Genomic DNA, 42181 nt, shown 5'->3' on the forward strand with positions numbered 1-42181 from the left:
CTGCAGACACGCGTGAGGATTACCGGTAACACCCATGGAAACCAGTGAGATCAGGCGGCGGTTCCTGCAGTACTTCGAGGACCGGGGCCACACCGTGGTGCCGAGCGCACCGCTGCCGTCGCCGGACCCGAACCTGCTGTTCAACGTGGCCGGCATGGCCCAGTTCGTGCCCTACTTCGTCGGCCAGCAGACGCCGCCGTACGCGCGGGCCACGAGCGTGCAGAAGTGCGTCCGGACACTCGACATCGACGAGGTCGGCAAGACCACCCGGCACGGCACGTTCTTCCAGATGAACGGCAACTTCTCCTTCGGCGACTACTTCAAGGAGAAGGCGATCGAGTACGCCTGGGATCTGGTCACCCGGTCCCAGAACGACGGCGGCTACGGCTTCGACGAGTCCGTGCTGTACGCGTCGGTGTACTACGAGGACGACGAGGCGATCGACCTGTGGAAGCGGGTCGCCGGCCTGCCGGACGATCGGATCGTCCGGCTCGGGATGAGGGACAACTTCTGGTCGATGGGCATCCCCGGCCCGTGCGGCCCGTGCTCGGAGATCCTGATCGACCGCGGCCCGGAGTTCGGCGCCGACCGGGACTGGGAGGCGGGCGACCGCTACCTCGAGTTCTGGAACCTGGTCTTCATGCAGAACATCCGCGGCGAGGGTGGCGGCAAGGAGGGCTACCCGATCCTCGGCGAGCTGCCGAAGAAGAACATCGACACCGGTCTCGGCCTGGAGCGGGTGGCCTACCTGCTGCAGGGCGTCGACAACATGTACGAGATCGACGAGATCTATCCGGTGATCGAGAAGGCGTCCGAGCTCAGCGGCCGCAAGTACGGCGTCGAGCACGTCGACGACGTCCGCTTCCGGGTGATCGCGGACCACGTCCGCAGCGCGCTGATGCTGATCGGCGACGGCGTGAACCCGGGCAACGAGCAGGGCGGCTACGTCCTGCGCCGGCTGCTCCGCCGGGCGATCCGCTCGATGCGCCTGCTCGGCTACGAGGACCCGAGCCTGGTCGAGCTGCTCCCGGTCAGCCTGGAGCAGATGAAGAAGTCGTACCCGGAGCTGGCCGCCGACTTCGGCCGGATCAGCCAGGTCGCGTACGCCGAGGAGGAGGCCTTCCGCCGGACCCTCACCGCCGGGACGAGCATCTTCGACATCGCCGTCCGCGAGACGAAGGCCGGCGGCGCGCACCAGTTGGAGGGTGCGAAGGCGTTCCAGCTGCACGACACCTACGGCTTCCCGATCGACCTCACCGTCGAGATGGCCGCCGAGCAGGGCCTGAACGTCGACACCGAGGGCTTCCAGGCGCTGATGAAGGAACAGCGCGAACGGGCCAAGGCGGACGCGCGGGCGAAGAAGGCCGGTCACGCGGACACCTCGGGGTACCGGGAGCTGCGGGAGAAGGGAGTCACCGAGTTCACCGGCTACCAGGAGCTCGCCACCGACTCACAGGTCCGCGGTCTGTTGCGCGAAGGCGTGGCCGCGTCGTCCGCCGAGCAGGGCGAGACCGTCGAGGTCGTGCCGCCTGGTCGTCGGCGCTGGACCAGGCGACCCGGTCCGAGATCGAAGAGGTGGCGAACCTCGCCGTCCGCCAGGACCTGCCGGTCTCGGCGCAGTACATGACGCTGCCGGAGGCCCGGGAGTGGGGCGCGCTGGCGCTGTTCGGCGAGACCTACGACGAGCAGGTGCGGGTGGTGGAGATCGGCGGCCCCTGGTCGCGTGAGCTCTGTGGCGGCACGCACGTGAAGCATTCGTCCCAGGTCGGCGCGCTGACCGTGACCGGCGAGTCGTCGGTCGGTGCCGGGGTCCGCCGGCTCGAGGCGTTCGTCGGCATGGAGGCGCTGCGCTACCTCGGCAGGGAGCGTGCGCTGGTCCGCCTGCTGAGCGAGAACCTGAAGGCACGGCCGGAGGAGCTGCCCGCGAAGGTCGCCGACCTCGCCGAGCGGCTGCGGGCCGCGGAGAAGGAGCTCGAGCGGATGCGGGCCGGCCAGGTGCTGGCCGCTGCCGCCGAGCTGGCCGCGAACCCGAAGGACGTCTTCGGCGTCCAGTACGTCGGCCATCGCGCACCCGACGGCGTGAACGGCGGGGATTTGCGCAAGCTGGCTCTCGACGTGCGCGGCCGGATGTCCGCCGACAAGCCGGCCGTGGTCGCCGTACTGAGTGTGAACGACGGCAAGCCCGGTGTGGTGATCGCGCTGAACGACACTGCGCGCGAGTGGCGGCTGAAGGCCGGTGACCTGGTCCGGGTCGCGGCCGAGAAGCTGGGCGGGCGCGGCGGCGGCAAGGACGACGTCGCACAGGGTGGCGGCACCGAGCCGGCGGGCGCGGACGACGCGCTGGCCGCGGTCGAGCACACCATCGGCCAGCTCGTCACGGGCTGAGTCTTGGACCGACCCTGATGAGACGTGGCGTGCGGCTCGCACTGGACATCGGCGACGTCCGGATCGGCGTTGCCAGCAGCGACCCGCACGGAATCCTGGCCACGCCGGTGACTACCATCCGGCGTGGACCCGGAGATCTGGAGAGGATCGCCGCACTCGCCGCCGAACTGGAGGCGGTCGAGATCGTGGTCGGTCTGCCGCGCTCGCTGTCCGGGCGTGAGGGGCCGGCCGCGCTGAAGATCCGGGAAACCGCGGAGCTGGTGCGGGCTAAAGTGCAGGAGGGCAACTCGGGGACGGCGGTGCGGCTGGTGGACGAGCGGTTCACCACGGTGACCGCCGAGCGCATGCTGCGGGAACGTGGAAAGAAGGGCTCCAAGCGGCGGGCCGTGGTCGACCAGGCCGCGGCGGTCGTGATTCTGCAACACGCGCTCGATGTCGAGCGCGAGACTGGGAACCCACCCGGGAGGCCCCTGTGAACAGAACATCGGTGGACGACGACGTGACCGACGGCGATGATCTCCCTACCGGCCTCGGGCTGCGGCCGGAGAGCCGGGTCGACCGCAGGGCCAACCGCCGCAAGGCCCGCGCCCGGCGCGGCTTCGGCTGCTTCGCAGGCCTGATCTCGCTGCTCGTCGTCGGTGCGCTGGTGGCCGGGGCGGTGATCGGCTTCGGCAAGGGCAAGGACGCGATCGAGCAGATGTTCGCCGCACCCGACTTCGAGGGCAGCGGCACCGGCACGGTGGTCGTGGAGATCACCCAGGGCCAGAGTGCGCAGGCGATCGCGGACACGCTGGAGAAGAAGGGCGTCGTCAAGAGCGCCCGGGCGTTCGAGCGGGTGGCCCGCGACGACCCGCGGTCCCGGCAGTTGCAGGCCGGCACGTACACGCTGCACAAGGAGATGTCGGCCGCGGCCGCGCTCGAGCTGATGCTGGACACCGGCAAGTCGATCCTGGTCACCCGGATCGGGTTCCGGGCCGGCCTGACCAAGGCCGAGGTCAGCGAGACGCTGCAGAAGTCGCCGAAGCTCAAACTCCCGGCCGGCGCCGCCGCGACCGCGCTGGCCAAGCCGGCCGCCCTGGGCCTGCCGCCGTATGCGAACAACAACGCCGAGGGCTTCCTCTACCCGGGCACGTACGACGTGCCGAAGGGCGCGACGGCGTACACCATCCTCAAGCTGATGACGGCGCAGTACGCGAAGCAGGCGGCCGCACTCGACCTGGTGAAGACCGCGCAGCGCAAGAAACTGGACCCGTACCAGGCGGTGATCGTGGCCAGCATCATCGGCGCGGAGACGAACCGCCCGCAGGACTACGCCAAGGTCTCGCGGGTGATCTACAACCGGCTGCGGATCGGGATGCGGCTGCAGATGGACTCGACGATCCACTACGTGGCCGGCAAGGACGGCGGGGTGTTCACCACGCAGGAGCAGCGGGACATGGACTCGCCGTACAACACGTACAAGAACAGGGGCCTGCCGCCGACGCCGATCAACTCGCCGACCAAGGACACGCTGCGGGCTGCGCTGAACCCGGCGCAGGGCAACTGGCTGTACTTCACCCTGGTCAACCTCGACACCGGCGAGACCGCGTTCGCGAGCACGTCGGACGAGCACCTGAACAACGTGAAGAAGCTCCAGGCCTGGTGCCAGGCCCACAAGGGCCGGTGCTGAATGAGGTGTGCGGTCCTCGGTAGCCCGATCGCGCACTCGCTGTCGCCCGCGATGCACCGGGCGGCGTACGCCGCACTCGGCCTGGACTGGCGGTACGACGCGTTCGAGGTCGGCGAGGACGAGTTGCGCGGGTTCGTCGCGTCGCTCGGTGACGACGTCCGCGGGCTGTCGCTGACAATGCCGCTGAAGCGGGTCGCGCTCGACCTGGTGGACACCGTCGACCCGGTCGCCGAGCTGATCGGGGCGGCGAACACGATGCTGTTCGAGCCGGACGGATCGCGCTCGGCCCACAACACCGACGTCCCCGGGCTGGTGAACGCGTTCGCCGAGCGCGGCATCACGGCCGCCGACAGTGCCGTGATCCTGGGCGGTGGAGCGACCGCCGCGTCGACGCTGGCGGCGTTGCGCGGGCTGAAGGTCAGCGAGGTGACCGTCGTAGTCCGGGACGTCTCCCGGGCCGAGCGGCTGCTCGACCTGGCGGCCGAGCTGGGGCTGAAGACCTCGGTCGCCGACTTCTCGCAGGTCGAGCAGATCGGCGGGTTCGACCTGTGCGTCTCGACGCTGCCCGGCGGTGCCGCCGACCCGTGGGCCGAGCATTTCGCGGCGGTCGCGCCGGTGATGTTCGACGTGGCGTACCACCCGTGGCCGACCGGGCTGGCGATCGCCGCGCACCGGGTCGGTACAGAGCTGTTGAACGGTCTCGACCTGCTCGTGCATCAGGCGACTCTCCAGGTGGAGATGATGACGGGCAGGTCGCCGGCCCCGCTGGCGGCCATGAGGTCCGCCGCGCGGGAGGAGCTCGACGATCGTGGGCCGGTCTGACCGCCCTACGCTGCTGAAGGCCGGCCAGTGTCTCCTGCTGATCGGCGCCGGTGCGGCGGTGGTCGCGCGGATCCTGGTCCGCCGGTCGTCCACAGGCCACGCGTGAACCTGCCCGGGATCGTCTAGGCTCCTGGATCGTGCCGGCTGACAATGCGTTGCTCGCCGCGGCGGCCGGGGTGGTCTGCTGCGGTCCGGCGGCGTACCTGCTGGGGTCGTGGCTGATGCGGCGCATCCCGGAGCCGTCGCTCGAGGAAGGCGAGACCAAGGTTCCGTACGCCGACCTCGCGGGGCCGCGGGCGGCTGCCTGGTGTGGATTGCTCGCGGCGGTCTCCGGCGGGCTGCTCGGATGGGTGCTCGGGACCGATCCGGTGCTGGTGGCCTGGCTGCTGCTGGCCGTCATCGGCGCGATCCTCGGGTACATCGACGCCCGGACGCGGTACCTTCCCTCGGCGATCATCTGGCCGTCGTACCTGGTGATCGGTCTCGCGCTGCTGGGCGCCGCCGTGGTGTCGGGGGAGTGGGGATCGTTGCGGCGCGCGGTGCTTGCGGGGGCGATCGGGTTCGTCGTGTTCTACGTGCTGTGGTTCGTGTTTCCACGGGGTGTCGGGTTCGGCGACGTGCGGTTGTCGGGGCTGCTCGGGCTGCCGCTCGGCTGGCTCGGCTGGGGTGAGTTCGTCACCGGCCTGTACGGCGGCTTCTTCCTCGGCGCGATCGTCGGCATCGCCCTGATCGCCGCCCGGCTGATGACCCGAAAGCAGATGGTCCCGTTCGGCCCGTACATGCTGATCGGCGCCCTGACCGGCGTCCTGCTGGGCGGGCCGCTCGCCCGGCTGTACGCCGGATAGCTGACACCGCCGGTCCGGCACAAGCTGTCGATCGAAGGTCAGGCGCCGGGATAGCGCGCCAGGCCCCACGCCGTGTGTGGACCGTAGTCGCCGTGGAGACGGTCGGCTCTGGTGAAACCCGAGCCTGCGGTCGGTCCGGACCCCGGCCCGGATCAGCCCCTCGACCGTGAACAACGTCATCTGGGTGTCGTCGGTGATCGTCTCGGGCGGCCAGCCGGAGACGAACGTCCGCAACCCGTCCGGGTGCGCGGCGACGATCGACCAGCCGCTCTCGAACTCGACCGGTGCTCCCAGTGCGTCGCCGATCGCCCCACCGAGCAGGCACCCGCGAACCCGCGAGCGCCACGTCTCCTCCGCACCCCGATCCATGCTCTGAACCCTATCCACGGGCGCATGCCCGACCGGGCACGCGGTGAGACCGGCGTCGGGGCGGTGGGGGGCGCGTGGAAGAATCGGGGCATGCTGCGCTGGCTCACCGCCGGCGAGTCGCACGGACAAGCGCTCGTCGCCGTACTCGAAGGTCTTCCCGCAGGCGTCCAGGTCACCACGGATGACGTGGCCGACGCCCTCGCCCGTCGTCGGCTCGGCTACGGCCGCGGCGCCCGGATGAAGTTCGAGCGGGACGAGGTCACATTCGTCGGCGGGTTCCGGCACGGGCTGTCACTCGGCAGCCCGGTCGCCATCCAGGTCGGCAACACCGAGTGGCCGAAGTGGGAGCAGGTGATGGCACCGGACCCGGTCGACCCGGAGACGCTGGCCGACCTGGCCCGGAACGCCCCGCTGACCCGTCCGCGCCCCGGCCACGCGGATCTGGCCGGCATGCAGAAGTACGGCTTCGACGAGGCCCGCCCGGTGCTCGAGCGGGCGAGCGCCCGGGAGACCGCGGCCCGGGTCGCCCTGGGCGAGGTCGCGGCCCGGTTCCTGAAGCAGGCCCTCGGCGTGACGATCGTCAGCCACGTCGTCGAGCTCGGCACGGTCAAGGCGCCGTACGGCGTGATCCCGTCGTACGACGACGTCGCGAAGCTGGACGCGGACCCGGTGCGCTGCCTGGACGCGGACGCGAGCAAGGCGATGGTGGCCGAGATCGACACCGCGCAGAAGGCCGGCGACACCCTCGGCGGCGTGGTCGAGGTGGTCGTGGACGGTCTGCCGCCGGGGCTCGGCAGCTACGTGCACTGGGACCGGCGGCTCGACTCGAAGCTGGCCGGCGCGCTGATGGGCATCCAGGCGATCAAGGGCGTCGAGCTCGGCGACGGGTTCGAGCTGGCCCGGACCCCGGGCTCGAAGGCGCACGACGAGATCGTCGCCCAGGACGGCGTCATCCGGCGGACCGGCGGCCGTTCCGGCGGCACCGAGGGCGGGATGAGCACCGGCGAGACGCTGCGGGTACGGGCCGCGATGAAGCCGATCGCGACCGTGCCGCGGGCGCTGCGGACGATCGACACCACCACCGGCGAGACCGCGTCCGCGCACCACCAGCGGTCCGACGTCTGCGCCGTACCGGCCGCGGGCATCGTCGCCGAGGCGATGGTGGCGCTGGTGCTGGCCGAGGTCGCCCTGGAGAAGTTCGGCGGCGACTCGGTCGCGGAGACCGCGCGCAACCACCAGGCCTACCTGGCGAACCTGCCGTCCACCATCACGCCGCGGGAGTGGGCAGAGCTGTGAGCCCGGTCGTTGTGCTCGTCGCTCCGCCCGGATCGGGGAAGTCGACCATCGCGGCGCTGCTCGCCGAGCGGCTCGGCGTGCCGCACCGTGACACCGACACCGATATCGAGGCAGGCGCCGGCAAGCCGATCTCGGACATCTTCGTCGACGATGGCGAGCCGCACTTCCGCGCACTGGAGCGGGCCGCGATCGTGGCAGCGCTCGAAGGCTCCGAGGTGCTGTCGCTCGGCGGCGGCGCGATCCTCGACCCGGACACCCGGGCGGACCTGGCCGGCCACAACGTGGTCTTCCTGGACGTGTCTCTCGGTGAGGCGGCCAAGCGGGTCGGCCTCGGCGTCGCCCGCCCACTGCTGCTCGGCAACGTCCGCACCCAATTGCGCAACCTGATGGAAGCCCGCCGCCCGCTGTACGCCGAGGTGGCGAAGCTGACCGTGCAGACCGACGAACGCACCCCGGACGAGATCGCCGCCGAGATCGTGGAGCACCTGGGATGACCCTGACGGATGCCGCGCTGCCGCGCGGCGGGACATGGGGCTGGAACTCCCGGCCTTCCCTCGTCACTCCGGTCGCTTCGCTCCCTCCGCTCCTCAGTCCAGGCCGGGAGGCCCCATGACCAGGATCAGAGTCGAGGCGGCGGCTCCGTACGACGTTGTCATCGGCAACAATCTGCTGGACGAGCTGCCCGGGCTGCTGGGGGACGGGGTGCAGCGGGTGGCCGTGATCCACCCGCGGGCGCTGCGCACCAGCGGGGACGCGATCCGCGACGACCTCACCGCGAGCGGCTACACCGCGCACGCGATCGAGATCCCGGATGCCGAGGACGCCAAGACCGCCGAGGTGCTGGCGTACTGCTGGTCGGTGCTCGGGCAGGCCGGGTTCACCCGCTCGGACGCGATCGTCGGCGTCGGCGGCGGGACGACGACCGACCTGGCCGGTTTCGTCGCCGCCACCTGGCTGCGGGGCGTCAAGGTCGTGCACATCCCGACGACGCTGCTCGGCATGGTCGACGCGGCCGTCGGCGGGAAGACCGGGATCAACACCGCCGAGGGAAAGAACCTGGTCGGCGCGTTCTGGGAGCCGGCCGGGGTGCTGTGCGACCTGGCCGCGCTGGAGACGCTGCCGCGCAACGACTACGTCAGCGGTCTCGCCGAGGTGGTGAAGTGCGGCTTCATCGCGGACCCGGTGATCCTCGACCTGGTCGAGAAGGATCCGGCCGGCGCGTCCAGCCCGGCGTACGACGCCACCGAGGAACTCATCGCCCGCGCGATCCAGGTGAAGGCCGACACGGTCGGCGCGGACCTGCGCGAGCGGACCACCGCGATCGGCGGGAAGATCGGCCGCGAGGCGCTGAACTACGGCCACACGCTGGGCCACGCGATCGAGCGGGTCGAGCGGTACAAGTGGCGGCACGGCGCCGCGATCAGCATCGGCATGGTGTTCGTCGCCGAGCTCGCCCGCGCGGCCGGCCGGCTCGACGACGCGACCGCCGACCGGCATCGCGCCGTACTGGAGTCCCTCGGGCTGCCGGTGACCTACCGGGCCGACGCCTGGCCGCACCTGCAGGACGCGATGAAGCTCGACAAGAAGACCCGGGCGGACCGGCTCCGGTTCGTCGTCCTCGACGGCCTTGCCAGGCCGGCCGTCTTCGAGGCGCCGGACCCGGGCCTGCTGATCGCCGCGTACGCCGAGATCAGCTGACCGGATCCGGTCATGGACCGGACGCGCCCTTGTGCATCGACGGCGACCTCGACGATGCTGGCTGGGAAAGGGCTTTCCAGCGAAAGGGCCTCATGTCTGACAGCAAGCACCGGATCGCCATCGTCGGAACCGGCGGTATCGCCAACGCCCATGCCGGGGCGGTGCGGGCGTGCGCGGACCGCGCCGACCTCGTCGCCGCGGTGGACGTCGACGTCGACCGCGCGAACGCGTTCGCGACCAAGTGGGACATCCCCGCCGTGTACCCGGGCCTGTCCGACCTGCTCGCGGCCGGCCAGGTCGACCTGGTCCACCTGTGCACGCCGCCGAGCTCGCACGTGCCGCTGGCCGCCGAGTGCCTGGCCGCGAACGTCGACGTGCTGACGGAGAAGCCGCCGACGTTGTCGCTGGACGAGCTCGACGCGCTGCTCGACGCGGAGCGGGCATCGTCCGCGCAGGTCGTGTGCGTGTTCCAGCACCGCTTCGGCTCGGGCGCCGTACGGCTGCGTGAGCTGGCCGCGAACGGCGTGCTCGGCCGGCCGTTGGTTGCCCTGTGCAACACCGTCTGGTACCGCGACGACGAGTACTTCGCGATGCCGTGGCGCGGGACCTTCGAGGTCGAGGGCGGCGGTCCGACGATGGGGCACGGGATCCACCAGTTCGACCTGCTGCTGTCGGTGCTGGGGCCGTGGGAGAAGGTGACCGCGATCGCGGCCCGGCAAGCCCGCCCGACCAAGACCGAGGACGTCTCGATGGCGCTGGTGACCTTCGAGAACGGCGCGGTGGCGTCGGTCGTCAACTCGCTGGTCTCGCCGCGGCAGACCTCGCAGCTGCGGTTCGACTACGAGAACGCGACGATCGAGCTGGAACACCTCTACGGCTACAAGAACGAGAACTGGACGGTCACCCCCGGCCCTTCGCAGGAAGCCGTGGCCTCGGCGTGGGCAGACGGTCTTCCCGAGGTCGCGAGCGGGCATTCCGCCCAGCTCTCCGCCGTACTGGACGCCCTCGCGGCGGGCGAACCCGCACCGGTCCCACTTGCCGAAGCCCGCAACACCCTCGAGCTCGCAGCCGCCATCTACGCCTCGGCTTTCACCGACGAACCGGTCCGCCGCGGCGACCTCACCCGAGGCTCCGACTACGCCCAGCGCATGGGCGGCCCCGGAGCTCCCTGGAGCTGAGGCTCTAGGGTTGGGGTGTGACTGACGTGAGTGGGCGGCGGGTGCTGGTGCTGAACGGGCCGAATTTCGGTCGTCTGGGGTCCCGGGAGCCGGAGAAGTACGGGACGACGACGTTCGCGGATCTGGTCGCGGAGTGCGAGAAGGCCGGAGCCGAGCTCGGGCTGGACGTCGAGGTGCGGCAGACCGACGACGAGGCCGAGTTGGTCGGCTGGCTGCACGAGGCGGCCGACGGCAGGCTCCCAGTGGTCCTGAACCCGGCTGCCTTCACCCACTACTCGTACTCGCTACGGGACGCCTGCGCCCAGCGGACCGCGCCGCTGATCGAGATCCACCTGACCAACCCCGCCACCCGCGAGGAGTTCCGGCACACCAGCGTGGTGGCCGGCGTGGCCACCGGCACGATCGCCGGCTTCGGCGTCGACTCCTACCGGCTGGCGCTGCGCGCGCTCACCACCCTCCCGGACTGAGTTGCCGAACTGAGACCTCCCCCGAACGCAACCAACCTGCCCTTTCGGGCATCTAGCCAGTGAGTGCAGGTTCGCGCCGGACCGTCTGGCGCCGATGCCCTGGGGGAGTGGCACGGATGACGACGCAGCAACGTGTTCCGGTCTGGATGAAAGCCCTCGACCCGCTGTCGCAGTTCGGGTTGGTGCACGCCCTCCGGCCGCGGCCGGAGATCGGCCTGCTGACCGACGCCGACCTGGCGGTCATCCAGGCGCGGATGCTCGAGCAGCGGACCGCGTCGCCGGTGGTCGCGCTGATCGCCGTCGACTCGCTGGACCGGGCGGCGGTTGAGGTACTCCGCTCGGCGAAAGAGCGGGGGTGCGGCCGGGCCGTGCTGATCACCGGCATGATCGACGACGACGCGCTGATGACCGCGGTGGAGCTCGGGGTGTCCGGCGTGCTCCGGCGGACCGAGGCGACCGCCGACCGGATCGTGCACCTCGTGCAGACCGCCGCCGCGGGTCACGGCAGCCTGCCGCCCGAGCTCATGGGTCGCCTGCTCGGCCGTGTCCCGCGCATGCAGGTGCTGACGCCACGGAGGCCGTCCCAGACCGGTCTGTCCGACCGCGAGACTCAGGTCTTGCGGCTCGTCGCCGACGGCAAGGACACCCAGGAGATCGCGCGGGAGCTGTCGTACTCCGAGCGGACGGTCAAGAACGTCCTGCACGACGTAACCAGCCGCCTGCAGCTCAGGAACCGCTCACACGCCGTCGCCTACGCCTTGCGTGAGGGCCTGATCTAGGCCGGCCCGGTGGGAGCACTCAGCGCTGAGCAATCCACGATCCCTCACCGCTAAGCAAGCTGGACTACGCTGGCCGTATGGTTGATCACCTCGACCTGGTGCTCGAGCAATGGGCGGAGCAGCGGCCGGACCTGGACGCGTCGCCGATGGGCGTGGTCGGGCGGGTGAGCCGGCTGAACCAGTTGTTCGGTGCCCAGCTGGCGCGCAACTTCGCCCGGTTCGACGTCGACCGCGCCTCGTTCGACGTACTCGCGACGCTGCGGCGCAGCAACGCCGAGCACAGCCTGACCCCGGCCGGACTGATGCGGTCGTCGATGGTGACCTCGGGCGCGATCAGTCAGCGGCTGGACCGGCTCGAGGCGCGCGGACTCGTCACCCGGGCGCCCAGCGAGACGGACGGGCGCGGCGTTCGGGTGACGCTGACCGACGAGGGGCTGCGGCTGATCGACTCGGTGCTCCCGGCCCACATCGAGACGGAGCAGCAGATGCTCGCCGGACTGTCGACGGTCGAGCGCGAGCAGTTCGCCGAGCTGTTGCGGACGTTGCTCGAATCCCTCGGGGACACGAGGGACTGAGACCATGACCGCCGACGACTCGCGCCGGGCCGAGTCGTTGCGTGCGGCCCTGACCCGCCACCTGGTCGCCGAGGGCTCCATCCGGGACCAGCGGGTGGCCGCCGCGTTCGAGACCGTGCCCCGGCACCTGTTCGTCCCGCAGGCACCCCTCGACCGGGCGTACGCCGACGACGTCGTCCTGATGAAACGGAACGACGCCGGGATCGCGGTCAGCTCGGTGTCCCAGCCGAGCATCGTCGCGCTCATGCTCGGCCAGGCCGGGATCCAGCCCGGCGACCGCGTTCTCGAGATCGGCTCCGGTGGCTACAACGCGGCCCTGATGCGCGAGCTTACCGGTCCGGCAGGTGCCGTGACCACGGTCGACATCGATCCCGAGGTCGCCGACCGGGCCCGGGAGGTGCTGGCGTCGGCCGGGTATGACGACGTCCGGGTGGTCCGGGCGGACGGGGAGTTCGGCGACCCGGAGGACGCGCCGTTCGACCGGATCGTGGTCACCGTGACGGCGTGGGACGTGCCGCCGGCCTGGATCGGCCAGCTCCGGCCCGGCGGGCGGATCGTCGTACCGCTGCGGCTGCGAGGCCAGACCCGGTCGATCGGGTTCGACCGGGTCGGCGACCACCTGGAGAGCCGGTCCGCGACGATGTGTGGCTTCGTCTGCATGCAGGGCGCCGGCGCGAACTACGAGCGGCTGGTGCCGATCGCGGGTGACCAGGTGTTCGTCAGCTTCGACGAGGACCAGGAGATCGAGGCTCATCCGTACGACGGCGTCCTCGGGCAACCGCACGTGCAGGCCTGGTCAGGGGTGGTGATGAACCGGCAGGAGCCGCTGGCCGAGCTCAACCTGTGGCTCGCGTCGGCCCTGCCCGGATTCTGCATCCTCGGCGCGGACCGATCCGTGAAGACGGTCGCACCGACACCGCGGTGGGGTGCCGCGGCGGTGGTGACGCGCGACAGTGTGGCCTACCTGACGTCCTGCCCGGCCCGGCGACGACCGGCGTCGTTCGTCGAGCTGGGCGTCAACGGTCACGGGCCGGAGGCGTCCCGGCTGATGGACAGGCTGATCGACCAGCTGCGGCTGTGGGACGCGCATCACCGGCACGGGCCGGGGCCGTCGTTCCAGGTGTGGCCGGCGGGTGGCGACGTACCGGCCGGGTTCAGGATCACGCGGCGGCACGCTTGCCTGGTGGTCAGCTGGGCGGAGTAGTCCCGGGACGCGGCGGGTTCCGGACCGTCTGCCAGAGCTCGTCGATGTCCGAGCGGTCGTCGGGCTCCGGGGTGTCCACCCAGCCGCTGGCCCAGGTGTCCTCATCGCGGTCGAGGTCGAAGATCGACTCCGCGAACGCGGCCGAACCGACGTACCGGGTCTCCGGCTCGTCCTGCCCCTGCTCGTCCTGCCCCTGCTCGTCCTGCTCCGGTGCGGCCGGCCCGGCCTGTGCGGACTGGGCCGGACGGGCCGGGGTGGGCGACGTCCCGGGAGGTCCGACCAGGGCCCGCGCATGCTCCTGCGCCTCGAGGATGCCCATGTCCTGCTCGTCGCACAGCAGCCGGATCGCCGCCACCTCGCTGCCGGCCTCCATCAACTCCCGGACCCGGGCGTCAGTGTCGTTCCGCGCGGCCGGCAGGTGGTGCTGCGGCGGGCGATGCCCCTGCGGCGGCCCGTACGACGGCAACCATTGCGCCGGCGGCTGGTACTGGGGCTGGAACTGGGGTGGCGGCACCTGGCCGCCGGTGGGCCGGGTGAACTGGCCCTGGAACTGGGTCGGCACGTTGCCGCCCTGCTGGGCCTGCATCCGCTCGATCAGCTTCTGCATCCGCGGGTTCGGGCGGCCGCCGGACTTCGAGGCCTGCTGCCTGGCCTTGCCGATCACGCTGACCACGATCATGACGATGACGAAGATCGCGAACTCCACCACCGGCTGCCCTCCGTCGTCACAGTCGCCACTCGGGACTGCCAGCCTAAGCCCCGCCGGGTCCGCCCGCGGGCGCGGAATCGAAGGAAGGGGCAGGTGACCGCTACAATCCGGTGTTACCGCTGATCAATTCGAAGGGCATATCCGCGTGGCAACGACGAACGACCTCAAGAACGGCATGGTGCTCGACCTGGACGGGCAGCTGTGGTCCGTCGTCTGGTTCCAGCACCACAAGCCCGGCAAGGGCGGCGCCGTCGTCCGGACGAAGCTGAAGAACGTGCTCTCCGGCAAGGTGGTCGACAAGACCTTCAACGCGGATGTCAAGGTCGAGGTCGCGACCGTCGACAAGCGCGACATGACCTACCTGTACAACGACGGCACGTCGTACGTGTTCATGGACAAGCAGACCTACGACCAGCTGCAGATCCAGCCCGAGACCGTCGGCGACGCCGCGCACTTCCTGCTGGAGAATCAGGACGCCATCGTCGCGGTGCACGACGACCTGCCGCTGTACGTCGAGCTCCCGGCCTCGGTCGAACTCGTCGTCGAGTACACCGAGCCCGGCCTGCAGGGCGACCGGTCCACCGGTGGCACCAAGCCGGCCAAGCTGGAGACCGGCTACACCATCCAGGTCCCGCTGTTCCTGACCACGGGCGAGAAGGTCAAGGTCGACACCCGCACGGGCGACTACCTCGGTCGCGTCACCTCCTGACCACTTCGGATCCCGGAAGAGCTGACAACCGCACATGTCTGCCCGTAGCAAGGCCCGCAAGCGCGCCCTCGACGTGCTGTTCGAGTCCGAGGTCAGGGGGTTGCCCGTCGGCGGCACCCTGGCCGACCGGGTGGCCGACAACGACCCGCCGGTGAACGAGTTCACCGTGGCACTGGTCGAGGGTGTGGCGAAGCACATCGAGGTGATCGACGACCTGCTGCAGACCCACTCGGTCGGCTGGTCGCTGGACCGGATGCCGGCGGTGGACCGCAACATCCTGCGGATCGGCAGCTACGAACTGCTGTTCGACGACCAGGTCCCGGACGTGGTCGCGGTCAGCGAGGCGGTCGCCCTCGCGCGGGACCTGTCCACCGACGAGTCGCCGGCGTTCGTGAACGGGCTGCTGGCCAGACTGCTGCAGCTCAAGCCCACCCTCGGCGTCTGAGCGGCTGAGGAGCGAGGGGGGCGAGCCCTCTCGGGAAGTCCTGATGTCGGGGCCCGGTGACCGTCTCGGTACGGTCCCGGGCCGGATCTGCGTCCCCGTGGTGGTGGCGCGGGGGAACGGCCCCGGCCTCTGGTGCAGCGGGTGAGGTGGTGCCCGCCGCGGGTCGTGCGCTACTGCGGATTACTGCTGCGGATTCCTTCTGCGGATGAGAAGGCGGGCGGCCGCGGGCCAGCTGCTACGAGCCCCGACCGTCTCTGCTGCCTTCCGATCAGGCGCCGGCTGCCTCGGACTCCTCGACGTCGCCCTTCGCCTCCGGGTTCAGCACACCCCAGGAGATGAAACGCTCGGTCAGAGTCGTCGGCGACTCGTCGTAGATCACGGCCAGGGTCCGCATGTCGTCCTGACGGATCGACAGCACCTTGCCGTTGTAGTCACCCCGCTGAGCCTGGATCGTGGCCGCGTACCGCGTCAGCGGACCGGCCTCGCTCGCGTCGAGGTGTTGCAGGGCCTCCAGGTCGAGGATCAACCGGGGCGGAGCGGCAGCCGCGGCGGCCGCGCTGGCGGAACCGGGCAGGAGCTCACGGATCGGCACGCCGTAGAAATCGGCGAGCTCCGCGAGCTTCTGGACCGTGACGGCTCGATCGCCACGCTCGTACGAGCCGACGACGACCGCCTTCCAGCGACCCTTGGACTTCTCTTCCACGCCGTGCAGCGACAGCCCTTGCTGCTGGCGGATGGCGCGCAACTTGCCACCCAGTGTCTTCGCGTATTCGCTAGGCACGCTGGTTCTTCCCTCCGACTAGTTTCGTCTTGTCCGGCCCGCCGGAACGGGTCGGTCGGCCAAACTGAATTACCAAGACCCCCCTCGGTTACACAGAGTAACAATATTCCGGGTGCGAGGCCAGCGTCAAGACGGCGTGTCACTTCCGATACCATGTCAAGCGGTCCGAACGTCCTTTAAAGACCCGTCCAGAGAGGCGGGAAAGGAGGAACGGTAGCGATGAATCCTGCCCAGAGTGCTGATCAGACTGCCGCGCCCAAGCGCGGGACCCGCACTGTGCTGGACGCTTCCGACATTTCCCGGGCACTGACCCGGATCGCGCACGAGATCCTCGAGCGCAACCGCGGGGCCGACCCCGTCGTCCTGCTCGGCATCCCCACCCGCGGCGTCGGCCTGGCCGCCCGGATCGCGGCCCGGATCGCGGCCGTCGAGGGGCAGAGCGTGCCGACAGGGTCACTCGATGTGACGATGTACCGCGACGACATCGGTCTCAAACCACCCCGCGGCCTCGAGCACACCGACATCCCGGCCGGGGGGATCGACGGCAAGGTCGTCGTCCTGGTCGACGACGTGCTGTTCTCCGGCCGCACCATCCGGGCCGCGCTGGACGCGATCGGCGACATCGGCCGGCCGCGGGCGGTCCAGCTGGCCGTCCTGGTCGACCGCGGCCACCGCGAGCTGCCGATCCGCGCCGACTATGTGGGCAAGAACCTGCCCACCTCGCTGGTCGAGCGCGTCACCGTCCACCTGACCGAGTACGACGGCGTCGACGCCGTGCTCATCGCCGACAAGACCACGACCGGGGTGAAGGCGTGATGAAACACCTGCTGAGCGCGGGCGACCTGTCCCGGGACGAGGCGAACCTGATCCTCGACACCGCCGAGGAGATGCGGTCGCTGGCCGACCGGCCGATCAAGAAGCTGCCGGCCCTGCGCGGCCGGACCGTGGTGAACCTGTTCTTCGAGGACTCCACCCGGACCCGGATCTCGTTCGAGGCGGCCGCCAAGAGGCTGTCCGCCGACGTGATCAACTTCTCCGCCAAGGGCTCGAGCGTGAGCAAGGGCGAGAGCCTGAAGGACACCGCGCTGACGCTGCAGGCGATGGGCGCCGACGGCGTGGTCTGCCGGCACGGCTCCTCCGGAGCTCCGCACCTGCTGGCCACCTCGGGCTGGATGACCGGCGCGGTGGTGAACGCCGGTGACGGCACCCACGAGCACCCGACCCAGGCACTGCTGGACGCGTTCACGATGCGCCGCCACCTCGGCTCGCTGGAGGGCCGCCGGGTCACCATCGTCGGCGACGTCCTGCACTCGCGGGTCGCCCGGTCGAACGTGCTGCTGCTGTCGACGCTGGGGGCCGAGGTGACCGTGGTCGCGCCGCCGACGCTGCTCCCGGTCGAGATGCGCAGCTGGCCGTGCGTCACGTCGTACGACCTGGACGCGGCGCTGCCGAAGAGCGACGCGGTGATGATGCTGCGGGTCCAGCGCGAGCGGATGAACGACGCCTACTTCCCGAGCGCCCGCGAGTACACCCGCCGCTACGGCCTCGACGTGCACCGGATGGCGCAGCTGCCGGACGAGGCGATCGTGCTGCACCCCGGCCCGATGAACCGCGGCATGGAGATCAGCGCCGAGGTCGCCGACTCCACCCGCTCGGTGATCGTCGAACAGGTCACCAACGGCGTGGCCATCCGGATGGCCGTCCTGTACCTGCTGCTGTCCGGCAGCAACGAATCGAACGAGGAGTCGAACGCGTGAACGCGTACCTGATCACCGGAGCGAGCATCACTGGCGGTGAGGTGGCGGATCTGCTGATCGACAACGGCGAGATCGTCGCCGTCGGAACCGGCCTGGACGTGCCAGACGGCGCGGAGACGATCGACGCGACCGGCCTGGTCGCGCTGCCGGGGCTGGTCGACCTGCACACGCACCTGCGCGAGCCGGGCCGCGAGGACGCCGAGACCGTGCTCACCGGCACCCGGGCCGCCGCACTCGGCGGGTTCACCGCGGTGTTCGCGATGGCCAACACCGACCCGGTCGCCGACACCGCCGGTGTCGTCGAGCAGGTCTGGCGCCTCGGCCGCGAGAGCGGGTACGCCGACGTCTACCCGATCGGCGCGGTCACGGTCGGCCGGAAGGGCACCCAGCTCGCCGAGCTCGGCGCGATGGCGGACTCGGCGGCCCGGGTCCGGGTGTTCTCCGACGACGGCGACTGTGTCTGGGACGCCGCGCTGATGCGCCGCGCCCTGGAGTACGTGAAGGCGTTCGACGGCACGATCGCCCAGCACGCGCAGGAGCCGCGGCTGACCCAGGGCGCGCAGATGAACGAGGGCGCGCTGTCCGGCGTCCTCGGCCTGACCGGCTGGCCGAGCGTCGCCGAGGAGGCGATCATCGCCCGCGACATCCTGCTGAACGCGCACGTCGGCTCGAAGCTGCACGTCTGCCACCTGTCGACGAAGGGCTCGGTGGAGATCGTCCGCGCGGCGAAGAAGCGCGGGTACGAGGTGACCGCCGAGGTGACGCCGCACCACCTCCTGCTGACCGAGGACCTGGCCGCGTCCTACAACCCGGTGTTCAAGGTGAACCCGCCGCTGCGCACCAAGGAGGACGTCGAGGCGGTCCGCGAGGGACTGGCCGACGGCACGATCGACATCGTCGCCACCGACCACGCGCCGCACCCGGTCGAGGACAAGGACTGCGAGTGGAGCGCGGCCGCGTTCGGCATGACCGGCCTGGAAACGGCGGTGAGCGTGGTCCAGCACGCGATGATCGACACCAAGCTGATGACGTGGGCGGACGTGGCCGATCGGATGAGCTACCGGCCGGCAGTCATCGGCCAGGCCGGCGACCACGGACGCCCGCTCGAGGCGGGTGCGCCGGCGAACGTCGTCCTGGTCGACCCGGCGGCCGAGCGGACCGTCGTCCCGGCGGAGTCGGCATCGCTGTCACGGAACACGCCGTTCGGCGGGATGACGCTGCCGGGCAAGGTGGTCGCGACGTTCCTGCGCGGTACGCCGACCGTCCTGGACGGAGCGCTGTCGCGGTGAAGGCTTTTCTGGGCGTCGCCGGCACGCTGCTGGTGATCGCGGTCGGCTACTACGCCATGTACCGGGGCTGGCGGAACCGGCAGTCCCGGCAGGCCGGCCTGGCGCCGCTTCCGCTGGTGCCCGCGGCGGACAAGAGCAGAGGCGTGGAGGGCGTGTACGTCGCCACCACGTCGGCCGGCGACTGGATGGACCGGATCGCCGTGCACGAACTGGGCGTCCGCAGTACCGCGGACCTGGCCGTCAGCGAGGCCGGCCTGATCTTCCACCGGCAGGGCGCGGCGGATGTCTTCATCCCCGCGGACCAGGTGACCGGCGTCCGGACCGACCGCGGCATCGCCGGCAAGGTGACCGCGGAGAGGTCCGGGCTGGTGGTGGTCACCTGGAACCACGACGGCCGTGCGCTCGACACCGGGTTCCGCCCGCGCCGCAAGGCCGACACCGCCCCCTTGACCGAATCCATCTCGACCCTGATCGGAGCCGAGGAGAAATGAGCCAGCCTGCACTGCTGGTCCTGGAGGACGGCCGGAGCTTCTCCGGTACGTCGTACGGGGCGACCGGCGAGACGTTCGGCGAGGCGGTGTTCACCACCGGGATGACCGGCTACCAGGAGACGCTGACCGACCCGTCGTACCACCGGCAGATCGTCACCCAGACCGCGCCGCACATCGGCAACACCGGGATCAACGACGAGGACGACGAGTCGCAGAAGATCTGGGTCGCCGGGTACGTCGTCCGCGACCCTGCCCGGGTGCCGTCGAACTGGCGGGCCACCCGCTCTCTCGACGACCAACTGCGGGCCCAGGGGATCGTCGGGATCTCGGGTATCGACACCCGGGCGCTGACCCGGCACCTGCGGGAGCGCGGCGCGATGCGGGCCGGCATCTCGACCGAGGTCCTCGACCCGGACGCCCTGCTGGACAAGGTCCTGCAGCAGCCGCCGATGGTCGGCGCGGACCTCGCGTCCGAGGTGACCACCTTCGAGCCGTACGTCGTTCCGGCCGAGGGGGAGAAGCGGTTCACCGTGGTCGCGCTCGACCTCGGGATCAAGTCGATGACGCCGAAGCGGATGGCGGAGCGCGGCATCGAGGTGCACGTGATGCCGGCCACCGCGTCGCTGGACGAGGTGCTCGCGGTGAACCCGGACGGCATCTTCATGAGCAACGGCCCGGGCGACCCGGAGACCACCGAGCACCCGACCACCCTGCTCAAGCAGCTGCTGGAGCAGAACAAGCCGTACTTCGGCATCTGCTTCGGCAACCAGGTGTTCGGCCGGGCTCTCGGACTCGGCACCTTCAAACTCAAGTACGGGCACCGCGGCATCAACCAGCCGGTGCTCGACCGGGCCACCGGCAAGGTCGAGATCACCGCGCAGAACCACGGGTTCGCGGTGGACGCGCCGATCGAGGAGACCGTCGAGACGCCGTACGGCGCGGCCGAGGTCAGCCATGTCTCGCTCAACGACAACGTGGTCGAGGGGCTGCGCCTGACCGGGAAGGACGGCAGGGTGCTCGCCTTCTCGGTCCAGTACCACCCCGAGGCGGCGGCCGGTCCGCACGACTCGGCGTACCTGTTCGACCGGTTCGTCGAACTGATGGAGGGGCGGGCCTGATGCCACGTCGTACAGACATCGAGTCGGTCCTGGTGATCGGCTCCGGCCCGATCGTGATCGGTCAGGCCTGTGAGTTCGACTACTCCGGCACCCAGGCGTGCCGGGTGCTCAAGGAGGAGGGCTTCCGGGTCGTCCTGGTGAACTCCAACCCGGCCACGATCATGACGGACCCGGAGTTCGCCGACGCCACCTACGTCGAACCGATCACCCCGGAGTACGTCGAGAAGGTGATCGAGAAGGAGCGCCCGAACGCGCTGCTGGCCACCCTCGGCGGCCAGACCGCGCTGAACGCGGCGATCGCGCTGCACGACAACGGCGTGCTGGACAAGTACGGCGTCGAGCTGATCGGCGCGTCCGTCGACGCGATCCAGCGCGGCGAGAACCGGGAGTCGTTCAAGCAGATCGTCGAGAAGCTCGGCGCCGAGGTGGCCCGTTCGCGGATCTGCCACACGATCGACGACGTCCTCGGCGCGGCCGCCGACCTCGGTTACCCGCTGGTGGTGCGGCCGTCGTTCACCATGGGCGGCGTCGGCTCCGGGATGGCCTACGACGAAACCGACCTGCGCCGGATCGCCGGTGCCGGCCTGGTCGCGAGCCCGACCACCGAGGTGCTGATCGAGGAGTCGATCCTCGGCTGGAAGGAGTACGAGCTGGAGGTGATGCGCGACAAGGCCGACAACGTCGTCATCATCTGCTCGATCGAGAACGTCGACCCGATGGGCGTGCACACCGGGGACTCGGTCACGGTCGCCCCGGCGATGACGCTGACCGACCGCGAGTACCAGGTGATGCGGGACCTGGCGATCGGCATCATCCGCGAGGTCGGCGTCGACACCGGCGGCTGCAACATCCAGTTCGCGGTCAACCCGGCCGACGGCCGGCTGATCGTGATCGAGATGAACCCGCGGGTGTCGCGGTCGTCCGCACTGGCGTCGAAGGCCACCGGGTTCCCGATCGCCAAGATCGCCGCCAAGGTCGCGATCGGCTACACGCTCGACGAGATCCCGAACGACATCACCAAGCAGACCCCGGCCAGCTTCGAGCCGACGCTGGACTACGTGGTGGTGAAGGTGCCACGGTTCGCGTTCGAGAAGTTCCCGGCCGCGGACGCCACCTTGACCACGCACATGAAGAGCGTCGGCGAGGCGATGGCGATCGGCCGGAACTACACCGAGGCCCTGCAGAAGGCGCTGCGGTCGCTGGAGAAGCCGGAGGCCCGGTTCTCCTGGGCCGGGCAGCCGGCCACCGAGCTGGAGCCGTTGCTCCAGGCGATCGGGACGCCGCACGACGGCCGGTTGCGGACCATCATGGACGCGATCCGGGCGGGGGCGACGCCGGAGCAGATCTTCGCGGCCACGAAGATCGACCCGTGGTTCGTGGACCAGCTGTACCTGATCCACGAGACCGCGCTCCAGGTCGCGGCCGCGCCCCGGCTGACGCCCGAGGTGATCAGGCTCGCCAAGCGGCACGGGTTCTCCGACCTGCAGCTGGCCGAGATCCGCGGGCTGGCCGAGGACGTCGTCCGCGGGGTCCGGCAGGCGCTCGGGATCCGGCCGGTCTACAAGACGGTCGACACCTGTGCGGCCGAGTTCGCGGCCGAGACGCCGTACCACTACTCGTCGTACGACGAGGAGACCGAGGTCGCACCGCGCACCGAGCCCGCCGTGCTGATCCTCGGGTCGGGCCCGAACCGGATCGGCCAGGGGATCGAGTTCGACTACTCCTGCGTGCACGCGTCGATGGCGCTGCGCGAGGCGGGCTACTGCACGATCATGGTGAACTGCAACCCGGAGACGGTCTCGACCGACTACGACACCTCCGACCGGCTGTACTTCGAGCCGCTCACCTGCGAGGACGTCCTCGAGATCGTCTACGCCGAGCTGCAGGCCGGCCCGGTCGCCGGGGTGATCGTGCAGCTCGGCGGTCAGACGCCGCTCGGACTGGCACAGCGGCTGGCGGACGCCGGCGTACCGATCGTCGGCACGTCGCCCGAGGCGATCCACCTGGCCGAGGAACGGGGTGCGTTCGGCAAGGTGCTCGCGGACGCGGCGCTGCCGGCCCCGAAACACGGGACCGCGCTGTCGGCCGGCGAGGCGCACGGGGTGGCCGAGGAGATCGGATTCCCGGTGCTGGTGCGGCCCTCGTACGTGCTCGGTGGCCGCGGGATGGAGATCGTCTACAGCTCGGCCGAGCTGACCGCGGCGCTGGACCGGCTGAGCGGCGGGTTCGGGTCGTGGGAGCACCCGGTGCTGATCGACCGGTTCCTGGACGACGCGGTCGAGATCGACGTGGACGGGCTGTTCGACGGCGAGGAACTGTTCCTCGGCGGCGTGATGGAGCACATCGAGGAAGCCGGCGTGCACTCCGGTGACTCGTCCTGCGCGCTGCCGCCGATCACGCTCGGCAACGCGGACATCGAGAAGATCCGGCAGTCGACCGAGGCGATCGCCCGCGGCGTCGGCGTCCGCGGCCTGCTGAACGTGCAGTACGCGCTCGCCGGTGACGTGCTCTACGTGCTGGAGGCGAACCCGCGGGCCTCCCGGACGGTGCCGTTCGTGTCGAAGGCGACCGCGACCCCGCTGGCGAAGGCGGCGGCCCGGGTGATGCTCGGGTCCTCGATCGCCGGGCTGCGTGCCGAGGGCATGCTGCCGGCCGAGGGCGACGGCGGCACGCTGCCGACCTCGACGCCGATCGCGGTCAAGGAGGCCGTGATGCCGTTCAACCGGTTCCGGACCGTCGACGGCCGGTCGGTGGACACCGTGCTCGGCCCGGAGATGCGCTCGACCGGTGAGGTGATGGGCATCGACGACACCTTCGGGACGGCGTTCGCGAAGTCGCAGGCCGGGGCGTCCCAGCCGCTGCCGGGTTCGGGCAAGGTGTTCGTCTCGGTCGCGAACCGGGACAAGCGGCACATGATCTTCCCGGTGAAGCGGCTGGCCGACCTGGGCTTTCAGATCTACGCGACCGAAGGGACCGCGGACGTCCTGCGCCGCAACGGGGTCGAGGCGGTCACGGTGCGCAAGAGCAGCCAGGGACCTGGCCCGAACGGCGAGCCGACGATCGTCCAGATGGTCCAGGACGGGGAGCTCCAGCTGATCGTCAACACCCCGATCGGCATCACCCAGGGCGGTTCGCCGCGCCTGGACGGGTACGAGATCCGCAGTGCCGCGGTCGCCCGCAACATCCCGTGCATCACCACGGTGCAGGGGCTGGCGGCCGCGGTCCAGGGAATCGAGGCCCAGCGGGCGGGGGACATCGGCGTCCGGTCGCTGCAGGACTGGGTGTCGAGGATCCGCGGTGTATAGGAAGGTCGTCCGGCCGGTCCTGTACCGGCTGGGCCGCGGAGACGCGGAGGTCGCGCACGAGCAGACGCTCGCCGGCCTCCGGCTCCTCGGCCGCGTCCCCGGCACGCAGCGTGCCGGGGCCCGCCTGTCCGGCGCGGCCGCCGCGTCACCCCGCACGGTCTTCGGTGTCCGCTTCCCGTCACCCGTCGGACTCGCTGCCGGGATGGACAAGAACGGGGTCGCGCTGCGCGCCTGGCCGGCGCTGGGCTTCGGCTTCGTCGAAGTCGGCACCGTCACCGCACATCCGCAACCCGGCAACGAGAAGCCCAGGCTGTTCCGGCTGGTCGAGCACGAGGCCGTGATCAACCGGATGGGTTTCAACAACCTCGGCTCGGAGGCGCTGGCCGCGCGGCTGGCGGCGTACGGCGACCTCGGCTACCCGTTGGGCGTCTCGATCGGGAAGTCGAAGGTGACCCCGCTCGAGGACGCGGTCGAGGACTACGTCACCTCGCTGCGGAGGCTGTACCGGTACGGCGACTACTTCGCGGTCAACGTCTCGTCGCCGAACACGCCTGGACTGCGGTCGCTGCAGGACGCGGGTCATCTGCGTGAGCTGCTGACCGCCCTGCATACCGAGGCCGCTTCGATGAGCGTCGCCGGGCTGGCCGGGAAGCCGATCCTGGTCAAGATCGCGCCGGACCTGACCTCGTCGGCGATCGACGAGCTCCTGCAGGTCTGCACCGACGTCGGCGTCGCCGGGATCATCGCCACCAACACGACCGTCGGCCGTGCCGGGGTGGAGTCGCACCCGCTGGCCGGCGAGACCGGCGGGCTGTCCGGCCGGCCGCTGACCGAGACCGCGGCCAAGACGGTCGCCCACATCCACGCCGAGACCGGGGGAGCGCTGCCGATCATCGGCGTCGGCGGGATCCTCGAGCCGGCCGACGCCGCGCGGCTCCTCGACGCCGGCGCCGGCCTGGTCCAGGTCTACACCGGACTCATCTACCGCGGGCCCGGGCTGGTCCGCCGGATCAACAGGAGCTTGCCATGAGCAACGAACCCTTCGGCACCCGGCTCCGGGCCGCGATGGACACCCGCGGCCCGCTGTGCGTCGGCATCGATCCGCACGCCCACCTGCTGGACTCGTGGGGGCTGCCGGACACCGCCGACGGCCTGGCGTCCTTCACGTACGGCGTCGTGGACGCGCTCGCCGACCGGGTCGCGGTGTTCAAGCCGCAGTCGGCGTTCTTCGAGCGGTTCGGGTCGGCCGGGATCGCGGTTCTCGAGCAGGCGACCACCCGGCTGCGGGACGCGGGCGCGCTGGTGATCATCGATGCCAAGCGTGGTGACATCGGGTCCACGATGGCCGGCTACGCATCGGCGTACCTCGCGGAGAAGGGGCCGCTGGCGTGTGACGCGCTGACGGTGAGCCCGTACCTCGGGTTCGGCTCGCTGCAACCGGCGATCGACGAGGCGCGGGTGGCGGGTGCCGGGCTGTTCGTGCTGGCGCTGACGTCGAATCCGGAGGGACCGCAGTTCCAGTCGGCCCGGACCGTCGCGGGTCCGACGGTCGCCGGCGCCGTACTGGATGGTCTGCGGGCGTTGAACGCGGACGCCGAGGACCTCGGGTCGTTCGGTGCGGTGGTCGGCGCGACCATCTCGTCCACGGACGAGGACCTGGACATCCGTGGGCCGTTGCTCGCGCCCGGGCTCGGCGCCCAGGGCGGCACGGCCGAGGGGCTGGCCGAAGTCTTCGGCCCGGCGGTGCGCAACGTCGTCCCGTCGAGCTCACGGGAGATCCTCGGCGCCGGACCGTCGGCCGCCGCACTGCAGGACGCCGCCGCCCGAGCCAACGACGCCTTCCGAACCGTCCTGGGATACTGACGAACCGCACCGGATTCGGAGAGAATATGCATCAACACATGGCGCGATGAATTTCGCGCCATGTGTGTTGTTTCGATTGAATTCCCGGGTCCGGGCGTGCGATCTTCGTCGGCATGTACTCTCCTGGGCTGGAACTGTGCCGGCGGTTCTACCGGGAGGTGGTGGCGCCCGGGTTGACGGTGCCGCACAGTGCCGCGTTGATCGGTCGCGGCTCGGAGGTGCTCGGGTTCGACGACGAGATGTCCACCGACCACAACTGCGAAGCGCGGGCCGTGGTGTTCGTGGCGGACGAGCACACCGGGCTGCGGCCGGAGGTCCCGGAACGGTTCATGGGGCGTCCCACACTGGTCGAGGTGCATACCGTCAGCGCGTACTTCGAGAAGCAGCTCGGCTGGGATCCCGGCGACGAACCGACCGTCCGGGACTGGCTCACCTTTCCGGAGCAGGGTCTGCGGATGCTGACCGCGGGTGCGGTCTTCCACGACGACCTCGGGCTGCAGGCGGTGCGCGACCGCCTCGCCTACTACCCGGACGACGTCTGGCGCTACTTGCAGATCTCGGCGTGGTGGCGGGTGCACCCGGAGATGAACCTCGCCGGTCGCGCCGGCTTCGTGGGCGACGAGCTCGGGTCGGCGCTGATCGGGTCGCAACTGGTGCACAATCTGATGCGGCTGTGCTTCCTGATGGAGCGGCAGTACGCGCCGTACTCGAAGTGGTTCGGGACGGCGTTCTCGCAACTGTCGTGCGCGGGGGAGTTGACCCCGCTGTTCTCGAAGGTCCTGCACACCGACTCGTGGCAGGACCGCGAGGAAGCGTTGATGGCGGCGTACACGGGGGTCGCGGAGCTGCACAACCGGTTGGCGATCACCGAGCCGGTGACGATCGGCGTCGAGCGGATGTGCGACCGGCCGTTCAAGGTGGTCTGGGGAGACTTCCCGGGAGCGCTGCTGGCCGCCATCAGGGACCCGGAGGTCCGGCGGATCGCCGAGCGCTGGCCGGTCGGCACGATCGACGAGATCCGGAACGTGCTCTGGGCGGCGCGTGATCGCCGCCAACTGCTGACGCTGCTCTAGTGTCGTGAGTACAGCTTGGTCAGCAGGGTGACGGCTGCTTCGGTGGCGGGGTGCGGGTCTCGGCGGTGCCAGATGAGGTGGACGTCGACCGGCGGCGCATCGCGGACCGGGCGGTAGACGACGCCGTCCCGGCGGTACTGCGTGACCGTCGCGTGCGGGGTCAGTCCGACGCATCGTCCGCCGGCGATCGCCGCCAGCCAGTCGTCGACGTCGTGCGTGTACTCGAGTCGGGGGCGTGCGTCCTCCGGCCAGAGGTCGGCGGTGGTGCTGCCGGTCCGGCGGTCGATCGCGAGGGTGCGGTCCTTCAACTGGTCCAGCGTGAGTGTGCGCTTCTTCGCGAGGGGGTCGTCGGCGGCGAGGGCGCAGTACCTGCGTTCGCTTGCGACGGTCGCGTGTGCGAACCGGCGATCGACCTGCGTGCGCACGATCGCGAGATCGCACAGGCCCTCAGCCAGTCCACCGGTGGCCGTGTTGGTGCGCACGAACTGCAGTTCCACGTCCGGGTGCTCCGTGGCCCACCGTCGCTGGAACTCGGCCGTGTGCCGCCCCATCGCCGACCACGCGTGGCCCACGCGCAGCCGGGTGTGCCCGGTCGTTGCCTCGCGCACCAGTTCGTCCACCTCGGCCAGCACCTGCCGGGCCCGCGCGAGCACCTGCACGCCCGCACTGGTCGGCGCGACCGACCGGCTGGTCCGGTGCAGCAGCCGAACCCCCAGCACGCGCTCCAGACCCATCACGTTCCGCGACACCGCCGCCTGCGACACTCCCAGCTCGATCGCAGCGTCCGTGAACGTCCCGGTCTCGGCCACCTCCACCAGACACCGCAGCTGCCGCAACTCCACCTGATCCATAACCACAGCGTATAGATCCGGCGATGGATGCATTTTGCGCAGGCGCCGCCCGGCCGCACGCTCGATGCATGACCGCCACCCCGCCTGTCACCAACCCCCCGGGCCCGGCCGCGCCGGCTTCCACCGCCCCGCGCGCACCGGAGGCGCGGACGGGGCGGGTCGTTGCGGTGTTGATGATGGTGGGAAGCGGGCTGTCCACCCAGGTGGGGGCTTCGGTCGGGGCGCTCGCGTTTCCCGTGGTGGGCCCGGTGGGCGTGGTGGCTGTCCGGCAGTGGGTGGCCGGGGTGGTGCTCGTTGCGGTCGGACGTCCGCGATTCCGGGCTCTGACGGGCAAGCAGTGGCGGCTGGTGCTGGGGCTGGCGGCGGTGTTCGCGGTGATGAATTTGTCGCTGTACACGTCGATCGACCGCGTGGGACTCGGCTTGGCGGTGACGCTGGAGTTCCTCGGGCCGCTGGCGGTGGCGCTGCTGGGTTCGCGGCGGTTGATCGACCTGGTGTGTGCTCTGGCCGTAGCGCCCGCGGTGGTGCTGCTCACGCGACCGCAGGCGACGACCGACTACCTGGGGATCGGACTCGGCCTCGTGGCCGCTCTCTGCTGGGCGTCGTACATCCTGCTCAACCGGCGCATCGGGCGGGAACTCCCCGGCGTGCAGGGCGTGGGCGCCGCGGCGGCGGTGTCCGGGCTGGCTTACGTTCCGATCGGCCTGATCGTGCTCTGGCACCACCCGCCGACACCCGCGACCCTCGGATACGCCGTCGCCGCCGGGGTGCTGTCGTCCGCCGTACCTTTCCTGGTCGATCTGCTCAGCCTGCGCCGGGTCCCCGCGCAGTTCTTCGGCGTCTTCATGAGCGTCAACCCCGTCCTCGCCGCCCTGGTCGGCCTCCTCGTCCTCGACCAGCGCCTGGCCCCACTCGACTGGCTCGCCATCACCGCAATCGTCACCGCCAACGCCGTGGCGATCGCCCAACCCCGGCCGCCGGTGGCGGTCTGACGGCTGGGAGCGATCGCGGGGGTGACGGGAAAGCATCGGTTTCGGATGGTTTGGTCACCAGCGGTAGCGTCGCGGGTGACACCCCGAGGACGACCTCCGACTCCCGAGGATGAGAGCTTTGAAGCGCACACTCGCCGTCGCCGCGACGCTGATCGCCGGCACCGCCGCCCTGACCGCCTGCACCGAGGAGCAGGCGTACTGCGTCGACCTCGCCGGGTACGCCGCCAACTCGGTCAACGTGGACCCGCAGAACCCGGCCGACTACACCAAGATCCTCGAGGACGCGAAGAAGCTGCAGGGCTCCGCGCCGGCCGAGGTGAAGGACGACTGGGGCGTCGTGGTCACGTTCGCCGAGAAGGCGAAGGCGGCGGGCACGGACCGTGTCGAGCTGGCTCGGCTGAGCAAGGAGACCGGCGGCGTGATGTCGGCGTACAAGACCATCACCACGCACGCGAAGGACGCCTGCAAGGTCGACGTCCCGCAGCTGAGCTGACCTGCCTGCCGCCGCCGGGCAGGGAGTCGAACGTTCGATTCGGCGCTCCGCCCGGACCGGTCGCCGATCCGTCCCGGCTCCTGCGCCGTGACCTGCCCGAACCCGTGTTAGGTTCCCTTGCGAAGCCACACAACGGGACAGGTGAAACGGTGCCACTTCCTTCTTTGACCCCGGAGCAGCGAGCGGCGGCTCTGGACAAGGCCGCGGCGGCGCGGCGTGAACGAGCCGAGATCAAGAACCGGATCCGGCATTCGGGAGCGTCTCCGACGGAGGTGCTCCACGAAGGGCAGACCAACGACGTGATCGGCAAGATGCGGGTCAGTGCGCTGCTGCAGTGCATCCCGGGCGTCGGCAAGGTCCGGGCCCAGCAGATCATGGAACGCGCGGGGATCTCGGAGACGCGGCGGGTGCGCGGCCTCGGCTCGAACCAGATCGCCGCCCTCGAGCGCGAATTCGCCGAGTGAGCCAAACCGGAATCCTGGCCGGCTCGTTGGACACTGGTGTGAACACGACGGTGAACGTGACCCCGCACAGGACGGACGAGACGATGGCTCCGCGGCAGGACCCGCCACGCACCGCCGGGGGCGGGAGCGCCCGGCTGACCGTGCTGGCCGGGCCGACCGCGGTCGGCAAGGGCACCGTGGCGGCGGACATCCGGGAGCGGTTCCCGGACATCTGGATCTCGGTGTCGGCGACCACCCGCAAGCCCCGGCCGGGCGAGGTGCACGGGGTGCACTACCTGTTCGTGTCGGACGAGGAGTTCGACCGGATGATCGCCGCCGGTGAGCTGCTGGAGTGGGCCGTCGTCCACAAGGCGGCCCGGTACGGTACGCCGAAGCAGCCGGTGCTGGACAAGCTGGCCGACGGACGGCCGGCCCTGCTGGAGATCGACCTGCAGGGCGCCCGCCAGGTCCGCGAGACGATGCCGGAGGCGCAGTTCGTCTTCCTGGCCCCGCCGAGCTGGGACGAACTGGTCCGCCGGCTGCTCTTCCGCGGCACCGAGACGCCGGAGGAGCGGGAACGCCGGCTGGAGACCGCCACGGTCGAACTGGCGGCCGAGAAGGAGTTCGACGTGACGATCGTGAACGCCTCGGTTCGGGAGGCTGCCGATCAGTTGGTAAAGTTGATCCGATCACCCTCCATCCCTGGAAAGAGCTGAACTTGTCTGGCAACCAGCCCGTCGCCATCGGCATCACCTCCCCGCCGATCGACGACCTGCTCACCCACACCGACTCCAAGTACAAGCTGGTGCTGTACTCGGCCAAACGGGCGCGGCAGATCAACGCCTACTACTCGCAGCTCGGCGAAGGTCTGCTCGAATACGTCGGTCCGCTGGTCGAGACCCACGTCCAGGAGAAGCCGCTGTCGATCGCGATGCGCGAGATCAACGAGGGCGTGCTGACCTGCACCGACATCGACCCCGAGGCCGAGGCGGAAGCCGCCGCCGCGGAGAAGTCCGCGTAACTGCGCTCGCGATGACGTCCGGGAACGGGGTCCGCTGATGGCCGCAACCGGTGACCGGTCCCGTCCGAACGTCGTGCTCGGCGTCGGCGGCGGGATCGCGGCGTACAAGGTCTGTGACCTGCTCCGGCGGCTGACCGAGTCCGGGCACAGCGTGCGGGTGGTGCCGACCGCGGCCGCGCTGGAGTTCGTCGGCGCGGCCACCTGGGCGGCGCTGTCCGGCCAGCCGGTGACGGCGGACCCGTTCGACGACGTGCAGGAGGTCCCGCACGTCCGGATCGGCAAGGCCGCCGACCTCGTGGTCGTTGCCCCGGCCACGGCCAACCTGATCGCGAAGGCCGCGCACGGCCTGGCCGACGACCTGCTGACCAACACCTTGCTGACGGCTCGCTGCCCGATCCTGTTCGCGGCCGCGATGCACACCGAGATGTGGGAGCACCCGGCCACCCAGGCCAACGTCGCCACCCTCCGGTCGCGCGGCATCACCGTGCTCGACCCCGCCGTCGGCCGGCTGACCGGTGCGGACACGGGGCGTGGCCGGCTGCCGGAGCCGTCGGAGATCTTCGCGATCAGCCAGTTGATGCTCGCCGACGAGGCGGCCCGCGCCGCCGGGCAGGCGGTCGCCGACCTGACCGGCAAGCAGGTCCTGATCAGTGCCGGCGGCACCCGCGAGCACCTCGACCCGGTCCGTTACCTGGGCAACTCCTCGTCCGGCAAGCAGGGTTACGCGCTCGCCCGGATCGCCGCCGCCCGCGGCGCGAAGGTCACCCTGGTCGCGGCCAACTCCGAGCTGCCCGACCCGGCCGGCGTCCAGGTCGTCCCGGTGACCAGCACCAGGGATCTGTACGACGAGATCACCGGCCGCGCGGGGGACGCGGACGCGATCGTGATGGCGGCCGCTCCGGCGGACTTCCGGCCGGCCGACGTCGCCGAGCACAAGATCAAGAAGACCGCCGACGGCGCAGTCCCGGCGGTCAACCTGGTGCAGAACCCGGACATCCTGCAGACGATCTCCCACGACCGGGCGCGGGCCGGGCAGGTGATCGTCGGATTCGCGGCCGAGACCGGCGACGCGGAGCACGACGTGCTCGACCTCGGCCAGGCCAAGCTGGAACGCAAGGGCTGCGACCTGCTGGTGGTGAACGACGTGTCCGGCGGCAAGGTGTTCGGCAGCGACACCAACGAGGCGGTCATCCTCGACCGCGCAGGCAACGCCCTGCCCGTCCCGTCCGGCTCCAAGGACGCCTTGGCGGGCGTGATCTGGAACCTGGTCGCCACCCACTGGAACTGAGCCGTGGCAGTCACGGTCGAGGTGGCCACCGAGGCTCACGCGCCCGCCGTTCCCAGGTCGGCCGGGTTCGTGCCGGCTGGCCGCCGGACGAGCCGGAAGGCGGTTTGCGGCACCTCCTCCGGCTGAAGGTAAGAGGACCGATCCTGTCCGCTTCTGGCACTAGCGTCGGAGTCATGGTGATCTCATGGCGGTCCGTGGTCGCACGGCGGATGCGGCGGCACCACCTCGCGGGGAACCCGGCCGCCTCCGCGGCGGGCGCCGTACGGGCTATGTGTGGTGCGCATGCGCAGGTGCTGTCGGCGGGGGAGGTGTCGGTCGCGCTCCGGCTCGATGGTGCGACCAGACAGACGGTTCCGCAGGACGGCGGCCTGGTGAAGACCTTCGGGCCGCGCGGAACCGTCCACCTGCTGCCGCTCGACGACCTGCCGCTGTGGACGGGCGCGCTGTCGGCGTTGCCGGGTGGTACGGCGGTGCCGGAGTACATGCGGTTGACACCCGAGCAGCGGACCGAGGTGATCGCCGCGATCGGTGACGCAGTGGCGGACGACGACCTCACCGTCGACGAGCTCACGGCCGAAGTCGTCCGCCGTACCGGGTCCTGGGCCGGCGACCTCGTCATGCCGGCGTTCCAGACCTACTGGCCGCGCTGGCGCCAGCTGATCCCGGACGCGGCCAACGCCGGAGTCCTCTGCTACGGCCCGAGCCGTGGTCGCGTGACCACGTACTCGAACCCGCACCGCCTCAAGGCGTTCGAGCCGATGCCCGGCGACCGGGCGTTCACCGAGCTCCTGCACCGTTACTTGTACTCCTACGGACCCGCGACCCCTCAGCAGTTCGCCCGGTGGCTGAGCACGAGCCCCGCCTTCGTCAAGCCGTACTTCGCCGACCTGCCGCAGGCCGAGCTCGCCGGTCAACCCGTCTGGCACGCGCCCGGCGACGGCGAGTTCCCGGACGAGCCGGTGCGCGGTGTCCGGCTGCTGCCGTACTTCGACGCGTACGGCGTCGGCAGCTTCCCGCGCGAGCTGCTGTTCCGGGGCAAGGCGTTCACCCGGGCGCTCGCCCGCGGCCAGGCCGGCAACTACCCGCTCCTGCTGGTCGACGGGGTCGTCGCCGGAGTCTGGCACCACAAGACGTCCGGCCGGAAGCTGCACGTGACGGTCGAGGCACTCACCTCGCTCAGCCGCGCCCGGCTCCGCCTGCTGGACGCCGAGGTGGACCGGCTGGCTGCGATCCTTGGCTGCACACCGTCGCTCACCGTGGGCGACGTGACGGTCGGCCCGCACGCCTGAATTCCGTCCTGTCGTCCGACATGTGATCGCACGTCTCGGATAATGGACAAATTCGGAGCGTCACCGGGACGCGGGCGGAAACTGCTGGCATACTTCCCAGATGCATCGCCAACCGCCGGTGCATGGGGGGATCGCGCGGCCGTAGCACGTCGCGCGGCACAAGAGGAATCCGAGGGAGAACTGTGGCGAGGCGCCTTTTCACGTCCGAGTCGGTGACCGAAGGTCACCCGGACAAGATCGCTGACCAGATCAGCGACTCCATCCTCGACGCGTTGCTGGCCGAGGACCCGAAGAGCCGGGTGGCGGTCGAGACCCTGGTCACCACGGGTCTGGTCGTCGTCGCGGGCGAGGTGACCACGACGGCGTACGTCGACATCCCGGGGATCGTGCGGTCGCGCATCCTCGAGATCGGCTACGACTCGTCGCTGAAGGGGTTCGACGGCGCGTCCTGCGGGGTCACGGTGGCCATCGGCAGTCAGTCGCCGGACATCGCGCAGGGGGTCGACACCGCGTATGAGACGCGCTCGGACGCGTCGAAGGACGTCCTGGACCTGCAGGGGGCGGGCGACCAGGGACTGATGTTCGGCTACGCGACCAACGAGACGCCCGAGCTGATGCCGCTGCCGATCACGATCGCGCACCGGCTGTCGGAGCGGCTGTCCGAGGTCCGCAAGAACGGCACGCTGGCGTACCTGCGGCCCGACGGCAAGACCCAGGTCACCATCGAGTACGACGGTGACAGGGCGGTCCGGGTGGACACCGTGGTGGTGTCCAGCCAGCACGCGGCCGACATCAACCTGGAGTCGATGCTGTCGCCGGACATCAAGAAGCACGTGGTCGACCCGGTGCTCGAGCAGTTCGACATCGACTCGGCCGACTACAAGCTGCTGGTGAACCCGACCGGCCGGTTCGAGGTCGGCGGCCCGATGGGCGACGCCGGGCTGACCGGGCGGAAGATCATCATCGACACCTACGGCGGGATGGCGCGGCACGGCGGTGGCGCATTCTCCGGCAAGGACCCGTCCAAGGTGGACCGGTCGGCGGCGTACGCGATGCGCTGGGTGGCGAAGAACATCGTTGCCGCCGGGCTCGCGGACCGGGTCGAGTGCCAAATCGCGTACGCGATCGGCAAGGCCGCGCCGGTCGGCTTCTACGTGGACACGTTCGGGACCGAGAAGGTGCCGGTGGACAAGATCAGCGACGCGGTCCGCGAGGTCTTCGACCTGCGGCCGGCCGCGATCATCCGGGACCTCGAGCTGCTCCGGCCGATCTACGCCCAGACCGCGCGGAACGGGCACTTCGGCCGCACCGGTGAGGACTTCACCTGGGAACGCACCGACCGGGTCGAGGAGCTCAAGGCCGCGATCAACAAGTAGGTCTTGCGACGCGATCGGCCCGGCTGTGGTGGGTTGTCCACAGCCGGGCCGACGTGTTCGCACGGACTGTCGCCGTGGCGGACTAGAGTTTCCCGGTGACATCGAACGGGGACTCGCCGGAGCAGCTGACGCTGCTGCGCGACACCGTTCGCAGGTCCCGGACGAAGGCGCCGGCCGGGATCACCTCCTCGTTGCCGGTGGCCCGGATCGCGGTCGACGTCTCGCTGCCGCACCTGGACCGGCCGTTCGACTACCTGGTCCCCGACGACCTGGCCGAGGCGGCGCAGCCCGGGGCGCGGGTCAAGGTCCGGTTCGCCGGCAAGGACCTCGACGGGTTCGTGCTGGAGCGGCTGGAGTCGTCCGACCACGACGGCAAGCTGACCCGGATCCGCAAGGTCGTGTCGCCCGAGCGGGTGCTGACGCCGGAGATCGCCGATCTCTGCCGCGCCGTCGCCGACCGGTACGCCGGAGTGTTCGCCGACGTCACCCGCCTCGCGGTGCCGCCACGGCACGCGAAGGTCGAGGGCGAGCCGCTCCGCTGCGACCAGCCGGCGCCTCCTCCGCTGTCCACCTCCCGCTCCGAGTGGTCGTCGTACCCGCCGGGCTTTCTCGACGCGGTGGCGCGGTCGGAGGCGCCGCGTGCGATCTGGACGGCCGTGCCGGGGGCCGATTGGGCGCTTGGGTTCGCGCAGGCGGCCGCGGTGTGCGCGGCGTCGGGGCGTGGGGCGCTGCTGCTGGCTCCGGATGCTCGGGATCTCGAGCGGTTGGCGGCGGCGTGTACGACGGTGCTCGGGGCGACCGGGTTCGTGACGCTGTCGGCGGATCTCGGCCCGACGGCCCGCTACCGCGCGTTCCTGGCCGCGTTGCGCGGGGGCGCGCGAGTGGTGATCGGGACGCGCGCGGCCGCGTTCGCGCCGGTGGCGAACCTCGGGCTGGTCGCGCTGTGGGACGACGGCGACGACTCGTACGCCGAGCCGCGCGCGCCGTACCCGCATGCCCGGGAGGCCCTGCTGTTGCGGGCCTTCCGGCAGCAATGTGCCGCGCTGCTCGGTGGCTTCGCCCGTACGGCGGAGGCGGCGGCGCTGCTGGAGTCCGGGTTCGCGCACGAGTTGATCGCGGACCGGACGGTGATCCGGGCAGTCGCCCCGGCGGTCCACATCGCGGGGGAGTCGGACACGGATCTCGCCCGTGATCCGGCCGCCCGGGCCGCGCGGTTGCCGCACCGGGCCTTCGAGATCGCCCGTGAGGGGCTGCGGTCCGGGCCCGTGCTGGTGCAGGTGCCGCGGGCCGGGTACCTGCCGAGCCTGGTGTGCCAGACGTGCCGAACGCCGTCCCGGTGTTCGGCGTGCGGTGGCACCCTCCGCCGGACCGGTGGAGCCGGGCCGGCGAGTTGCAGCGTGTGCGGTCGCCCGGCGACGGACCACCGCTGCCCCGAGTGCGGTGACACCCGGATGCGCGCCGCCGTCGTCGGCGCCCGCCGTACGGCGGAGGAGTTGGGTCGCGCGTTCCCCGGCGTGGTCGTGCGTACGTCGGGCGGCGACAACGTGCTCGACGTCGTACCGGACTCGCCGGCCCTGATCGTGAGCACACCGGGAGCCGAGCCGGTGGCCGAGGGCGGTTACAGCGCGGCGCTCTTGCTCGACACGTGGCTGATGCTGGCCCGGCCGGACCTGCGCGCGCCGGAGGAGGCCGTTCGCCGGTGGTTCAACGCCGCTGCGCTCGTCCGGCGAACCGGGACGGTGATTCTCGTCGGCGAGCCGTCCGCGTTGCCGTTGCAGGCGGTCGTCCGCTGGAGTCCGGAAGGCTTCGCGGCGCGCGAGGTCGAGGAGCGGCGGGCAGCCCGGCTGGCGCCGGCGGCCAGGCTGGCCGAGCTCACCGGGCCCGCCGACGCGGTCGCCGACCTGATCGCCCGGCTCCGGCAGTTGCTGTCGGCAACCGCCGGGCTGGAGGTGCTGGGGCCGGTCGACGTCGACGAGGAGACGGTGCGCGCGGTCGTGCGGACGCCGCGCGCGGCCGGCTCGGCACTGGCGCGCACGTTGAAGGAAGCGCAGTCAGCTCGGAGCACCAAGAAGAGCCCCGGCTTGGTCCGCGTCCAGGTGGACCCGCCGAGCTTCGGGTAGCGGCGGTGTCCTGGTGCTCAGGCGGTCGAGGCCAGCGGGGTGGCGGCGGCGAGGAGTTGGCTGCCGAGCGACGTGCGGTAGTAGAGCACGGCCCGCCCGTCGCGGCGTGAATCCACCATCCCGGCGTTCCGCAGGATGCCGAGGTGGACGCTCAGCGTCGGCGCCGACACCCCGAGCTGGTGGGCCAGGTGAGTCGTCGACATCGGCAGGTCCAGATGGCTCACGATCGCCGCGCGCGTGCGCCCGACCAGGTCCGCGAGCGGGGACTCCGCCGTGTCCTGGCGGTCCTCCCACAGGCGCCCGAGCCCGCGCGGCGGGTAGGTGATCGTCGGAACGTGCGGCGCCGCCGTCACCGCGAGCCCGGCCGGCCAGGTGAACACGCACGGCACGAGCAGCAGGCCCTGCCCGGCCATCGGCTCGCCGTCGCAGACGAACGGCCGGTCGATCTCGATCCGGGTGCCGCTGAATCGCACCGACGGATGCAGGTTGCGGAACAGCCGCTCGATCCCGCCACTGGCCAGCTCGTCCAGCCGGAACGCGAGGTCATCCTGCAACAGCGAGCGCATCCGCCGCCAGTCCGGCTCGATCGCGCGCCGCCAGTAGCTGTCCAGCGACGAGGTGATCAGGTCGAGTGCCTTGTCCGGGTGCGCGATCAGGTCCGGCAGGAGCGGGTTCGGGGTGTCGTGGTGCAGCTTGCCGATCTCCTCGGCCACGAGGTGGTGCGGCGTGGCGGCGATCGCGGCCAGGCCGGAATCCAGGCTGGTCGACCGCCGCGGCGGCGCCGGTGTGATGAAGTCCGGGATGTAGCCGACCGGCGGGACGAGGGCCCTGAGCAACGTCAGGTCCGGGCCGTCGATGATCGGCCGGACCTTCTGCAGCCACGGCCCGTGCACGCTGCGCGCGGTGTCGTTGCTCAGCGCCCGCACGCTGGTGACCGCCTCCCACACCGGCGACAGCGCGAACCTGATCCGGCCCACGTCCCCCGCGTTCAACCTGATCGTGATCACGGCGTCATCCTAGCCGATTAGTCCTGTGCCTAATGTTCGACAGCGTCACGCCCACCCGGGAGAGTTGTCGGCATGAGTACTGTCGCCGCGGTCGAGACGCCCGCTCCGGCCCTGCCACGAGCTTTCTGGGCGCTCTGGGTGTGCCAGCTAGTCAACCGGCTCGGCAGTTTCGTCCAGCCGTTCCTCGTTCTCTACCTCACCCAGGACAGGCACCTCTCCGCCGGGACGGCGGGGGCCGTGGCGGCCGCCGTCGGTGCCGGCTCGGTCGCGTCGCAGCTCGCCGGCGGCTGGCTCGCGGACCGGGTGGGCCGCCGGGTGACGATGCTGACCTGCTTCTTCGGCACGGCGGCCGCGTTGATCATGCTCGGCTCGGCCCGGTCGATGCTGACGATCTGGGCGGCGGCATTCGTCGTCGGCCTGCTCGGAGACCTGTTCCGGCCGGCCGTGCAGGCGACCGTGGCCGACCTGCTGCAGCCGGGTGAGCGGGTCCGTGCGTACGGGCTGCTGTTCTGGGCGATCAACCTCGGCTTCTCCGTCTCCACCGTGAGCGCCGGAGTGCTCGCCTCGATCGGCTACGGACTGCTCTTCTGGATCAACGCCGCGACGTCGGTGGTCGCCGGCCTGGTGATCTGGGCGATGGTCCCGGAGACCCGGCCGGCCCTGGACGAGGGCTCCTCGCGCCGGCCGCTGTTGCCGGTCGCCCTCCGGGACACCGTGTTCCTGCTGATGATCCTGCTCCAGATCGGTTACGCGACCATCTACTTCCAGGGGTACTCGACCCTGCCGCTGGCGATGGCGGGCGACGGGTTGCCGTCGTCGACGTACGGGCTGGTGATCGCGCTGAACGGCGTGGTGATCGTGCTGGTCCAGCCGTTCCTCGGCAGGCGGCTGGCGCGGTTCGACCGGCCGAAGCTGCTGGCCGTGTCGATGCTGGTCGTCGGGCTCGGGTTCGGAATCGGCGCGGTCGTGCACGAGTGGTGGGGGTACGGGCTGTCGGTCGTGGTCTGGACGATCGGCGAGATCGGCTTCGCGGCGGTGATCGGCGCCGTGTTCGCGGACCTCGCGCCGGTCGACCTGCGCGGCGGCTACATGGGCATGTCCGGGATGGCCTTCGGCATCGGCACGGTGGTCGGCCCGCTGGCCGGGACGAACTCGCTGGAGTACTTCGGCCCGACCACCACCTGGCTGGGTTGCGCGCTCCTGGGTGTGCTGATCTTCGTCGGCCAGTACGCGCTGGCACCCGCGCTGCACGCGCGAGCGGCGGCGAACGCCGCAACCGCCGCCTAGGCGGTTCGCATAGGGTTGCGGCCATGACGGAGCGGACGATCGACGCGGTGGTGTTCGACATCGGCGGGGTGCTGCTGGACTGGAGTCCGGATTACCTGTACGCCGACCTGATCCCGGACGAGCAGGAGCGGACCCGGTTCCTGACCGAGGTGACGACGTCGGCGTGGAACCAGCAGCAGGACGCCGGGCGGCCGTGGGCGGAGGCGGTCGCCGAGCTGACCGCGCTGCACCCCCAGCACGCGGCGTGGATCGAGGCGTACGACACCGGCTGGCTGAAGATGGTCAAGGGTGTCTTCGAGGGCACCGTCGAGCTCGTCGACGAACTGCGGGCGGCGGGCGTCCCGACGTACGCGCTGACCAACTTCTCGGCGGAGAAGTGGGAGATCGCGAAGGAGACGTTCCCGGTGCTGACCGGGTTCGACGGCGAGGTCGTCTCCGGGGTGGAGAAGACCGTGAAACCGGACGAGAAGATCTACCGGATCCTGCTCGAGCGGTTCGGCCTGGACGCCGCCCGGACGTTCTACACCGACGACGCGCAGCACAACGTCGACGGCGCCCGCGCGGTCGGCATCGACGCCGAGCTGTTCACCGTCGCCGAGACTTTGCGCAAGCACCTCCGCGACCGCGGCCTCCCGGTCAGGTAGCCGGCGCGGCGAAGGTTTCGGTGTACGCCGGGTTGGTTGCGAGCTGTGCGGCCTCGACGTACACCGTATCGTCCTGGCAGGTCAGCGGAGTCAGCACGGTGCCGGGCTTGCCGGTGTAGATGCGTTGTGGCTGCCGCAGCCCGGGATGCCAGCGGTTGATCTGGTAGGCCTCGTCGCCGTCGGCGACGGTGCGCGTCTCCCAGAGAATCCAGTTGCCGCAGGCAATTATCGTGTCGGTGGCGATCATGCCGAGCGGCCGGGTGGGGGAGTCGGCCGACTCCCGGACGTACGCCTTGCTCTGGTACTGGTCCGGATCGGCCGCACCGACCTCCGACCACACGGTCGCCCCACCCAGGGACGCTCCGCTCCACTGGATGCACCTGGTCGCCGCCGGCACGGGCCGGGGCAGGCCGCCGGACAGCGAGGCAGTCAGGACGCGCTTGCAGCGGCCGGCGGTCTCCGGGGCGGTGACCTCGCTGAAGGTGACCGTGTCCGCCGACACCACCGGATCGGCGACGTACCCGGGGGCGGCGACGCAGCTCACGGTCCGCGACTTCAGCGTGGCGAGCTCGGCGACGATCAGGCAGGACCGGTCGCGGGCGTCGGTCGAGCTGTAGGCGAACGTGCCGTCGAGCGCGCCGATCTCCGGCTCGGACACCGCGGGCAGCCGGCCGGCGAGGTCAGTCGCCCGGCCGGTGGTCAGGTCGTACCGGTACACCCGGATCTGAGGATCGGACCCCTCGGACCGGATGTCCTGGACCAGTGCCCAGCGGTCGTCGATGACCACCGGCGACTGCGCCACGAATCCGGCGGGCGGGACGTGCCGGACGACGACCTTCTTGCTCGACCGGTCCGTGATCGTCGTCGTCCCCGCCTCGTCGCTGGCGCGGGTGACGACGTACTTGCGCTGCTGGGTGACCAGATGCAGCCCGTCCACCGGCTGTCGCATCATCCGGGTCCACACCGGCAGCGCTGTCCCGGTGCCGGCGGGTGCCGACGGGGTCTCTGTCGGCGTACCCGGTTTGGTGCTGGTCGGTCCACTGGACGGGGCGCTCGTGCCGGCGTCCTGGGGGGCGGAGGAGCAGCCGGCGACGAGCAGCAGGACGGCAGCAACGGCCAGTGGTGCGCGACGCATGGGAGTCAGAGACCGATGTTCTTGAAGGAGTTGGCCAGGGTCGCGTTGAACAGCGCGGTCGCCGGGATGTTCTTCGGGCCGTTGGTCACGTTGCCGCGACTGTTGAACCGGCGCTCGTTGAACACCTCGTAGATCGCGATCGTGCCCTTCGCCCGGTCGTAGCCGCGGCCGACCTGGTAGTGGCCGCTGTGGTTGAACGCCAGGTACGGGAAGTAGCGCTTGAGCAGCTGGGTGTGCTCGATGATCGGCGCCGGCTTGCCGTCGCCGAGGTGGTTCTGGTGCACGGTGAAGAACTTCTGCGCGTTCCAGTGGCCGACGCTCTGGACGATGTAGGTTCCGGCCGCGAGGTCCCAGTCGGTCTTCAGGTTGGTCTGCTTGACCATCGCGGTGATCGCGGTGCCGGACGTCGTCGTCCCGAGGTCCTTGGCCCAGGACGCCTGGGTGTCGCGCTGGTTGTCGTCGGCCCAGTCGATCGACTGGAACGTCGCCGGGCCGCACCAGTACCCCTTCTCCTGCGAGGTCTGGAAACCCTTCATGATGTACGACGAATTCGGCGGCTTGACCGGGGCAACCGGAGCCGGCACCGGGGTCGGCGTCCCCTGCGACGGCGCACTGCGCGTCGGCATCGGCGTGGTCGTCGGAGCGGCCGTGGCGGTCGAAGGCGTTGTCTCCGGCGCCGCCGGGTCCGCGTCCAGCAGGCGCAGGGCGCGGGCCTTGTCACGGCCTTCCCAGGCGGCCTGCATCTCGTCCAGCTCGACGTTGACCCGTGCGCTCTTCGGCATCGAGGAACGATCGGCCACGAAGGCCCCGGGGGTGAGCGCTCCGGTCGGGATGTCCTGCTCGGCCCCGGTCTCACTGTCCGCGCGCACGCTCGGCGCGGCCATCAACTCCTGCAGTTGCGCCCCGTCCGGCACGCGGTCGACGAAGCCGAGGCCGAGGCAGTAGTTCTCCTCCTCGAGCTTGAAGCACCGCAGGACCGACGACGCCCGCGTCGTGGTGTCCGCCGATCGGAGTTGGAGGTCGTCCGGGGACGTCTCGGCGACCTGCTTCGCCAGCTCGCTCCAGCTGCGGGCGGCGGGCGGGCCCGAAGTTTCCCGGGCGGTCGGCTCGGTCGTCGGGGCGACAGTTGCCCGGCCGGCTGTCGGGTCCGCAGCCGGCGCGGTAGTGGGTGCGGTGGTCGGCGCGGTGGTCGGCGCGGTGGCCGGCGGGGCGGACGCCGTACGGTCGCGGGGTTCGTAGGCCGCGGCGGTGAGGGGTGCCTGTGCGAGCAGGGCACCCAGGAGGATCAGAGTTGCTCCCCGTGCTGCTGTGGGCATTGGGCCTCCCGTTGGCCGTGTGACAGCAGTGACTGTAGGTACGCCTGGGACCACAGTACGTGCTTGTGGCAACAATGGGGAGGCCCCCTCCC

Annotated in this window: 42 protein-coding genes and 1 pseudogene; 36 read left to right on the forward strand and 7 right to left on the reverse strand. The window is 70.7% G+C overall.

From position 1 onward, the window contains the following. Positions 1–34 precede the first annotated feature (34 nt). The 6 genes from alaS to E1218_RS13810 all read left to right on the forward strand — a co-directional run bounded on the left by alaS (position 35) and on the right by E1218_RS13810 (position 5721). Complete coding sequence (gene alaS, locus E1218_RS13790; RefSeq protein WP_407657610.1) at positions 35–1627, forward strand: alanine--tRNA ligase; 1593 nt, start codon at positions 35–37, stop codon at positions 1625–1627. Continuing rightward, positions 1576–2385, forward strand: coding sequence for a DHHA1 domain-containing protein (locus E1218_RS38195; protein ID WP_407657611.1), 810 nt, complete (start codon positions 1576–1578; stop codon positions 2383–2385). The genes alaS and E1218_RS38195 overlap by 52 nt, the downstream gene beginning before the upstream one ends. A 29-nt stretch (positions 2386–2414) precedes the next feature. After that, positions 2415–2861, forward strand: coding sequence for a Holliday junction resolvase RuvX (gene ruvX / locus E1218_RS13795; RefSeq protein ID WP_456073639.1), 447 nt, complete (start codon positions 2415–2417; stop codon positions 2859–2861). Further along, complete coding sequence (gene mltG, locus E1218_RS13800) at positions 2858–4054, forward strand: endolytic transglycosylase MltG (RefSeq protein ID WP_132319996.1); 1197 nt, start codon at positions 2858–2860, stop codon at positions 4052–4054. Before ruvX ends, mltG begins: the two co-directional genes overlap by 4 nt. Beyond that, on the forward strand, positions 4055–4876 hold the full coding sequence (locus tag E1218_RS13805; protein ID WP_132319998.1) for a shikimate dehydrogenase: 822 nt from the start codon (positions 4055–4057) through the stop codon (positions 4874–4876). Positions 4877–5013: 137 nt separating this feature from the next. Then, positions 5014–5721 carry a prepilin peptidase gene (locus E1218_RS13810; protein ID WP_233712209.1) on the forward strand — a complete coding sequence of 236 codons (708 nt, stop codon included), beginning with the start codon at positions 5014–5016 and terminating at the stop codon, positions 5719–5721. Positions 5722–5922: 201 nt separating this feature from the next. Here E1218_RS13810 and E1218_RS13815 read toward each other — a convergent pair. Continuing rightward, positions 5923–6090 (reverse strand): annotated as a pseudogene (locus E1218_RS13815) (ADP-ribosylglycohydrolase family protein); the annotation flags it as partial. A gap of 90 nt (positions 6091–6180) precedes the next feature. Between E1218_RS13815 and aroC the strand changes: the two are divergent. The 8 genes from aroC (at position 6181) to fxlM (ending at position 13287) form a co-directional block, all read left to right on the forward strand. Continuing rightward, positions 6181–7386: a chorismate synthase gene (aroC, locus tag E1218_RS13820; protein ID WP_132320001.1), complete on the forward strand. Its 1206-nt coding sequence runs from the start codon at positions 6181–6183 to the stop codon at positions 7384–7386. Then, the gene (locus E1218_RS13825; RefSeq protein ID WP_132320003.1) at positions 7383–7880 is read left to right on the forward strand and encodes a shikimate kinase; all 498 of its coding nucleotides are present in this window, start codon (positions 7383–7385) and stop codon (positions 7878–7880) included. Before aroC ends, E1218_RS13825 begins: the two co-directional genes overlap by 4 nt. 115 nt (positions 7881–7995) lie before the next feature. Next, entirely contained in the window at positions 7996–9084 is a 1089-nt protein-coding gene (aroB, locus tag E1218_RS13830) for a 3-dehydroquinate synthase (protein WP_132320005.1), read from the forward strand. A 92-nt stretch (positions 9085–9176) separates the two neighbouring features. Further along, the gene (locus E1218_RS13835) at positions 9177–10262 is read left to right on the forward strand and encodes a Gfo/Idh/MocA family protein (RefSeq protein WP_132320007.1); all 1086 of its coding nucleotides are present in this window, start codon (positions 9177–9179) and stop codon (positions 10260–10262) included. Between the two features lie 26 nt (positions 10263–10288). Further along, on the forward strand, positions 10289–10729 hold the full coding sequence (gene aroQ, locus E1218_RS13840) for a type II 3-dehydroquinate dehydratase (RefSeq protein WP_165949260.1): 441 nt from the start codon (positions 10289–10291) through the stop codon (positions 10727–10729). A 116-nt stretch (positions 10730–10845) separates the two neighbouring features. Further along, positions 10846–11508: a helix-turn-helix transcriptional regulator gene (locus E1218_RS13845; RefSeq protein ID WP_233712210.1), complete on the forward strand. Its 663-nt coding sequence runs from the start codon at positions 10846–10848 to the stop codon at positions 11506–11508. Between the two features lie 77 nt (positions 11509–11585). Beyond that, a complete protein-coding gene (locus E1218_RS13850) occupies positions 11586–12083 on the forward strand; it encodes a MarR family winged helix-turn-helix transcriptional regulator (protein WP_132320010.1) in 498 nt (165 codons plus the stop codon). A 4-nt stretch (positions 12084–12087) separates the two neighbouring features. Then, positions 12088–13287: a methyltransferase, FxLD system gene (fxlM, locus tag E1218_RS13855; protein WP_132320012.1), complete on the forward strand. Its 1200-nt coding sequence runs from the start codon at positions 12088–12090 to the stop codon at positions 13285–13287. On the opposite strand, the gene E1218_RS13860 is transcribed toward fxlM, so the two are convergent. Then, a complete protein-coding gene (locus tag E1218_RS13860) occupies positions 13271–13996 on the reverse strand; it encodes a hypothetical protein (RefSeq protein WP_132320014.1) in 726 nt (241 codons plus the stop codon). The two genes, fxlM and E1218_RS13860, sit on opposite strands and share 17 nt — an antisense overlap. A 145-nt stretch (positions 13997–14141) precedes the next feature. Here E1218_RS13860 and efp point away from each other — a divergent pair, with 145 nt between their 5' ends. Both efp and nusB read left to right on the forward strand, forming a co-directional pair. After that, complete coding sequence (gene efp / locus E1218_RS13865) at positions 14142–14705, forward strand: elongation factor P (protein WP_132320016.1); 564 nt, start codon at positions 14142–14144, stop codon at positions 14703–14705. Positions 14706–14739: 34 nt separating this feature from the next. Continuing rightward, on the forward strand, positions 14740–15150 hold the full coding sequence (nusB, locus tag E1218_RS13870) for a transcription antitermination factor NusB (protein ID WP_132320018.1): 411 nt from the start codon (positions 14740–14742) through the stop codon (positions 15148–15150). 268 nt (positions 15151–15418) lie between these two features. Here the strand turns inward: nusB and bldD are convergent, their stop codons facing one another. Continuing rightward, positions 15419–15931, reverse strand: a complete 513-nt coding sequence (gene bldD / locus E1218_RS13875) for a transcriptional regulator BldD (RefSeq protein WP_026163359.1) — start codon at positions 15929–15931, stop codon at positions 15419–15421. A 219-nt stretch (positions 15932–16150) separates the two neighbouring features. On the opposite strand from bldD, the gene pyrR reads away from it, so the two are divergent. The 9 genes from pyrR to E1218_RS13920 all read left to right on the forward strand — a co-directional run bounded on the left by pyrR (position 16151) and on the right by E1218_RS13920 (position 26827). After that, positions 16151–16747, forward strand: coding sequence for a bifunctional pyr operon transcriptional regulator/uracil phosphoribosyltransferase PyrR (pyrR, locus tag E1218_RS13880; protein ID WP_132320020.1), 597 nt, complete (start codon positions 16151–16153; stop codon positions 16745–16747). Next, entirely contained in the window at positions 16747–17688 is a 942-nt protein-coding gene (locus E1218_RS13885; RefSeq protein ID WP_202865992.1) for an aspartate carbamoyltransferase catalytic subunit, read from the forward strand. The genes pyrR and E1218_RS13885 overlap by 1 nt, the downstream gene beginning before the upstream one ends. After that, on the forward strand, positions 17685–18977 hold the full coding sequence (locus tag E1218_RS13890) for a dihydroorotase (RefSeq protein ID WP_132320024.1): 1293 nt from the start codon (positions 17685–17687) through the stop codon (positions 18975–18977). Before E1218_RS13885 ends, E1218_RS13890 begins: the two co-directional genes overlap by 4 nt. Continuing rightward, a complete protein-coding gene (locus E1218_RS13895; RefSeq protein WP_132320026.1) occupies positions 18974–19468 on the forward strand; it encodes a PH-like domain-containing protein in 495 nt (164 codons plus the stop codon). The genes E1218_RS13890 and E1218_RS13895 overlap by 4 nt, the downstream gene beginning before the upstream one ends. Next, positions 19465–20586: a glutamine-hydrolyzing carbamoyl-phosphate synthase small subunit gene (gene carA / locus E1218_RS13900; RefSeq protein WP_132320028.1), complete on the forward strand. Its 1122-nt coding sequence runs from the start codon at positions 19465–19467 to the stop codon at positions 20584–20586. Before E1218_RS13895 ends, carA begins: the two co-directional genes overlap by 4 nt. Continuing rightward, entirely contained in the window at positions 20586–23891 is a 3306-nt protein-coding gene (carB, locus tag E1218_RS13905; RefSeq protein WP_132320030.1) for a carbamoyl-phosphate synthase large subunit, read from the forward strand. Before carA ends, carB begins: the two co-directional genes overlap by 1 nt. Continuing rightward, positions 23884–24921, forward strand: coding sequence for a quinone-dependent dihydroorotate dehydrogenase (locus E1218_RS13910; RefSeq protein ID WP_132320032.1), 1038 nt, complete (start codon positions 23884–23886; stop codon positions 24919–24921). Before carB ends, E1218_RS13910 begins: the two co-directional genes overlap by 8 nt. Next, positions 24918–25754 carry an orotidine-5'-phosphate decarboxylase gene (pyrF, locus tag E1218_RS13915; protein ID WP_132320034.1) on the forward strand — a complete coding sequence of 279 codons (837 nt, stop codon included), beginning with the start codon at positions 24918–24920 and terminating at the stop codon, positions 25752–25754. Before E1218_RS13910 ends, pyrF begins: the two co-directional genes overlap by 4 nt. Positions 25755–25867: 113 nt before the next feature. Beyond that, complete coding sequence (locus E1218_RS13920; protein WP_132320036.1) at positions 25868–26827, forward strand: DUF4037 domain-containing protein; 960 nt, start codon at positions 25868–25870, stop codon at positions 26825–26827. Here the strand turns inward: E1218_RS13920 and E1218_RS37755 are convergent. Then, a complete protein-coding gene (locus E1218_RS37755; protein WP_132320038.1) occupies positions 26824–27678 on the reverse strand; it encodes a LysR family transcriptional regulator in 855 nt (284 codons plus the stop codon). The two genes, E1218_RS13920 and E1218_RS37755, sit on opposite strands and share 4 nt — an antisense overlap. A 68-nt stretch (positions 27679–27746) precedes the next feature. On the opposite strand from E1218_RS37755, the gene E1218_RS13930 reads away from it, so the two are divergent. From E1218_RS13930 to E1218_RS13970, 9 genes are all read left to right on the forward strand, one after another. After that, positions 27747–28670: an EamA family transporter gene (locus E1218_RS13930; RefSeq protein WP_202865994.1), complete on the forward strand. Its 924-nt coding sequence runs from the start codon at positions 27747–27749 to the stop codon at positions 28668–28670. A gap of 118 nt (positions 28671–28788) precedes the next feature. After that, positions 28789–29163, forward strand: coding sequence for a hypothetical protein (locus E1218_RS13935; RefSeq protein WP_233712211.1), 375 nt, complete (start codon positions 28789–28791; stop codon positions 29161–29163). A gap of 149 nt (positions 29164–29312) precedes the next feature. Then, positions 29313–29627, forward strand: a complete 315-nt coding sequence (mihF, locus tag E1218_RS13940) for an integration host factor, actinobacterial type (protein ID WP_132320042.1) — start codon at positions 29313–29315, stop codon at positions 29625–29627. Positions 29628–29710: 83 nt separating this feature from the next. Then, the gene (gene gmk, locus E1218_RS13945; protein WP_132320066.1) at positions 29711–30322 is read left to right on the forward strand and encodes a guanylate kinase; all 612 of its coding nucleotides are present in this window, start codon (positions 29711–29713) and stop codon (positions 30320–30322) included. Positions 30323–30324: 2 nt separating this feature from the next. Then, positions 30325–30627: a DNA-directed RNA polymerase subunit omega gene (gene rpoZ, locus E1218_RS13950; RefSeq protein WP_132320044.1), complete on the forward strand. Its 303-nt coding sequence runs from the start codon at positions 30325–30327 to the stop codon at positions 30625–30627. A gap of 37 nt (positions 30628–30664) precedes the next feature. After that, a complete protein-coding gene (gene coaBC / locus E1218_RS13955; RefSeq protein ID WP_132320046.1) occupies positions 30665–31915 on the forward strand; it encodes a bifunctional phosphopantothenoylcysteine decarboxylase/phosphopantothenate--cysteine ligase CoaBC in 1251 nt (416 codons plus the stop codon). Between the two features lie 173 nt (positions 31916–32088). Continuing rightward, on the forward strand, positions 32089–33204 hold the full coding sequence (locus tag E1218_RS13960; protein ID WP_132320048.1) for a winged helix DNA-binding domain-containing protein: 1116 nt from the start codon (positions 32089–32091) through the stop codon (positions 33202–33204). Positions 33205–33386: 182 nt separating this feature from the next. Further along, on the forward strand, positions 33387–34580 hold the full coding sequence (gene metK / locus E1218_RS13965; RefSeq protein ID WP_132320050.1) for a methionine adenosyltransferase: 1194 nt from the start codon (positions 33387–33389) through the stop codon (positions 34578–34580). Positions 34581–34675: 95 nt separating this feature from the next. Further along, a complete protein-coding gene (locus E1218_RS13970; RefSeq protein WP_132320052.1) occupies positions 34676–36700 on the forward strand; it encodes a primosomal protein N' in 2025 nt (674 codons plus the stop codon). 17 nt (positions 36701–36717) lie between these two features. Here the strand turns inward: E1218_RS13970 and E1218_RS13975 are convergent, their stop codons facing one another. After that, a complete protein-coding gene (locus E1218_RS13975) occupies positions 36718–37707 on the reverse strand; it encodes an ArsR/SmtB family transcription factor (RefSeq protein WP_132320054.1) in 990 nt (329 codons plus the stop codon). 72 nt (positions 37708–37779) lie between these two features. Here E1218_RS13975 and E1218_RS13980 point away from each other — a divergent pair, with 72 nt between their 5' ends. Both E1218_RS13980 and E1218_RS13985 read left to right on the forward strand, forming a co-directional pair. After that, on the forward strand, positions 37780–38994 hold the full coding sequence (locus E1218_RS13980) for an MDR family MFS transporter (RefSeq protein ID WP_132320056.1): 1215 nt from the start codon (positions 37780–37782) through the stop codon (positions 38992–38994). A 23-nt stretch (positions 38995–39017) separates the two neighbouring features. Further along, positions 39018–39638 carry an HAD family hydrolase gene (locus E1218_RS13985; protein WP_132320058.1) on the forward strand — a complete coding sequence of 207 codons (621 nt, stop codon included), beginning with the start codon at positions 39018–39020 and terminating at the stop codon, positions 39636–39638. Here the strand turns inward: E1218_RS13985 and E1218_RS13990 are convergent. Continuing rightward, positions 39631–40773 carry a hypothetical protein gene (locus tag E1218_RS13990; RefSeq protein WP_233712212.1) on the reverse strand — a complete coding sequence of 381 codons (1143 nt, stop codon included), beginning with the start codon at positions 40771–40773 and terminating at the stop codon, positions 39631–39633. The two genes, E1218_RS13985 and E1218_RS13990, sit on opposite strands and share 8 nt — an antisense overlap. Positions 40774–40778: 5 nt before the next feature. Beyond that, complete coding sequence (locus E1218_RS13995; protein WP_132320060.1) at positions 40779–42089, reverse strand: C39 family peptidase; 1311 nt, start codon at positions 42087–42089, stop codon at positions 40779–40781. Positions 42090–42181 lie beyond the last annotated feature (92 nt).

This window comes from Kribbella turkmenica (assembly GCF_004348725.1).
Classification (GTDB): Bacteria; Actinomycetota; Actinomycetes; order Propionibacteriales; family Kribbellaceae; genus Kribbella; species Kribbella turkmenica.

Coding starts and splice junctions, on each gene's coding strand:
- alaS (WP_407657610.1), top strand. CDS start 35: ATGGAAACCAGTGAGATCAGGCGGCGGTTCCTGCAGTACTTCGAGGAC.
- E1218_RS13805 (WP_132319998.1), top strand. CDS start 4,055: ATGAGGTGTGCGGTCCTCGGTAGCCCGATCGCGCACTCGCTGTCGCCC.
- aroC (WP_132320001.1), top strand. CDS start 6,181: ATGCTGCGCTGGCTCACCGCCGGCGAGTCGCACGGACAAGCGCTCGTC.
- aroB (WP_132320005.1), top strand. CDS start 7,996: ATGACCAGGATCAGAGTCGAGGCGGCGGCTCCGTACGACGTTGTCATC.
- E1218_RS13835 (WP_132320007.1), top strand. CDS start 9,177: ATGTCTGACAGCAAGCACCGGATCGCCATCGTCGGAACCGGCGGTATC.
- E1218_RS13845 (WP_233712210.1), top strand. CDS start 10,846: ATGACGACGCAGCAACGTGTTCCGGTCTGGATGAAAGCCCTCGACCCG.
- E1218_RS13850 (WP_132320010.1), top strand. CDS start 11,586: ATGGTTGATCACCTCGACCTGGTGCTCGAGCAATGGGCGGAGCAGCGG.
- fxlM (WP_132320012.1), top strand. CDS start 12,088: ATGACCGCCGACGACTCGCGCCGGGCCGAGTCGTTGCGTGCGGCCCTG.
- nusB (WP_132320018.1), top strand. CDS start 14,740: ATGTCTGCCCGTAGCAAGGCCCGCAAGCGCGCCCTCGACGTGCTGTTC.
- pyrR (WP_132320020.1), top strand. CDS start 16,151: ATGAATCCTGCCCAGAGTGCTGATCAGACTGCCGCGCCCAAGCGCGGG.
- E1218_RS13885 (WP_202865992.1), top strand. CDS start 16,747: ATGAAACACCTGCTGAGCGCGGGCGACCTGTCCCGGGACGAGGCGAAC.
- carA (WP_132320028.1), top strand. CDS start 19,465: ATGAGCCAGCCTGCACTGCTGGTCCTGGAGGACGGCCGGAGCTTCTCC.
- carB (WP_132320030.1), top strand. CDS start 20,586: ATGCCACGTCGTACAGACATCGAGTCGGTCCTGGTGATCGGCTCCGGC.
- pyrF (WP_132320034.1), top strand. CDS start 24,918: ATGAGCAACGAACCCTTCGGCACCCGGCTCCGGGCCGCGATGGACACC.
- E1218_RS13920 (WP_132320036.1), top strand. CDS start 25,868: ATGTACTCTCCTGGGCTGGAACTGTGCCGGCGGTTCTACCGGGAGGTG.
- E1218_RS37755 (WP_132320038.1), bottom strand. CDS start 27,678: ATGGATCAGGTGGAGTTGCGGCAGCTGCGGTGTCTGGTGGAGGTGGCC.
- E1218_RS13930 (WP_202865994.1), top strand. CDS start 27,747: ATGACCGCCACCCCGCCTGTCACCAACCCCCCGGGCCCGGCCGCGCCG.
- gmk (WP_132320066.1), top strand. CDS start 29,711: ATGGCTCCGCGGCAGGACCCGCCACGCACCGCCGGGGGCGGGAGCGCC.
- coaBC (WP_132320046.1), top strand. CDS start 30,665: ATGGCCGCAACCGGTGACCGGTCCCGTCCGAACGTCGTGCTCGGCGTC.
- E1218_RS13960 (WP_132320048.1), top strand. CDS start 32,089: ATGGTGATCTCATGGCGGTCCGTGGTCGCACGGCGGATGCGGCGGCAC.
- E1218_RS13980 (WP_132320056.1), top strand. CDS start 37,780: ATGAGTACTGTCGCCGCGGTCGAGACGCCCGCTCCGGCCCTGCCACGA.
- E1218_RS13985 (WP_132320058.1), top strand. CDS start 39,018: ATGACGGAGCGGACGATCGACGCGGTGGTGTTCGACATCGGCGGGGTG.
- E1218_RS13990 (WP_233712212.1), bottom strand. CDS start 40,773: ATGCGTCGCGCACCACTGGCCGTTGCTGCCGTCCTGCTGCTCGTCGCC.
- E1218_RS13995 (WP_132320060.1), bottom strand. CDS start 42,089: ATGCCCACAGCAGCACGGGGAGCAACTCTGATCCTCCTGGGTGCCCTG.